Here is a 57,671-nt window from a genome sequence, read left to right on the forward strand (position 1 = left end):
CGCGACGGACTGGGAGTCGTACTTCCGGCTGGCGTGCGGGCGGGTGCGGCCGGCGGCGGTCGAGGACCGGCTGAAGGTGGACGGCGATCAGGAGCTGGCGGAGGCGATCCTGCGCAACTTCGCCGTCACCCCCTGACGGCTCGCGTCAGACAGGAACGTGCACGGCCTCCACCCGGCTCGCCACCAGCCGCTCGCGCTCGCGCCGCGCGCTGCGCGAGCGCAGCCGCAGGATCTGCGCGATCCCGATCGTCTGGAGGACGAAGACGGACGAGAACGCGATCCGGTAGTTGTCGTCGGTGGCGTCCAGCAGGACACCGACCGCGAAGAGCGTCGTCATCGAGGCCGTGAAACCACCCATGTTGACGATTCCGGAGGCCGTGCCCTGACGCTCGGGCGGGTTCGCGGGCCGGGCGAAGTCGAAGCCGATCATCGACGCGGGCCCGCAGGCGCCGAGGACCGCGCAGAGCGTGATCAGCAGCCACAGGGGGGCGCGCTCGCCGGGGTACGCGACGACCACCACCCACACCAGCGCGGTCGCCGCGACCGTGCCGAGGGCGAGCGGCAGCCTGGCCGCGTGGTGCCGGGCGATGACCTGCCCGTACACCAGCCCGACGACCATGTTGGAGAGCACGACCAGGGTGAGCAGCTCACCCGCGGAGGCGCGCGACATGCCCTGCGCCTCGACGAGGAACGGCATCCCCCAGAGCAGCAGGAAGAACATCGCGGGGAACTGGGTGGTGAAGTGCACCCACAGCCCCAGCCGGGTGCCGGGCTCGCGCCAGGCCGCGGCGATCTGCTTCCGTACGTACGTCGCGCCCGCGTGCTCGGCGGGCGGCGGCTCATGCCCCTCCGGGTGGTCCTTGAGGAAGAGCACCAGCAGGACGAAGACGGCCACCCCGGCCAGCGCGCTGCCGGCGAACGTCACGGTCCAGCCGAGGCCGCCCAGGGCGCGCGAGATGAAGATGGTGGAGACGAGGTTGCCCGCCATCCCGAACAACGCGGCCACCTGCGCGATCATCGGTACGCGGCGGGCCGGGAACCAGCGGGTGCCGAGCCGCAGCACGCTGATGAAGGTCATCGCGTCGCCGCAGCCGAGGAGGGCGCGGGCGGCGAGCGCCGTGCCGTACGAGGGGGAGAGCGCGAAGCCGATCTGCCCGGCGGTGAAGAGCACGACGCCGAGGGCGAGCACCTTCTTCGTGCCGAGCCGGTCGACCATCAGGCCGACCGGTATCTGCATGCCCGCGTACACGAGCACCTGGAGGATCGAGAAGGTCGACAGGGCCGAGGCGTTGATGTGGAAGCGCTCGACGGCGTCGAGACCGGCCACGCCCAGGCTCGTACGGAAGATGACGGCGACGAAGTAGACGGCGACGCCGATGCCCCACATCCAGGTGGCGCGCCGGCCGCCGGGCGGATCGCCCGGCAGGGTCACGGAGACGGCGCTCACCAGTCCTCACCCCGGACCAGCACCTTGACGCGGCTGACGTGGCGGCGCACACAGGCGGCGGCGACGTCGGCGTCGCCCGCCCGGATGGCTTCGAGCAGCTCGGCGTGCTCGGTGACGTTCTTGGCGATCCGGTCCGGATGCGCCTCCATCACGGCGACGCCCATCCGCAGCTGCCGGTCCCTGAGCTGGTCGTACAGCTTGGAGAGGATCTGGTTGCCCGCGTTGCGCACGATCTCGGCGTGGAAGCACCGGTCGGACACGGCGACGGCCCCGAGATCCCCCTCCTCGGCCCGCTGCCGCTGCTCGTCCAGCAGCTCCTCCAGCCGCGCCAGGAACACCGCGGACGCGGGCACGGCCTTCCGTACGGCGTGCTCCTCGACCAGCAGCCGGGTCTCGACGACATCCGCGATCTCCTGCGCGGAGACGGCGAGGACGAGCGCGCCCTTCTTCGGATAGAGCTTGATCAGCCCCTCGACCTCCAGCTTGAGCAGCGCCTCGCGCACGGGGGTACGGGACACCCCGACGGCCTCGGCCAGCTCCCCTTCGGTGAGCAGCGTCCCGCCCTCGTAGCGGCGGTCGAGCACGGCTTCCTTCACATGGCTGTAGACACGGTCGGCGGCAGGCGGTTGTTTCAGCGGGGCGGCGGGAGCGGGCGGCATGCGCACATCATAGATACAACAGAGGTGCAACAGAAAACCCATTCCGCCATACGGACGCACACCCCACCGCACACCCTCCACCGCACACCCCCACCGCGCCGCCGCACGCCGGAGGAGCCCCCGGCCCCCCAGAGCCGGACTTCCTCCTCATAGATTGACCCCATGGGCCTCTTCGACAAGCTGACCGGAACCAGGCGCCCCGCCACCGGTGTCCCCCCACGCTCCCCCGCCGAGCTCCACGCGGCACTGCTCGCCCTCAACCGCCCCGACGCCCCGTACGCCATCCGGGACGGCCGCGAGGAGGGCGCCGACCTGCTGGCCGAGTGGCGCATCCTGGACCCGGCATGGCAGAGCTTCTTCGTCCGCACCCAGGTGAGCCGCGTGTTCCAGGTCCGTATGCGCCTGGTCCCGGAGAAGAACGAAGTCCGCTCCCTCGACCAGCAGTACGAGATCACATGGGCCGGCGACACCCCCAGCCTGACGATCGCGGCCGAGGCCCAACGCGGCCAGATGCAGACGGTCTCGAAGCGCTGGACACTCGGCGGAAACGAAGCCGACGCCCCGGGAGCGACCGAAACGTTCACCTTCAACAGCGCCGACCTGAAGACCCCCGTACAGGACACCGTCCTGGGCGCGGGGTGGACCTGGCGCGGAGTCATCACCGGCAGGCTGTGAGGACACCATCCGGTTGAAGCAGGAAGGGGCGCCCCTCACCGAGGAGCGCCCCTTCTGACCAGCGACCGCGCCGGCCCGCTGCGGTGGGTGTGGGATTTGAACCCACGGTGACATCGCTGCCACGACGGTTTTCAAGACCGTTCCCTTAGGCCGCTCGGGCAACCCACCCATGCCCCGCCCACCAGCGGCAGAGCGGCTACAGCCTACCGGCTGCCCGGCTCGGACGCGTATGCCTGGCCGGAGGATGGCCACAGCCCTGTTTGTGCATGTCCCCACCCCACCAACACAGGACGCCCGGAACATCGGGGAGCGTACTCACCCTCTCCACGCTCAGGTATCTATACCTGCCTCATACCGGCAACCAGTGGGACGAAGATCCTGCGAGATACCCGCGAGGACAGCAACACGGTTCTCGTGGTCACCCCCGACCGTATGGCCCACCTCTGTGACTCCGCCGAGGAGCTGTTGACGACGATGCGCGAGCACGGCTTCAACGCCCCCGCGCACATCGCCGTGCGGCTCGGGATCGCCGAGGGGCCCTGCGTCCGCACCTCGTACGAGTTCCTGGCCGACGGCAAACCCGGGCAGATGTTCACCAGTTGGGAACCATACGAACTCACCGTCGGAACCCTGGTCGTACTACGAGGGCCGACCCCACGCAGGCGCCGGCGTCGTCGACCGCATGGCCGAGACCGGCATCACCGTCAGCCACATGGTGAAGCAACCGGAGCCCGGACACGCCGATGCCGAGGAGGCGACGCTCCTCGGCATCCAGCGCGGCGCGCTCGTCACCCGCATCCGGCGGACGTACTACAGCGACAGCTCACGGCCGGTGGAGATGGCGGGCATCGTCATCTCGGACCCGACCTGCGAGATCATTTACGAAGTGCCCGTTCGTGGCTGAACCGGCTCGTCGCAGCCCGTAAGTTCGGGGGTCGAGGCGTCCGGCTACGCACGTCTCATGGGTCGCCCACATTCGTTGTCCCTGGGGGGATATATCCATGCGCTCTGTTCGTCTGAGATCTCTGTGCGTCGCTGCGGCCTTACTGGCGCTTCTACCACTGTCCGCCGCCTGTTCCGTATCCGAGAGCACCGGCCCCGCATCAGCCGACAGCCCGAAGTCGACTACAGCACCCACCGAGGAACGTTCACTCACACCGGCGGAGTTGAAGGCCGCGCTACTGACGGAAGAAGAGGCAACGGGCTTCGACATCACGGGTGCCGATACGGTCGAAGGAGCCGGCGGCGAGTGGGAGGACCCCACTATGGTCAAGCCCGCGGCGTGCAAGGTCCTCTGGAACTCTGAAAATAAGGGATTCGGGGAGACTGCCGCCGCCAACTCGACCCTCTACCCTCATTCGAACTCCATCGACATGCGCGAGACGCTGATCGCAGCATTCCCCGCAGACGCGGCGCGGTCCCGGATGACGTCGCTCCGCAGCTCGCTCGCCGCCTGTGGAGATTTCGAGACCAAGAACCAGTACGGGCAGTCGTCTGAAAAAACTGTCGAGTTGGAGGCGCCAGAACTCGGCGACGAGGCAATTCGCTTCCGGACAACAGGGCTGGTGAAGACTGCAACGGTCAATAAGGGACAGAATCACCGTCTGACCACTGTGGTACGCACTGGAAACGTCGTGACAAGGTTCAAGAGCGTCGTGATGTTGGGCGAGTTCATCAAACCCGATCAAGTGGCCCGCTTCATCCCCAAGCCCGACGAGGATTTGATCGCCGCCCAGGTCGCAAAAGTGGAAGAGGCAATACGGTCACGCTCATGAGCCTTCGGCCGCGGCTCAGTCGGTGACCGGGTAGTTCCACCGTACGTACGAGAGCGCCCGGGCCCGCGCCTCCACCACCGCCATGCGTGCGGCGCGTTCCGCCGGGTCGGTGTGGGCCGCCTGGCCGGGCCACTTGCGGTACAGGAGTCCCACCTCGGACGAGAACCAGCCCCGGCTGACGGAGGCCAGCGCGAGCAGCAGCCCCGTGTCCTCGGAGGCCGGCAGGGCCATCCAGCCGCCGAGCGCGAGCACGAGGTGGCGGCGGGCGAAGAGCGTCGCCGGGTGGACCGGGGCGCGGTAGTCGTGCGTCGCCCAGTGGTCCAGTACGGTGCCGGGCTCCATCGGGCCCTCGTCCGGGTCGCCCGGGAAGCCGGCCGTCGAGCCGTCGGGCAGCAGATCCAGCACCCGCGACGTCGCCCAGCCGATGGTCGGGTCGCCTTCGAGCGCGGCCAGGTCACGGGCGAGCGCCCCCGCCGTCAACTGGCCTTCGGCGTCCAGGACCTTGACGTATTCGCCGTCCGCCACCGCGAGCGCGAGCGTACGGGCGGTGCCGGGGCCGCCGGGCCGGCCCTGGGTGAAGGTCACCCGCGGATCGTCGGGGACATACGGGGCGACCTCGTCGCTCCGGCCGTCCTCCTGGATCAACCAGTGCCACTCCCACCCCTCCGGCAACTCCTGTGCGCGGAGGGACTTGTACGCGTCCGGCAGGAAGTGCGCGGACGGGGCATGAACGGCGGTAATGACGATGATGCGCCGCCGCACGGCACTCACCACCTTTCCAGGGGAGTGGCGAACAGCACTTCCGTACGGTCACCGGCAAGCGTGACGTCGGACATCTCCACGACGCGGCCGTTGACGTCGTACGACCTCTTCCGGACCAGGAACACCGAGGTCCCGGGCGGCAGTTCGAGCTCCTCCGCCTCTTCCGGCGTCGGCGGCCGGGCGGTGACCCGCTCCTCGATGCGGTCCAGCTCGATCCCCACCGAGAGGAGCTGGTTCTGCGTGCCCCCCGGCCACGGCTCGTTGGCCGCGTCCAGGAGCTTCGGGTTCGACTCGACCAGCGCGCGGACGAGATACGAGGTGACCAGCGCGAACGGCGCCGTCTCGGCGGCGTGCCGGGTGCGGTACGTACGCTCCACGAGCGGGGTTCCCTCGGGGACTCCGAGCGCGTCGGCGATCCGCTGGTCCGCCGTGCTCTCCTGATAGGCCGAGTGAAAGACGAGATCGTTCACTGTGAGGCCGGTGTCGTGCTCGGTGGAGCCCGTCTGCAGTCGTGTCGCCTTCGGCTGCCGGGCCCGGTCCTTCTCCCACTGGTGACGTCGATTCGTGCGCAGCACCTTCGTACGGGCTGTACGGACGACGTCGCAGCGGTCGTGCTGCTTCTCGATCAGCCCCTCGTCCTGCTCGGCCACGGCTGCTCACCGTCCCTGTTGGGCGACAGCACCAGCGTACGGCTCATGAGGAAGTCCTGCCGAGTTCAGAGGGACAGAGGGACGGGCCGCGGGAGGCCCGGCTCCGGTCGGCCGTGCGAGGATGTCGGGCCGGTCGTCGGTCACGGCACCTCGGTTCGCGTGGGATTCATCGGATTCAGCGGAGAGGCATCAGGATGAGCAGCCCCGGCTCGGACGTTCTGGACACGCTCGGCCGTGGGTACGTGCGCGATGCTCCCGGCTCGTTCGGGAAAGGGTGGCTCGCCGCGCGATGGGTCAATCCCCGGTTGCGGGACCACCCACGACGGCGTGTCGTGCGGACCCGGTTCGATGCCCGGTTCGCCGTGGACACGCAGGACTTCATCCAGCGCTACCTGTACATCTTCGGGATCTGGGAGCCGCACATCACGCGGTGGCTGCAGAGCCGGCTGAAGCCGGGGGACGCGTTCGTCGATGTCGGCGCGAACATCGGGTACTACAGCGTTCTCGCGTCGGGCCTCGTCGGGAGCACGGGCCGGGTCGTGGCCATCGAGGCGTCGCCCACCTTCCACAAGCGGGTGGTGCGGCACGTACGGCTCAACGACTGCCGCAACGTACGGGCCGTCAACGCCGCCGTCTCCGACAGCCGGAGGGCGGTGACCTTCGTGCTGGCCAGCTCGGCGAACATGGGCGCGAACAGCATCGTCCCGTACGACGGACCGGCCGAATCGACCTTCGAGACCGAGGCCGTTCCGCTGACGGAACTGCTGGAGCCCGACGACATATCCCGCGCGCGGGTCATCAAGATCGACGTCGAGGGGGCCGAGGGGGCCGTCGTACGGGGCATGGTGCCGCTCCTCGACCGGCTACGGCCCGATGTGGAGATCGCGGTCGAGGTGGCCCCCGGGCGTATGGCCCAGCTCGGTGACTCCGCCGAGGAACTGCTGACGACGATGCGCGACCACGGCTTCAACACCTACCGCATCGACAACGACTACCTGCCCGACAGCTATCCCCTGGCGATCCGCAGCACGTCGGTCGTTCCCGAGCGGTGGCGTGGATCCGTCCTCGGGCAGCAGTGCGATCTGATCTTCTCCCGGGTCGACGCCGAGGCGCTGGGCTGACGCGCTGAGAGCCTGACGCCCGGCTGCTCGTCCAGCCGCTCGTCCGGCCGCGTGTCTCCGGTCACGTGTCTCCGGTCACGTGTCTCCGGTCACGTGTCTCCGGTCACGTACGGACAGCAGCACGGACGGTGCCCGCTGCTCGCGGGCACCGTCCGTGCTGCTGTCCGGGAGGAAAGAGCGGTCAGCTCTCGCCTTCTCGTTCGCCCAGGGTGACCTGGGCCGTTGACTCCTTGCCGTCGCGCTTGTAGGTGAGCGTGACCTTGTCGCCCGGCTTGTGGGCCCAGATCTGACCGATCAGGGTCGGGCCGCTGTCGACCGGGGTGTCGTTGAACTTCGTGATGACGTCACCCGCCTTCAGGCCCGCCTGTGCCGCCGGGCCGTCCGGGGAGACCGCGGGGGTGCCGCCCTCGCCGTTGGAGGCGATGGTGGCGCCCTCTCCCGTATCGGTCATCGTGACCGTCGCGCCGATCACCGGGTAGACCGGCTTGCCCGTCTTGATGAGCTGCTCCGCGACGTTCTTCGCCTGGTTGATCGGGATGGCGAAGCCGAGGCCGATCGAGCCCGCCTGGGACTGGCCCAGGCCGCCGCTGCCCGCCGACTGGATGGCGGAGTTGATGCCGATGACCGCGCCCCGCGCGTCCAGCAGGGGGCCGCCGGAGTTGCCGGGGTTGATCGACGCGTCGGTCTGGAGGGCGCTCATGTACGAGCTGCCCGAGCCGGATCCGGAGCTGTCGCCCGAACCGTCCCCGGAGGCGACCGGGCGGTTCTTGGCGCTGATGATGCCCGTCGTCACCGTGTTGGAGAGGCCGAACGGCGCGCCGATCGCGATCGTCGTGTCGCCGACCGCCACCTCCTCCGAGTTGGCGAGGGGGAGGGGGGTGAGACTGGAAGGAGCGTTCTTGAGCTTCACCACGGCGACGTCGTAGCCCTGGGCCCGGCCGACCACCTCGGCGTTGTACTTCTTGCCGTCGGAGAAGGTCGCGGTGAGGTCGCCGCCATTGGCCGCGGAGGCCACGACGTGGTTGTTGGTGAGGATGTGGCCCTGCTTGTCGTAGACGAAGCCGGTGCCCGTGCCCCCCTCGCCGTTGCCGCCCTTCGCCTCGATCGTGACGACGCTCGGCAGCGACTTGGCGGCCACCGAGGCGACGGTGCCCGCGTCGCGCTTGACTTCCTTCGGGGCGTCCGCCGCCGAGACGGTGGTCGAGCTCGCGGAGCCGTTGTCGTTGTTCTCCGCCGCCCAGTAGCCGATCCCGCCGCCGACGCCGCCCGCGACGAGCGCGGCCACGAGCACGGCGGCGATCAGCCCGCCCCCGCGTGCGCGCGGGGGCTTGGGCTCGTGGCCGGGCGCCGGCGCGCCCCAGACAGGGCCGTCACCGCCGCCTCCGTAGGCGGGGAGTGCGGGCGGGGGCGGCGGCCAGCCGGCGTCCGCGGGCTGCGCCGCGGTGGGCGGGCCCACCGACGCGCCGACCGGGACGGGGCCCGGGGGCGGCGCGGGGGCCCCGTACTCCGGCGGCGGGTAGGCCGCCGCGGCAGGGGCAGGGGCAGGGGCGGCGTAAGGGGGCTGGGGCGCGTGACCCGGCTGGGGCGCGTGGGCCGGCTGCTGCGGCGGTGCGCCCGCCGGCCGCTCCGGGTCGGCGCCCGCCGGCTGCCCGCCCATGGACGCCGGGGGTGACGCGGAGGGTGTAGGCGCCGGGCCCGGCCGCGGGTCCGTGGAACCGGACGCGGCCTCTCGCGGGGCGGACGCGGGTGTGCCCTCGGGAGCGGCATCCGGTACCGGAGGTACGGACGGGACGGAGGGGCCCGCGGTGCCCTCGTTCTCGGTGCTCACAGCTCTTTCTCCTCGGTTCCACTCGGTCTTCGGCAAGAGTCCGCTGTGCAAGTGTCTGCGGTCAGCTTTTCCCACAGCACGTCAGACCACTGTAAGCAGGACCTGTGCATCTGCCCGTCCATCTTTACTCCGGACATTACGGACGGATCCGGAGGGGCCCCGGGAAGGGCCCTGTGAAGGCCCCCCGGAAGGACCCTGGAAGGATCCCGGAAGGACCCCTTCGAACACCCGTCTACCCTGTCACGATGACACCATGACGCGGTGACTCAAGCACGACAGCACAGCATCCAGGTCGTCGCCCACCGCGGAGCCTCGGAGGACGCCCCCGAGCACACCCTGGCCGCGTACACGAAAGCCATCGAGGACGGCGCGGACGCCCTTGAGTGCGATGTACGCCTCACCGCCGACGGGCACCTCGTCTGCGTCCACGACCGGCGCGTCAACCGCACCTCCAACGGGCGCGGCGCGGTCTCCGCCCTGGAGCTGGCCGATCTCGCGACGCTCGACTTCGGCTCCTGGAAGGACAGCGAGGAGAGCCCGGACTGGCGGGACCCGGAGCTCACCTCCGTACTGACGCTGGAACGGCTCCTCGAACTCGTCGCGGACGCCGGCCGCCCCCTCCAGCTCGCCGTCGAGACCAAACATCCCACCCGCTGGGCCGGCCAGGTGGAGGACCGGCTGCTGCACCTGCTGCGCCGCTTCGGCCTGGACGCCCCCGGCGACGCGGAGTCCCGTGTACGGGTCATGAGTTTCTCGGCGCGTTCCCTGCACCGGATCGCGAACGCGGCGCCCCAGCTCCCGACCGTCTACCTCATGCAGTTCGTCTCGCCCCGGCTGCGCGACGGAAGGCTGCCCGCCGGCGCGCGGATCGCCGGGCCCGGGATGCGCATCGTCCGTAACCATCCCGGCTACATCACCCGGCTCCAGCAGGCGGGTCACCGCATCCATGTATGGACGGTGAACGAACCGGAGGACGTCGACCTCTGTGTACGTCTCGGTGTCGACGCGATCATCACCAACCGGCCCCGCCAGGTGCTCTCCCAACTCGGCCGAGCCGTCTGAACATCCCCTCTCCCGAACACCTCTCGCATACGGACGGTTACGGGGAGTGCACCGGCGCGTTCCTGGCTTGTTCGGTCGGTACGAGTGCGTCAAAGGCCCTTGCCGGGCCGGTTTCCCCGTCAGGCCCCCGGGGCATTCACACCGTGGCGTGGGGCAAAGGAGGTCTCGGGGGTGGCGTTTGTGGTGACACAGGAAGTACCCACGTCTTCTTGCATGGCCGTGCCCCACGGCCCTGCGGGCGTGGGGCAGGCACGGCACCGTATGCGGGAGCAGCTGAGCCGCAGCGGGGTGTCGGAGTCGGTCGTCGACGATGCCGTACTGATCCTTTCCGAACTCGTCAGCAACGCGTGCCGGCACGGCAGACCGCTGGGACGTCCGGAGACCGGCGACGGCGACATCCGCGCGGAGTGGCGCGTCGACAAGGCGGGGCGGCTGACGGTCGAGGTGACGGACGGTGGCGGACCGACCCGGCCGATTCCGGCCACACCCTCGGTCACGGCCCGCGGCGGCCGCGGACTGAACATCATCTCCTCGCTCGCGAAGGAGTGGGGCGTACGGGACAGCGCCACCGGTGAGGTCACGGTCTGGGTGATCGTCACCGAAGGGCACCGCCGCGAGGACTTCGCCACCCGCATCTCGGCCCCCGGTCTGACGGGGCTCGACGACCTTGGGGACCTCGACGGCCTTGAGGACCTTGAGGACCTCGATGATCTGGACGGCCTCGACGACGGGACAGCAGGCCGGCGGGCATGGACCGGCTGGCGGGCCTGAGCGGGCCGGACGGGTCGGGGAGCCCGGAAAGGCTCGACGGAACCCTGTAGCGCACGGAACCTCGACGGGACCCGTAAAGCGCACCCGAACAGAGATGCCGCTTCCGTACGCCCATACGGGTGCGACAGACGCGGTCGGCCGCCCCGCGCGCTCCCCGTGCGTTCCACCGGGGACCCGTGGCCACACCGGGCACCCGCGGCCCCACCGAGGACTCGTGGGGCCACACCGGGGACTCGTGGGCCCCGTACGGCCCGGCCCTGTCCGAGCGGGGCGCTAGGCTCGGCCGACACCGCATCGCCGTTCACGGGAGAAAGCCACCATGGCCAAGAAGCGCCCCCAGACGAAGGCCGCGAAGGCTCAGCTCAAGGACGGCCCCGTCCCGGTGGTGGGGGCCCGTGAACCCTGCCCGTGCGATTCGGGCCGCCGCTACAAGGCGTGTCACGGCCGCGCCGCCGCGCATGCCGTCACCGAGCTGGTCCAGCGGCCTTTCGAGGGCCTGGCCGGTGAGTGCGACTGGGTCGCGCTGCGCGAGCTGGTGCCGGCGGCCACCGCCGAACTGACGCTCAGGGACGGGCTGCCCGAGGGCGTGCCGTCCGTGACGCTCGCGACGGTCCTGCCGATGGCCTGGCCCGCGCTGCGCCGCGACGACGGCTCCGTGCTGCTCGCCCTCCAGAACGACACGTCGTCCGGCGATCTGAGCCGCGATCTCGCCGACACGCTGCGGCGCGCACTCGCCGCCGAGCCGGGCCGGCCGGTGGCCGCCCACCGGGTGCCCGCCGACGGTCCGCGCCTCCAGGACCTGCTGGACCCCGCGGCGCCGTTCGCGCCGGTCGTGCACTCCGGGTTCGAGTTCTGGGTGCCGGACGCGGAGAACAGCTCGGCGGAGGTGACCGCCTCCCTGGAGCGGGCCAACGCCGCCGCCATCCCGACCGCCCTGCTCTCCGGCACGGACGCCGCGTACTGGTGCGAGACGCCGGAGAAGAACCACCTCCGCTGGGTCATGCCGCACCCCGAGGAGAAGCTGCTGGACGCGCTGGCGCGGCTGCACGCGGCGGGCACGTCGAGCCTCGGCGAGGGGACCCGGCTGGTCGGTTCCTTCCGGGCGCACGGCCTCACCGTCCCGGTGTGGGACCTGCCGAGCGCGATGGGCGCGGAGGAGTGCGAGAAGCCCGCGGCGGAGTTCGCCGAACGGCTGGCGACGGCCCTCGCCGACGACGCGCCGCTCACGGGCGACGAGCGCCGGGCGCGCGGTGGGCTCACCAACCGACAGGTGACGCTGAGCTGAACAGGTGACACGGGGCTGAACAGGTGACGCTGGGCCGAGCCGGTGACGCTGAGCCGAGCCGGGCGACACCCCCTGAGGGGTTGCGATCCCAAAGGGTTCCACGGAAGTCCACAGAAGTTCACAAGAGTTCGGTGATACCAGTCACACCTCGCTCTACCGGCCAGTAATTCGTTGTCCGAATACGCCGGATCGAATTTGCTAACCGCCGATCTCTTGTTACCGTTCTAGAAGCCCGGTCGCTGGTGCATCCCCCGTCGCCAGCGACCGGGCGTCCGCGTTCCCGGTCCCGTCCAATCTGTCCGCCGTCGGGTCAACGGACGTCAGGACCCGGGGAGTTGCTTCCCGAGCGCAGCAGCAGGGGCCCGTCGTCCGCTCCGGTCCCGTCCTCCCCCGGCGCCGCGAACTCGGCCATCGCCAGATAGCCGGAGCGCTTTCCCCGGAACGGCTCACGCGATGTTTCACAGGTCGCCGGTTCGTCGTCCGCCGCGATCGCGCAATACGTCTGTACGGTGCGCCCGCGCGGGCCCATCAGGCTGAGTACGGCGAGCAGTTCACCGCCCGTCGCGTTGCGATAGTAAGCACGGGCCCAGATGCCCCCGCCCCCGGCGACCCCGCCGGAAGCGGCGTCGTCCACGGTGCCGGCGTCGGAGGCGACACCGTCGGACAGGACACACGTCTGCGCCTCGACGCCCGCGGGAGAGGCGACTTCAGGCCCGCATCGTTCGACGGTCCGCTCCGCCGGAGCCGCCGGAGCCGCGGGAGCCACGGAATCCGGCGGATCCGTACGCGCCCGCTCCGTACGCGCCCGCGCGTCCGTGGCGGGTGGCGCGGAGGCCCGTACGGGGGCGGTGGCGCCCTCGGGGGCAGTGGCGGGCCCCGAGCCGGGAGTGAGGCCGCCAGGGCCCGCGAGAGGGCCGGGGGAGCCCGCGGAGGCCACCAGGGGCAGCAGCGCCGCGCACACCACTGCGGCGGTGAGCCCGAAAATGCGGAGATTCATGGTGCGCCGAAGATAGCGGCGCGACGGGCCGCTCAGGTACGCCTCGCGGCCACTTCCCGGACAACTGGGCCCGGCTCACACCCGTACGAGTGATACGGCCGGCGCCCGTACGACGGGACAGCCCGGGTTCCCTTCCGGTCCGGGCCGTCCGGCCGAGGCTCCGGCGGGTTCAGTACGCGAGCCTGCTGCCGCCGTCGGGCGCGCCGGTGCTCGCCTCGACCAACGCGTCCACGACCGCCTCCACATCGGGCAGCCAGGGCGCCGCGGAACCGGCCAGGGGCTCCCGCTCCCAGCGGACCTGCCCGCCCGCGGCCTCGGACGGCGGCAGGACGAGGTAGCCGCCCTCCCCGTGGAACCGCAGCGAACTGGGCACCCAGTCCTTGGCGTAGAGCAGCTCACCGAGCTGTTCGAGGGTGTACGGGGCCACCAGCAGCGACCAGCGCGTGGGCGTCGCCACAACCGGGCCGAGCCGCATGCCCATCCGGTCGAGCTCCACCAGCGCCCGCGCGCCGGCGACGGCCGGCAGGCTCACCGCGCACGGCGCCGCGCCGCCGGTGGCCAGGACGATCGGGGCCGTGGGCCGGTTCTCCCACCACCAGCGCACCATGCGCGCGTCGGCGGTCGCCGCGAGCAGCCCTGGGTCGAAGGGGTGTGCGCCCGGTACGACGCATTCGGGGTCAGGGCAGGCGCAGCCCGGGCCGCGGGTCCCGCGTCCGCCGGCCGCCTTGAGTCCGACACCGGGGAGTACGGGCCAACCCCAGTCCGAGGCGCAGATGAGCGCCGCGTCGAGCTGGGCAGGACTCTTCTTGCTCCCCTTGCGCCGGAGCCGGAGCCTGCGTCGCCTTCCGAGGATCTCGCGCATGAGCGCTCGTTCCTTTCCGTTGAACGCCGAGGTCCACATGACACCGACACCCTGCACCCTGTGCTGTGCGCGTGTCCGTGCATGTGTGTGCATCACTTCACCGTGCGTACATCCAGCGCTCTGCCGCCCCCTGCCCGAGGCACGGACAGTCCTTCCTGGTCCGCGGTGCGGGGCACCGTACCTGGACCGATCACGGACGGTCGTCGTCACTTCTTCGGTTCGTCGCGTGGTTTGAACGGGGTGGAACGTGTGGCGAGGAGTGGCGTGCGCATGGCGCTTGCTGTTCCGCTGTCGCGTGTCGCGCGTGGTGTCGCGCTTGGTTTCCCGCTGTCCCGCTGTACTTTTCTCGCCACTCCGGGGGATGGGGCGTGGCCTACGGCGGTTAAGACGCCAAGGCCCGCCGCCAGGTTCCGGGGCGGTCCCAACTGCCCCTGTCCGTCACCGTTTACGTACCCAGCACGTTCGGAATGACGCTCACGTTCGGAATGACGCTCTAAGACGCTCTACCAGGGTTGTTGTGGAACTCGGCCCCGGCAGACCCCCTGTTGAACGTCATCAGTCGACCGCAAAACATGGTCAGGGGGGTCATTTTTCGGCCAAGTTCAGGATCCCACAGAAACCCACCGCTGCGCCAGGACAATGCTGGACATTGCATCTGCTGTGCGTGTACATGTGGATGCAATGCCAGCCGTGCAGAATGACATGGGGGTTTGCGATGCTATTGAGCGAAACGCACCCACCGGGAAGCGACCGCCATGAGCGCGCCTAACCTGCCGAAAGTGGCCGGAATCGATTCAGTAGTTGCCGCTCCCGCGCACACTGCCGCGCCGCGTGACGTCATCCCGGCTCCGCCGGGCGCGCTGATCCAGGACCGGCTGGCCGGCTGGGTCTCGGATCTGACCACCCTCCACGAGCTGGTGGAACGCCTGTCCAGGACCGGTTCACCGGACGCCGCCCTCGATGAACTGCTGCGCGCCGGAGCCGCCCTGGTCGGCGCCCGGCGCGGCCTGGTGGTGCTGGAACCGGCGGACGGGCTCGGCCCCGTCACCACCGTCGGCCTCGGCCTCTCACCGTCCGATCTCGGCCATCTGGAGACCGTGCCGCGTCACGCGAGCGCGTACGGCAGGCTGCTCCTTGACGGGGCCGGGTCGGACGGCGGCGTGGCCGAACCCGATCTGTTCGCGGATCCGGCCACGGACCCGCGCCGGCGCGAGGTCGCGGCCCGGCTCGGCTTCGGGGCGAGTTACGCCGTTCCCCTGCGCACCGATGCGGCGATGGACACGACCCCGCCGCGGTCGGGACAACTCGGCGTGGCGGTCTGGCTGTACGACGAGCCCGCCGAACCGGCGGCTCGCCGGCGCCATCTCGTCGGGCTCTACGCCCGCCACGCCGCCGCCCATCTCACCCGCCTGCTCGAACTCGACCGGGCCCGCGCCCGCGCCACCGCCCTCACCGACGAGCTACGGCCCGGCCCGCTGCCCCGGATCCCGGGTGTACGGCTCGCCGCGCGCCGCCTCACGGACCCGCACACCGGATCCGGCACCGCCCCCCGTACCGGCACCGATACGCACGGCCACCGGCGCGGGCGCGGATACGAGCACGGCGGCGACTGGTACGACGCGCTGCCGCTGCCCGAGGGCGCCCTGAGCCTGTCCGTGGGCTCGGTCAGCGGCTCGGGACCCGGCGCGCTCGCCGCCACGGCCCGGCTGCGCGCCGCGCTGCGGGCGTACGCCGTGATGGAGGGCGAGGACCCCGTCGCCGTCCTCTCCGACCTGGAACTGCTGCTCCGGCTGACGGAGCCCACCCGTACGGCCACCGCGCTCTTCGCGTACGCCGAGCCCGGCCCGCGCAAGATCGTGCTCGCCGGGGCGGGGCACGCGCCGCCGCTGCTCGTCGGGGACCGGCGCACCGAATACGTCGAGACGACCCTGTCCGCGCCGCTCGGGATGGTCTCCGGCTGGCAGGCACCGAGCGTGGAACTGTGGCCCGCGTCGGGCGAAACGTTGCTGCTTTACACAGATGGGCTGCTGCACCGTACCGGCGCTCCTATGGACCGCGCCTTCGCGCGGCTGCGTACCGCGGCGGCGAGCGTCCCCTCGTCCGCGCGCAGCGATCCAGGGGACGTCGCGGACCACGTCCTGCGGACGCTGTTCCCGGAAGGCCGACGGCAGGAAGAAGGCGGAGCAGAAAAGCAGCGAGAGCCGCGAGGGCCCGGAGCACCGGGAGCACCAGGAGCACCAGGAGCACCAGGGGAAGAGGACGGGGACATCGTGCTGCTCGCCGCCCGCTTCGACTGATTCCTCACAGAAATCCGGCCTCTCTTCCCGTCACACATACGATGGAAAAAATGGGCTTTCGTACGAGGAGAAGACGTGGCTGAAGAGCTCACCCCGGAGACACCGGAACCGGAAGCGGAGACCCCTGAGACAGCGGAAGAGCCGATCAAGCAGAGGAAGAACGGTCTGTACCCGGGCGTGTCCGACGAGCTCGCGGAGAACATGAAGTCCGGCTGGGCCGACACCGAGTTGCACGGCCTGCGCCCCATCCCGCAGGCGGCCGAGACCGCCGCCCGCCGCGCCGCGCTCTCCGCGCGCTTCCCGGGCGAGCGCCTGGTGATCCCCGCCGGGAACCTGAAGACGCGCTCCAACGACACCGAGTACGCGTTCCGCGCGTCGACGGAGTACGCGTACCTCACCGGCGACCAGACCCAGGACGGCGTGCTCGTCCTGGAGCCGAAGAGCGAGGGCCACCGGGCGACCGTCTACCTGCTGCCGCGCTCCGACCGGGAGAACGGCGAGTTCTGGCTCGACGGACAGGGCGAGCTGTGGGTCGGCCGCCGGCACTCCCTCGACGAGGCCGAGCAGCTCCTCGGCCTGCCCGCCAAGGACGTACGGGAACTGCCCGCCGCGCTCAAGGAGGCCACGGGCCCGGTCCGCAACGTCCGGGGACACGACGCCGGCATCGAGGCGGCGCTGGCCGACAAGGTCACCGCCGAGCGCGACGAGGAGCTGCGCGTCCACCTCTCCGAGGCGCGCGCCGTGAAGGACGCCTTCGAGATCGGTGAGCTGCAGAAGGCCGTCGACTCGACCGTACGGGGCTTCGAGGACGTCGTACGGATCCTCGACAAGGCCGAGGCGACCAGCGAGCGCTACATCGAGGGGACCTTCTTCCTGCGCGCCCGTGTCGAGGGCAACGACATCGGTTACGGCTCGATCTGCGCGGCGGGCCCGCACGCGACCACCCTGCACTGGGTGCGCAACGACGGTGACGTACGCTCCGGCGACCTGCTGCTGCTCGACGCCGGTGTGGAGACGCACACCCTCTACACCGCCGACGTCACGCGCACGCTGCCGATCAACGGCAGCTACAGCGAGATCCAGCGCAAGATCTACGACGCGGTCTACGAGTCCCAGGAGGCAGGTATCGCGGCGGTCAGGCCCGGCGCGAAGTACCGGGACTTCCATGACGCCTCACAGCGCGTCCTCGCCGAGAAGCTGGTCGAGTGGGGGCTGCTGGAGGGCCCGGTCGAGCGGGTCCTCGAACTGGGGCTCCAGCGCCGCTGGACCCTGCACGGCACCGGCCACATGCTCGGCCTCGACGTCCACGACTGCGCCGCCGCGCGACGGGAGGCGTACGTGGACGGGACGCTGGAGCCGGGGATGTGCCTGACCGTCGAGCCGGGTCTCTACTTCCAGGCCGATGATCTGACCGTGCCCGAGGAGTACCGGGGGATCGGCGTCCGGATCGAGGACGACATCCTCGTCACGGAGGACGGGAACAGGAACCTCTCCGCCGGGCTGCCGCGCCGGGCGGACGAGGTCGAGGCGTGGATGGCTGCCCTCAAGCAGTCCTGACAGCGCCGCTGTCTGTTCTGCGGACAGCGGTCCTGTCCGTATCTGCGGACAGCGGTCCTGTCTGTGTCTGCGGACAGCGGTCCTGACGAGGCCGGCCACTCTCCTGGTGGCCGGCCCGTCGGACCCTGCTCAGCAGGGCGTCCGCGCGCCGTTCAGGACCCTGTCGAAGCTGACGACGGCGCCGTGCCCCGGTCTGTTGCGGAAGTGCACGTGGTCGGCGAGCTGCTCGATCATGCGGAGCCCGCGTCCGCTCTCGGCGGTCGCGGGGGCGCGGCGCACCACCCGCCGGGCCGGGAAACCGGGCCCGGAATCCGCCACTTCGATACGGCAGCGCTCGCCGTCGAGATACGCGGTCACCCGGTACGCGCCGGGCGCCTCCCCGGCGGAACGTTCGTTCCCGCCGTGCTCGACGGCGTTCGCACACGCCTCGGTGAGAGCGACCGAGAGGTCGAAGGAGATGTCCGGGTCGACCCCCTCGGTCCGCATGGCGTCGAGCAGAAGGCGCCGGGCGAGCGGAACACTCGCGGCCTCGCGCCGCAAGTGGAGAGACCACCAGATGCTCATGCGTCAGCCTCCTGGCTGCGGCTGTTCAGGCTGCTGCGGCTCGACATACCGATACGTATTGCCCCAGCGACCGGCCTGTAAGCACACGTTTGACGTGATAGCGCTCATTCGGCGGATGCGAGGGCGACGTACGGCGTGTATAGGGCGAGACACTGACCTTCCGGACCTGCCCTACGGGCCCCGGTGCCGCAGTGCGATGATGACCCGGCCATGTCCAGTCCCGTCCGCCTCCGTCCCGATGCCGCGCCGCGGCTGCTGAGGGCCGCGGTGTTCACCGCGGTCTGTGTCGTGCTGTCGGCGACGGGACACGCCCTGGCGGCCTGTGCGTCCGTCCCCTGGTGGACGCTGCTCGTCGGTTTCCTGGGGGTCTTCGCGGTCATCGCTCCGCTGGCGGGCACCGCGCGTTCCACACCGTCCATCGTCGCCGCCCTCACGGGCGGCCAGCTCGGTCTGCACACCCTGTTCGGTGTCGGTCAGCACCGGCTCCAGGCCCCGGCCGACAGCAACGAGATCCTGATCCGGACGGCCGCGAGATTCATCTGCGGGCCCGGGGCGGGGCCGCTGAGCCCCGTCGACGCGCAGCGCATCCTCGCCGACGCGGGCGTCCCCGCACCGGTCCCCGCCCGCTCGCCGGGCTTGGCGGAATCACAGCTGGGCGCCGCTCATGAGCACCTGGCGACGGTCGGATCCGCGGCCACCGGCTCGCTCGGCGCCTCGGGCGGAGGGCTGCTGCCCTCCCTGCCGATGATGCTCGCGCATCTCCTGGCCGCCCTCGCGACCGGATGGCTGCTGCGCCGCGGCGACCTCGCGCTGCTCCGGCTCGGCAAGCTCTCGGCGGACGGCATCGGCGAAGTGGCGGACAGCGCCCCGCTCCGTGCCCTGCGCGCCGCTCTCGCGCTCGTACGGGCCCTGCGCGCCGGACTTCCCGGCGTGCCCGCGCCCGAGTCGCGCGCCCCGCACGCCGCCTCGTACGGTGCCCGTCCGGTACCGGCCGGGGAGACACTCCACCACACGGTGATCAGACGCGGCCCGCCGGCCGCGTTCGCTCTCGCGGCCTGACGCGACGTACCCCCGCCCTCCGCCACTCCACGCCCGGACGGCACGCGCTTCCGCGTGCCCCGCTGTTCCGTGCCGCGTGCTCCGTACGGACGGGTGAGGTGCCGCCGCGCCGCCGTGCTCGCGTACGCGCGGGTCCGGCCGGTCCTGGCCGGGTGAGCCGCCGGTACGCCCACCGACTGATCACCGCTTCCCTCATCCTGTGGAGTGTTCCGTGTTCCCAGCCTTCTCCTCCTCGCGGCCGTCCTCGTTCCCGTTCGGCTCCCCCGCCGTCGCCCGTCTCTCCGTCGTCGGCGGTGTCGCCGCCTCCGCGCTGTTCCTGCTGGCCGGGCCTGCCGCCGCGCACGTCGGCGTGGAGCCGCAGGGCGAGGCCGCCAAGGGCGGTTACGCCGTCATCAACTTCAAGGTGCCCAACGAGCGGGACGACGCCTCCACCACCAAGCTCGAAGTGAACCTCCCGGCCGACCACCCGCTGGCCTCCGTGATGCCGCAGCCCGTGCCCGGCTGGAAGGCCGTCGTCACCAAGGAGAAGCTCGCCAAGCCCCTGGAGATGCACGGCAACACCATCGCCGAGGCCGCCACCAAGGTCACCTGGACCTCGACGGGCGGCAAGATCGGCCCCGGTGAGTTCCAGCAGTTCCCCCTCTCCGTCGGGAAGCTCCCCGAGGACACCGACCAGCTGGTCTTCAAGGCCCTCCAGACGTACGACAACAAGGAAGTCGTCCGGTGGATCGAGGAGCCCAAGGAAGGCGCGGAGGAGCCCGAGAGCCCCGCGCCCGTGCTGAAGCTCGGCGCGGCCACCGGCGACGAGCACGGCGGCGCCGGCCACGACGCGAGTGCGGGCGCCGACGCCGAGGCCGAGAAGGCCACGGCCAAGACCGCCGCCCAGCAGAACGGCGCCACGGAGACGGCCTCCGCGGGCAGCGGCGGCGGCAGCGACACCACCGCCCGGGTCCTCGGCATCGCCGGCATCGTCGTCGGCGTCGCCGGCGTGGCCTTCGGCGTCCTGGCCGGCCGGCGCCGTACCACCACCTGACACCCGGTTTCCGGAGCCGGGTTCCTGACACCCGGTCCCTGACACCCGGTTCCTGACACACCGCACCCACCGCACCACGCACGACACGGCCGCGGCGGGCGAGGCCGGGAATCCCCCGGCCCCGCTCGTCCGGCCACCCCCCTCCCACCACCAGGAAACAGCCCTATGCGCAGCAAGAAGACCCTCACCACCGCGGCGGCCCTCGCGGCCGTCGCCGCACTCACCCTCAGCGCCTGCGGCAGCGGCGACGACTCCGCGAAGCCGGTCGCCGATGTCTCCACCCAGGCCAAGACGGAGGCCGCGACCGTACTCGACCAGCCCTTCAAGAAGCCGAACCTCGTCCTCAAGGACACCGACGGCAAGGACTACGACCTCCGTGAGGCGACCAAGGGCAGGCCGACGCTGATCTACTTCGGCTACACCAACTGCCCGGACGTCTGTCCGCTGACGATGAGCAACATCGCCATCGCCAGGAAGTCGCTCACCAAGGCCGAGCAGGACCAGCTCCAGGTCGTCTTCGTCACCACCGACCCGGAGCGGGACACCTCCGCCGAGCTCGCCAAGTGGCTGCCCAGCGCGGGCGACCCGTCGTTCGTCGGGCTGACCGGCGACTTCCCGACCATCCAGGCGGGCGCGCGCCAGCTCGGCATCGGCATCGACGCCCCCAAGAAGGAGAAGGACGGCACCACCGTCTCCATGCACGGCACCCAGGTCATCGCGTTCTCGCCGAAGACCGACGCGGGGTACGTGCTGTACGGCGAGGACGCCACCTCGGACGACTACGCCAAGGATCTCCCGAAGATCATCAAGGGCGAGAACCCGTGAACCGGCGCACCACCTCCCTCGTACTCACCGTCGGGCTCACCACCGCACTGACGCTGACCGGCTGCTCGTCCCCGGACACCCCCGAACTCACGGTCGGCGACGGCTACATGCCACGCCCCGTCGGCGACCTCGGCGCGGGCTTCCTCACCGTCACCAACAGCGGCGGCGCCGACGACAAGCTCACCGCCGTCACCAGCGACATCTCCGACGACGTCACCATCCACACGACCGAGGGCCAGAAGATGCGGCAGGTGAAGTCCTTCGACATCCCCGCCGGCGGCGAACTGGATCTCGAACGCGGCGGCAACCACCTCATGTTCATGAACCTCAAGTCCCGCCCCGAGCCCGGCCAGAAGATCGGCATCGAACTGCACTTCGAGAAGGCCGACCCCATCAAGACCGAGCTTCCCGTGAAGGAGGCCAACTACAACCCCGCCGCCCGCCGCTGAGGAAGAAGACCCCGCCCCAGATCGAGGGACTGAGAGACCTATGACAGCCACCGCCCCGCGCTTCGGAGCCGTATCCCTGGTGCGGCTGCTTCTCGTCACCACGGTGCTCCTCGGCACCGTCCTCACCGTGCTCTCCGGCACGGCATCGGCGCACGCAGCACTCACCGGGAGCAACCCCGAGGACGGGGCGGTGGTCGACACCGCTCCTCCGAACGTCACCCTCACCTTCTCCGAGCAGATGGGCATGGGCGCCGACTCGATCCGTGTGCTCGACCCGGACAACAAGCGCGTCGACACCGCGAAGATCAACAACCTGGGTACCGGCTCCACGGTCACATACGGCGTCGGCCTGAAGCCGGACCTCCCCGACGGCACGTACACCGTCGCCTGGCGGGCCGTCTCCGCCGACAGCCACCCCATCTCCGGTGCCTTCACCTTCTCCGTCGGAGCGCCCTCCGAGACCACCGCCACCGTGCCCGGCCGGCAGGCCGGCGGCGGGCTCGTGGGCGCCCTCTACGACATCACGCGCTACGTCTCGTACACCGGGTTCATCCTGCTCGTCGGCGGTACGGCCTTCATCCTGGCCTGCTGGCAGCGCGGCGCGTCCGTACGGCCCCTGCAACGGCTCATCGTCCACGGCTGGCTCGCCCTGACCGCCGCCACGCTCGTCCTGCTGCTCCTGCGCACCCCGTACACCGGCTCGGGCAGGCTGGCCGACGCCCTCGACCTCGGCGGGCTCCAGGACGTCCTGACCACGAAGACCGGCGCGGCGCTCATCTCGCGGCTGCTGCTGCTCGGGGCCGCCGCGCTGTTCATCGCGGTTCTCTTCGGTACGTACGCCAAGCGCTCCGGGGAGAAGGCCGAAGAAGAGGCCGAAGGGGAGGTCGGGGAGCCGGGGAAGAACGACCTCACCTTCGGGCTCGCGACGGGCGGCACCGTCGTCGCCGCCGGGATCGCCGCCACCTGGGCCCTCTCCGAACATGCCTCGACCGGGATCCAGCCCGGTATCGCCATGCCCGTGGACGTCCTGCACCTGCTGGCGGCGGCCGTCTGGCTCGGCGGGCTGACGGCGCTGCTCATCGCGCTCCACAAGGCGCCCTTCATCGAGCGTGCGGCGATCCAGCGCTTCTCCCGTACCGCCTTCGTCTGCGTCGTCGTCCTCGCCGTGACCGGGATCTACCAGTCCTGGCGGCAGGTCGGGTCGTGGTCGGCGCTCGGGGGAACGTCATACGGGCGGCTCCTTCTGGTGAAGGTCGGGCTGGTGGCCGTCCTGGTCTCGGCCGCCTGGTTCTCCCGGCGGTGGACGGGGCGGCTCGCGGAGCGGACGGCCTCGGACGTACAGGCGCAGGCGGAGGGAGCGAACGGGCCGGGGAACGGAACGGAGAACGGGATACGCGCGAAGGCCGAGGCCACGGCGGAACCGGGGACCGGGAGTGGACCCGAGACCGCCGCGGCGACAACCGTCGTCGACGACGCCGAGAGAGCTACCCAGCTCGACCGCCAGAAAGCCGCGATGGCGAGCGCACGCCAGAAGCGTCTGCGCGACGCCGACCCCGGGCGGACCGGACTGCGCCGCTCCGTTCTCGCCGAGGCCGGCGTGGCCGTCGTACTCCTCGCCGTCACCACCGTGCTGACCTCGACGGAGCCCGGCCGCACCGCCGAGCAGGAAGCCGGCCGGGCCGGCGCCGCGGCCGCCGCCGAGCCCGAGAAGAAGGGCCCCACCACCCTCGCCCTGCCCTTCGACACCGGTGGCAAGGACGGCCAGGGCACCGTCCGGCTCACCCTCGACCCCGCACGCTCCGGCGCCAACGTCATGAACATCTACCTCGACGACGCCGAAGGAAAGGTCATGGACGTGGACGAGGTGAAGATCGCCTTCACCCTCACGGCCGAGAAGATCGGCCCGCTGCCGATCGTGCCCGTACGGGCCGCGGCCGGAAAATGGGTCGCGGACCCCGTGCTGCTCCCCATGCCGGGCGACTGGAAGCTCCAGGTGACCGTGCGGACCTCGGACATCGATCAGACAACCGTCGACAAGAACGTGAAGATCGGCTGACTCACCGTGAGCGACACCCGACAGAACCCGACCACCCCGTCCGCCTCGAACGCCCCGTCCACCTCGAACGCCCTAGGGGACCCGACTACCTCGGGGGACCCGAACGCCCCTGACGCCCCGCACACCTCGGACGCGAGCGACGACAGGGGAGCCGCCCCCGCCCCCGTCGTCTCCAGACGCCGGCTGCTCGGCACCGCCGGCGCCGCCGGTGCCGCCGGACTGGCGCTCGGCGCCGCGGGCGGAGCCGCCGGCTACGCGACCGCCCGCCGCCCCGAACCGGTCACCGCGCTGACCACCGTCGGCACGGAAGCCGTCCCCTTCCACGGCGCGCACCAGTCCGGTATCACCACCCCGGCGCACGCCCGCGGCCATCTGATCGCCTTCGACCTCGTCCCCGGCTCCGGCCGGAAGGAGGCCGCCGCGCTGCTCCGCCGCTGGTCGGCCTCGGCCCGCGCCCTGATGGCCGGCGAACCCTCGGGCGGCCGGGGCGGCACCCCGGCGGGCGGCGGTCAGGACACCGGGATCGCCCTGGACGCCGGCCCGTCCTCACTCACCGTGACCTTCGGTTTCGGCCACAGTTTCTTCGGCCGTACGGGTCTCACCGGCCGCCGCCCCGCCGCCCTGGACCCGCTGCCCGCGTTCTCCTCCGACCAGCTCGACGCCGCGCGCAGCAACGGCGACCTGTGGGTCCAGATCGGTTCCGACGACGCGCTGGTCGCCTTTCACGCCCTGCGTGCGCTCCAGAAGGACGCCGGCTCTGCGGCCCGGGTCCGCTGGCAGATGAACGGGTTCAACCGCACCCCCGGCGCGACCGAGCAGCCCATGACCGCCCGCAATCTGATGGGCCAGGTCGACGGCACCCGTAACCCGAAGCCGTCCGATCCGGACTTCGATCAGCGGATCTTCGTACCGGAGAAGGTGCCGGCCGGCACCCCGGAGTGGATGGCGGGCGGCTCCTACGCCGTCGTACGCCGGATCCGCATGCTCCTCGACGACTGGGAAGAGCTGGCGGTCGCCGAGCAGGAGAAGGTCATCGGGCGCCGCAAGTCCGACGGAGCCCCGCTGACCGGCGGTACGGAGACCACCGAGCCGGATCTCGACAAGCGGGGCCCCGACGGCGATCTGATGATCCCCAGCAACGCGCACGCCCGGATCTCCCGGCCGGACGCGAACGGCGGGGCCGCCATGCTGCGCCGTCCCTTCTCCTTCCACGACGGCATCGGCGCCGACGGGACACTGGACGCCGGGCTGCTCTTCGTCTGCTGGCAGGCCGATCCGCTCAAGGGGTTCGTCCCCGTGCAGCGCAAGCTCGACCGCGGCGACGCGCTCTCGGCGTTCATCCGCCACGAGGCGAGCGGACTCTTCGCCGTGCCCGGGGGCGCGCGCCAGGGGGAGTACGTGGGCCAGCGGCTGCTGGAGTCCTGAGCCCGCCGGCCCCACGCCTCCGGAGACGGGAACCATCGGCGTGGCCGGGCCATTAGGGTGACCGTATGTCGGCCACGCGCTATACGTATCTCGGCCCCGAGGGCACCTTCACGGAAGCCGCCCTCCGTACCCTCCCCGAAGCCGCCACCCGGGAGCTGGTCCCGATGGTGTCGGTCCCGGCGGCCCTCGACGCCGTACGGAACGGGGAGGCCGCGGCGGCCCTCGTACCGATCGAGAACTCGGTGGAGGGCGGGGTCACCGCGACCCTCGACGAGCTGGCCGGCGGCGAGCCCCTGATGATCTACCGCGAGGTGCTGCTGCCGATCAGCTTCGCCCTGCTCGTACGGCCGGGGACGAAGCTCACCGACGTGAAGACGGTGACCGGGCACCCGGTGTCCCAGCCGCAGGTGCGCAACTGGCTGCGGGCCCAGCTCCCGCACGCGCTGTGGGAGTCGGCGGCGTCGAACGCGGACGGCGCGCGGCTGGTGCAGGAGGGGCGGTTCGACGCGGCCTTCGCGGGCGAGTTCGCGGCGGCGACGTACGGCCTGGAACCCCTGGTCCGCGAGATCCACGACGCGCAGAACGCGGAGACGCGCTTCGTCCTGGTGGGCCGGCCCGCGCGCCCGGCGGCGCCGACGGGCGCGGACAAGACCTCGGTGGTCATCTGGCTGGGCGAGGACCAGCCGGGCGCGCTGCTCGAACTCCTCCAGGAGTTCGCGGTGCGCGGCGTCAACCTGATGCTGATCCAGTCGCGGCCGACCGGCGCGGGGATCGGCAACTACTGCTTCGCGGTGGACGCCGAGGGCCACATCTCGGACCGCCGGGTGGGGGAGGCGCTGATGGGGCTGAAGCGGATCTGTCCCAAGGTGCGGTTTCTCGGTTCGTATCCGCGGGCCGGGGTGTCGGCGGCGGACGTGGGGACGCCGCGTCCCGGGACCTCGGACGCCGAGTTCATCGACGCGGCGGACTGGCTGGCCCGCAGCCAGGACGGCCGGGGCTGACACCGGCACACAGGGCGCACAGGGCCTGACGCGCCGACCGCGGGACCCTTGGGGGCCGAGCCGGCCGCGGGGCCTTTGGCCGGGCTGACCGCGAGGTTCCTGTGGGCTTCTGGTGGGGTTCTGGTGGGGTTCTGGTGGGCTGAGCTGACCGCGAGGCCGTCTGCGGGCCCGGCAGGGGCTGTGGACAAACACCCGAGTTATCCACAGGACCAGTTCTCGACCTGGGGACAAGTCGACAACCCGGTCCGGCGCAGTCGACAAATCTCCGCACTCGTCCCGTTTTCGTCCACAGGGCCGTCGACCGTCCGGCGTCACCCCCATTCCCGTGATCAACTCGTTAGAGCGAGCAATTCCCACCCGAATGAGTGTGTGAAGTGGGTTTGGGAGGCACTTTTCCCGCCCCCTGCCCAGCTTTCGGAGAGGGTCATTCCCGGATCCACAGATCTCCCGCACACCCTGTGGATAACTCTGGAGGGTGGCTGCATTTCTGTGGACAACAGGCGGCCCGGCACCGGCTGCCGCCCACCCCAAGTCCCGCGCCACACAAGGGAAACAGGTCAAGGCAACAACGACGGAATGCCTCGTTCCGGGGAATTCGATCCCCTTTATTGACGAACGACAGGCAACCGGTGAGGGATTTACCGACAGTTTTAGCAAATGCCGCAATTCGGGCGGCAAGAGTGCCTGCCGGCAAACGAGTGGGGTGTTGTCATCGGGCACCGGTAGCCTGGTGGGGTGATTGACCTTCGCCTGCTTCGTGAGGACCCCGACCGTGTGCGCGCGTCCCAGCGCGCCCGTGGAGAGGACGTCGCCCTTGTCGACGCCCTGCTCTCCGCCGACGAGCGGCGCAGGTCGTCCGGCGTGCGCTTCGACGAGCTGCGCTCCGAGCAGAAGTCGCTCGGCAAGCTGATCCCCAAGGCGTCCGCGGAGGAGCGTGCCGGCCTGCTGAAGAAGGCGGAGCAGCTCAAGGCCGACGTCAAGGCCGCCGACGCGGCGCAGCACGAGGCGGACGAGGAGGCCAGGCGGCTCCTCCTCCAGCTCGGCAATGTCGTCCACCCCGACGTCCCGGTGGGCGGCGAGGAGGACTTCGTCGTCCTGGAGACGCACGGGACGATCCGTGACTTCGGAGCGGAGGGCTTCGAGGCCAAGGACCACCTGGAGCTTGGCGAGGCGCTGGGCGCCATCGACGTCGAGCGCGGCGCCAAGGTGTCCGGATCGCGCTTCTACTACCTGACCGGGGTCGGCGCGCTGCTGGAGCTGGCGCTGGTCAACGCGGCGATCGCGCAGGCCACCGAGGCCGGCTTCATCCCGATGCTCACCCCGGCGCTGGTCCGCCCGCGCGCCATGGAGGGCACGGGCTTCCTCGGCCAGGCGTCGGAGAACGTGTACCACCTGGAGAAGGACGACTACTACCTCGTCGGTACGTCGGAGGTCCCCCTCGCCGCGTACCACATGGACGAGATCATCGACGCCGACAAGCTGCCCCTGCGGTACGCGGGCTTCTCGCCGTGCTTCCGCCGTGAGGCCGGCACGTACGGCAAGGACACCCGGGGCATCTTCCGGGTCCACCAGTTCGACAAGGTCGAGATGTTCTCGTACGTCGACCCGGCGGAGGCCCAGTCCGAGCACCAGCGGCTCCTGGAGTGGGAGAAGCAGTGGCTGACCGGCCTTGAGCTGCCCTTCCAGGTGATCGATGTGGCGACGGGCGACCTGGGCGCCTCGGCCTCGCGCAAGTTCGACTGCGAGGCGTGGATCCCGACCCAGGGCAAGTACCGCGAGCTGACCTCGGCCTCCAACTGTGACGGCTTCCAGGCCCGCAGGCTCTCGGTCCGGATGCGCGACGGCAAGCAGGTCAAGCCGCTCGCGACGCTGAACGGCACGCTGTGCGCCGTCCCGCGCACGATCGTGGCGATCCTGGAGAACCACCAGCAGGCCGACGGTTCGGTGCGGGTGCCCGAGGTGCTCAGGCCGTATCTGGGTGGCCGCGAGGTGCTGGAGCCGATCGCCAAGTGACCGCCGAGCCCGCTCCCGCCCCGTCCACATCCCCACTCCCGGCCTCGTCTCCGTCGGCCTCGTCGTCCTCAGCCGTCCCGTTCCCGTACACGCTGGTCGCGACCGATCTCGACGGCACGCTGCTGCGGGAGGACGGCACGGTCTCCGTCCGTACGCGTGAGGCGCTCGCCGCGGTCACCGCGGCGGGTGCGGCCCACATCGTCGTCACCGGACGGTCCGTGCCCTGGACGCGCCAGATCCTGGAGGATCTGGGGTACGAGGGCATCGCGGTGTGCGGACAGGGGGCACAGGTCTACCACGCGGGCGAGCACCGGCTGCTGACCTCGCTGACGCTGGACCGGCAGCTCGCCGGGCTGGCGCTCGCCAAGATCGAGGGCGAGGCCGGCCCGCTCGCGCTGGCCGCGAGCCGGGACGGGCTCGACGGCGAGGTGCTGGTCACCCCCGACTACCGGCTGCAGGAGGGCCCGCTGCGTGCGACGGTCGTCGAGGATCCGGCGGAGCTGTGGACGGCGCCGCTGAACAAGGTCTACATCCAGCATCCGGAGCTGGACGACGACGCGCTGACCCAGGTCGCGCGGGCGACGGTCGGCAGCCTGGTCGACGTGGTGATGGCGGGCGAGGGGATAGTGGAGATCCTCCCCCTGGGCCTGACCAAGGCCACCGGCCTCTCGCTGGCCGCGCGCCGGCTCGGTGTGAAGGCGGCGGACACGATCGCCTTCGGCGACATGCCCAACGACATCCCCATGTTCGCCTGGGCACGGCACGGCGTGGCCATGGCGAACGCGCACCCGGAGCTGAAGGCCGTGGCCGACGAGATCACGGAGTCCAACGGGGACGACGGCATCGCGGTCGTGCTGGAGAAGCTGCTGCTCGGCTGAGCCGTGCGGCGGGCTGACACACGGACGTACGGAGTACGGGAGGGGCGGCCCGCGCGGATGCGCGCTCGAAGCGGCCGCCCCCGGGCGGCACTCGCGCGGCTGCGCGGAGTGGTGATGGCTTCTCCGGTGCCTGCGCGTGTGCTGCCCTGTTCGGAACTCGACGGACCCGACGGACTCGTCAGCCGGTCATCGCCGTGCTCCGCTCCCGGTCTGTGGTGCGCCCCGGCGTATCCGCCGCCGTGACACCACCCACTGTCCCCCGGCGCACCGGGGCCCGCCACTGATTATCCGTACGGGCCCGCGCCCGCCCGCCGCGTATCGACGGGACGGACACAGGCCGACCGGCCCATCCGGCGGACCGGCCGGCCAGGAGCGGGTCAGTTGCGCCTGCGGCGGCGCCGCAACTCCCCCACCTGCTGGGCCTGGAACGCCTCTGTGGATGACTTCCGTCGCCCCTGGATGAGAGCGACATGTTGTCACTCTGATATTCACGCAGGTCAGAGCCGCGCAGCACATACAGGCCGTTCTCCGACAGCTCCGCACGATGCCGCGCGGTCAACTGCCTGATGACGTCTGTGGATACTTCGAAATAGCGGGCGACGCCCTCGGTCGTGACATGTACGCCGTCCGGCAGCAGCCGCAGAGCCTTGACCTTGTCGAGTGCCTCGACGCGCGCCATGACACTGTCACGCCCCGCGCCGGGGCCCCGTGCCCAGACCCACGCTCCCGTCCCTCATTCCTCGCCCGCGAGCGTCAGCGTCCGGAGCTTCTGGCCCGCGTACCAGGTCGCCGCCACCGAGACGCCCACCAGCAGGCTCACCGCCAGGGGCAGTCCGACGTCCGAGGTGATCGTGGAGCCCTCGCCGATCCGCTGGGCGAGCGCCAGCGCCCACTGTTGGACGCTGAGGGTCCGCGCGCCGGACACCAGGCTGCCGAAGAGGGCCTCCCAGACGAGCGCGTAGACCAGGCCGATGACCACCGCGTGCCGGCTGACCGTACCGAGCAGCAGGAAGAGCGCGCTGTACGCGATCGACGCGACGAGCGCCGCGACCGTGTAGGCGATCGCGATCTGCTGCCCGTTGCCGTTGAGGATCCATCCGGCGATGAAGGTGGGGATCGCGGAGAAGCCCATGGTGACGGCGATCGCCACGATCAGTTTGGTGAAGATGATCGCCGACCGCTTCACCGGCTTGGAGAGCAGATAGACGATCGAACCGTCGTCGATCTCGGGGCCGATCGCGCCCGTACCGGCGATCACACCGATCAGCGGGACCATCGTGGCGAGGGCGAAGCCGCCCAGCACCTCCGAGGCGACGTGGTCGTCGACGCCGTTGATCATCCGGACGGCGACGGCCATCAGGATCAGCAGCGCGGGCAGTACGAAGAGGATCGCGGCCCGGCGCCTGCCGAGCAGGGCCCGGTAGGTGAGCCGGGCGACTGTGGGGTTGTACATGACGTCACAGCTCCTTTCAGGCCGCTCAGGCCGCTACGAGGTAGGAGAAGACCGACTCAAGGGATTCGTCCGACGGGGAGACCGTGAGCAGCCGGATGGAGTGCTCACGGGCGACCTTCGGCAGCAGTTCGGTGAAGCGGCCGAAGTCGACGGCCTGGATACGCAGGGCACCCTCGGCGAGGTCGACCTCGATGCCGGCCGTCGACGGGTCGGCGATCAGCGCGGCGGCGAGCGCGCGGTCGTCGCTGGACCGTACGAGATAGCGGTGCGGCCGGTCGGTCATCAGCCTGCGGATCTTGCGGAAGTCACCGGAGGCGGCGTGCCGGCCCGCCACGATCACCTCGATGTGCGAGGCGAGCTGCTCGACCTCCTCCAGGATGTGCGAGGAGAACAGGACCGTACGGCCCGTGGCGCCCATGCGCCGCAGCAGTTCCATGAGCTGCATGCGCTGGCGCGGGTCCATGCCGTTGAACGGCTCGTCGAGCAGCAGCACCGACGGGTCGTGGACCAGCGCGGACGCCATCTTGACCCGCTGGCGCATGCCCTTGCTGTACGTCCCGATCTTACGGTCCTGCGCGTACTCCATCTCGACCGTGGCGAGGGCGGCGCGGGCCGCCTTGAGGCCCAGTCCGTGCAGTTCGGCGTTGGCGACGACGAATTCGAGGCCCGTGAGGAAGTCGTACATCCCCTCCCGCTCCGGCACGATGCCGATCTGCCGGTAGACGGACTCGTTGCGCCAGATCGGCGCTCCGTCGAGGGTGACGGCGCCCGTGGAAGGGGCGAGGAAGCCGGCCATCATGTTGATGAGGGTGGACTTGCCGGCGCCGTTGGGTCCGAGCAGACCGGTCACGCCGGGGCCGATCGTCATGGTCACGTCGTTGACGGCGACCACGTTCCCGAACCAGCGCGAGGTGTGCTCGATGTTGATGGTGGTCACAGCCCGACCTTCCGGTAACGGCTCATGAGGACGGCGTACGAGCCGGAGATGAGCGCGAGGACGACCAGCAGATAGAGCACGCCGACCCCGGCCGAGGGACCCGCGCCCCCGGGGAAGGACGACGAGGCGCCGAGGAACGCGGTCTGCAGGCCGTCGATCAGTGTGATGGGGGAGAAGAGGCCGATCCACTTGGTGGCGCCGGCCTGGTCCGTGGCCGTGGCGATCCCCTGGAGGACGGAGACGGCGCCGTAGGAGATGGTCAGTATCGCGATCACACCCGCGACCCCGAACCCGCGGCGCGGCGTGAGCGCGGCCATCACGAGGCCGAGCCCGCCGAAGAGGAGGGAGAGCACCGTCACCGACACCACTCCCTGTCCGAATCCCTTGGTCTGCTCGACGAAGTCCATGCCGGCCAGCAGAGAGCCGATGTAGAGGATGAGGAGCGGCACGCCGGTCAGTACGAGCAGGGCGGAGGCCATCGCCCCGAACTTCGCGAGGACGTAGTCGCCGCGCTCGATGGGGCGCGAGAAGTAGAGCGGGATGGACTTGAAGCGCAGATCACGGGAGACGGACTGGGGCGCCTGCGCCGCGAGGTAGAGGCCGATGACCGCCTGGGTGAAGATCGCGTAGCGCGTGTAGTCCATGGGCAGGCTCTTGAGGTCCGTGGCGACGGCGACCGCCACGATGATCGCCGCGGGCAGGCACATCACCGCGAAGAGGATCATCGGCAGGACCTTGGACTTGGCCGAGCGGCCGAGTCCGTACGCGCCGCGCAGGGACTGCCAGTAGAGGGAGCGGCGGGCGTAGGCACGGCCGAGCCGGGCTCCTTCGTACGAGCGGTATCCGATGTTGTGGATCCGGCTGGCCCCGGTGTCGACGGCGCCGTGGGTACCGGAACGGGCGTCGGTCTCAGCGCTCATCGCGGGCACCTCCCTTCTGCTGCACTGCGTACGCCGCCTGGCCGGCGCCCTGGTTCTGGTCCGCCTGGTCCGCCGGGCCCGCCTCGGCGGCCGGCCGCGGCCGGAAGACCTCGGCGATGTGGTGGCGGCGCTGTTCCATCCGTACGAGCCCGAGGCCGAGCCCGGCGACCGTGTCGCGGACGATGTCGTACGTCTCCTCGCCCGTGGCCTCGATCAGCAGGATGTGGCCCGCGCCCGGCAACCCGTCCTCCGTGCCCGCCTGGAGCGTGACCCCGGCGGCGGCGAGGGAGTCGCGCAGCGCCCGCGTTCCGTCGGGGTGCGTGTCCGTATCGGTGACCTCGACCGCGAGGGTCGTGGTGATCTGGGTGAAGTCGCTGGTCGAGCTGGAGCGCAGCAGCCGCCCGCCGTCGATGACGACGACATGGTCACAGGTGCGTTCGAGTTCGCCCAGGAGGTGCGAGGTGACCAGCACGGAGATGCCGAAGTCGGTGTGGACACGGCGGATCAGGCCCAGCATCTCGTCGCGGCCGACCGGGTCGAGACCGTTGGTCGGCTCGTCGAGGAGTACCAGCTGCGGGTCGTGGACCAGCGCCTGGGCCAGCTTGACGCGCTGCTTCATGCCGGTGGAGTAGCCGCCGATGGGGCGGTAGCGCTCTTCGTAGAGGCCGACGTGGCGCAGGGTGTCGGCGGTCCGCTCGCGGGCCGCGGTCGGCGGCAGCCCGGACATGCGCGCCATGTGGACGACGAACTCGGTGGCCGAGACGTCCGGCGGCAGGCAGTCGTGCTCGGGCATGTATCCGACCCGCTCGCGGATGGCGCTGCCGCTGGTGGCGACGTCGAGCCCGAGCACGGCGGCCCGGCCCTCCGTCGCACGGGACAGGCCGAGCAAGATCTTGATCATGGTGGATTTGCCGGCTCCGTTGGCACCCACCAGGCCGGTCACACCGGGCCCGATGTCCAGGGACAGCCGGTCGAGTGCGGTCACCCGGGGGTACCGCATGCTCAGGCTTTCGGTCGCGATCACAGTCGTCACATTCCGAAGGTAGTGGCGCGGGCCACAGCGAGCGTCAGACCTGGCGCCTGTATCCGTGTCCGCCTCCAGTCGTACGGACCCGTAGGGGGGCATACCCCTAGGAGGAGGGACAGGAGGCGAGGGGCGGGAGAGGGCCTGGTTGTCCACAGGGGCGACGGGTCACTTGACGCGGCCGTCGGCCATTGCGACATTCGTCGGTGTCACGTTACGAACACGGGATGAACGCGGAGCGTGACGGGCGGCGTGGTGCCGATCCGCGGACGGACCGCCGGGTCGCCGGGGGTTCGGGGAGTCCGGCGCCTGGGGTACGCGGGCACGAAGGAGGCCGTATGAAGGACGAGGACCGTGCGGGTGACGAGGGCCGCGCAGGTGACGGGTACCGCGCAGGTGACGAGGACCGCGCAGGTGATGACGAGTACCGCGAGCGCCGGGTGCGGTCCGGCGGGGTCGAGCTGTGCGTCGCCGAACGGGGCGATCCGGCGCGCCCCGCGGTGGTGCTCGTGCACGGCTACCCGGACACCAAGGAGGTCTGGTCGGAGGTGGCCGAGCGCCTCGCCGAGCGGTTCCACGTGGTGGTGTACGACGTACGGGGGCACGGCCGGTCGACGGCGCCGGTCCCGCTGCGCGGGGGCTTCACCCTGGAGAAGCTGACGGACGACTTCCTGGCGGTCGCCGACGCGGTGAGCCCGGACCGGCCGGTCCATCTCGTGGGCCACGACTGGGGTTCCGTACAGTCCTGGGAGTTCGTCACCGTGGCCAGGACCGCGGGCCGTATCGCCTCGTTCACCTCCATGTCGGGCCCGTCCCTGGATCACCTCGGGCACTGGATCAGGGAGCGGGCCGGGCACCCCTCCCCCCGCCGGGTCGGTGAGCTCCTCGGCCAGAGCGCCAGGTCCTGGTACATCTACGCGCTGCACACCCCTGTCCTGCCGGAGCTGGCCTGGCGCGGGCCGCTCGGCAGACGGTGGCCCGGGGCGGTGCGGCGGATCGAGAAGCTGTCCGGCGAGGGCTATCCGGCCCCCTCGCTGCCGCGGGACGCGGCACACGGGGTCTGGCTCTACCGGGACAACATCCGCCCCCGGCTGCGCCGGCCGCGTACGGACGCCTACGCGGCTGTGCCGGTGCAGCTCATCACACCGGCCGACGACGTCTTCCTGTCCGAACGGCTCTACGACGATCTGGAACGGTGGGCTCCCCGGCTCGTGCGGCGCACGCTGCCCGCCAAACACTGGGTGCCCCGCACCCGCCCCGACCAACTCGCCTCCTGGATCACCGACTTCGTGCTCGCGCAGGAGGAGGGCGAGCCCCGCTCCGCGGCCGGCGCGCCGAGCGGCCCGTACGCGGAGCGCTTCGGCGGACAGCTCGTCCTGGTCACGGGCGCGGCCGGCGGGATCGGCCGGGCGGTGGCCTTCGCGTTCGCCGAGGCGGGCGCCCGGGTCGTGGCGGTCGACCGGGACGGCGACGGCGCGGCCAGAACCGCCGAGCTGGCCGGGCTGATCGGCGCCCCGGACGCCTGGAGCGAGTGCGTCGATGTCGGCGACGGTCCTGCCATGGAGCGGCTCGCGGAGAAGGTCGCGGCGGAGTACGGCACGGTCGACGTCCTGGTGAACAACGCGGGCATCGGGCTGTCGGGCGCCTTCCTCGACACCACCGCCGAGGAGTGGAAGGGGGTCCTGGACACCAATCTGTGGGGCGTCATCCACGGTTGCCGGCTGTTCGGCGGGCAGATGGCGGCGCGCGGGCAGGGCGGTCACATCGTCAACACCGCTTCCGCGGCCGCCTATCAGCCCTCCCGGGTACTGAGCGCGTACGCCACATCCAAGGCAGCGGTGCTCATGCTCAGCGAGTGTCTGCGCGCCGAACTCGCCGCGAAATCCATCGGGGTGACCGCGGTCTGCCCCGGCTTCGTCGACACCGGCATCACCTCCACCGCGCACTTCACCGGTGTCTCCGCCGGGGAGGAGGACCGGCTCAGGAAGAAGACCGCCCGGCTGTACGGGATGCGTGGCTACCCGCCCGAGAAGGTCGCCGACGCCGTACTGCGCGCCGTGGTCCGCAACCAGGCCGTCGTGCCCGTCACTCCGGAGGCTCGCGGCGCGCGGATCCTGGGGCGGATCGCGCCGCGGGCCCGGCGCGCCGTCGCCCGGGTCGAGCCGCGGCTGTGAGCACCGCGGGGCGGTAACGAGGGCGCCGGGCAGGGGCTTTGGACAACCTCCGCGCCATCAACGGACAGAGCGGCGTTCTTGTTCTTATTGCTCTTTCTCGCCCAAGCAGGATGAAAAGACTCGCCTGTTGTCCACAGGATCGCCAAATAACCTGTGGATAAGTCAAGTTGACTGTGGATCAAACCTGTGAACCATGACGAGTTGATAATCCTGTGGCGGCGCCTCGGCGCGGACGGGCACGCTGGCCGGATGCACAACGAACCCGAGAGGGCGGACCGCACGTACCCGACGCACCGCCCGGAGCCGCCCCGCGTACCCGACGAACGACGCACCGTGAAGGTGTCGAAGTACCTCTCCAGACACCTGCGCCACCAGCCGGAACAGATCGGGCTCACCCTCGACCCGAACGGCTGGGTGGCGGTCGACGAACTGATCCGCGCGGCCGGCGCCCACGGCTTCCGGATCAGCCGTGCCGAACTCGACCACGTGGTCGCCGTCAACGACAAACGCCGTTTCACCATCGAGAGCGCGGGCGAGGGAGGACCGGGCGACCGGATTCGCGCCAACCAGGGGCACACCGTCACCGTCGACCTGGAGCTGGCACCGGCGGAGCCGCCCGCGTATCTCTACCACGGCACCGTCCCGCGCGCCCTGGACGCGATCCGGGCGGAGGGCCTGCGCCCCATGGCCCGGCACCATGTCCATCTCTCGCCGGACCGCGCGACCGCGACCCGTGTCGGGGCCCGTCGGGGCCGGCCCGTCGTGCTGGCGGTGGACGCGGGGGCGATGCACCGCGCAGGGCTGATCTTCCACGTCAGCGCGAACGGCGTCTGGCTCACCGACTCCGTACCCCCGCGCTACCTGCGCTTCCCCGGCTGACACGGCTGGACTCGTGTTCAGGGACGGAGCTGAGCCAGTGCCTCCGTACCGATCCGCTCGAACACTCGCTGGTCGGCGGCGAAGTCCGAATCCGGGATGGGCGCGTGCACCGCGATCTCCGTGATCCCCAGCTCGAAGTGGCGTCCCGCGAAGTCCACGAACGCGTCCAGCGACTCCATCGGCCCGTTCCGGTCCGGCGTGAAGCCGGTCAGCAGGATCTTCTCCACCTCCGACACCTTCCGTCCGATCTCCGCGCAGGCCGCGCCGAGCCGCTCGATCTGCCCGCCGATGGCCGCCCGCGACTCCTCGGGCGTGCCCGTCTCGAACAGCTTCGGATCGCCCGTCGTCACCCACGCCTGACCGTGCCGGGCGGCGAGCCGCAGCCCGCGCGGCCCGGTCGCCGCCACCGCGAACGGCAGCCGGGGCCGCTGCACACACCCCGGGATGCCCCGGGCCTCGACCGCCGAGTAGAACGTCCCCTCGTACGTCACGGAGTCCTCGGCCAGCAGCCGGTCGAGCAGCGGTACGAACTCGGCGAACCGGTCGGCACGCTCACGCGGCGACCACGGCTCCTGGCCGAGCGCGGTGGCGTCGAACCCTGTGCCGCCCGCGCCGATCCCCAGCGTGATCCGGCCGTTCGACACGTCGTCGAGCGTGAGCAGGTCCTTGGCGAGCGTCACCGGATGCCGGAAGTTCGGCGAGGTCACGAGCGTGCCGAGGCGGATCCGCTCCGTCGCGGCGGCAGCGGCCGTGAGGGTGGGAACCGCCCCGAACCACGGGCCGTCGCGGAAGGTCCGCCAGGACAGATGGTCGTAGGTGTAGGCGGTGTGGAAGCCCAGCCGCTCGGCGCGCAGCCACTCGTCGCGGCCACCGTCGTGCCAGCGACGGACGGGAAGAATCACGGTACTCAAACGCATGACGGCGACGATACGGGTCGGTCCGGGTCCCGGTCGGCCCGGGCGCCACCGGCACAGGTCCAGGTCGCCCCGGGCGCCACCGCCACGGGTCCAGATCACCCCGGGCGACACCGGCCGAGACGCGAACCGCCGTCCGTGGTCGGCTCAAACGTGCGCCCCTCCGCCCGCCCGTGCGCGGCCGTACGCGAGAATGGCCCCGTGACCTCGCCCCGTGGATCCGCTCCCGCACCCGACGCCTCCCCGCTTCCCGCCCGGCCCCGGCTCATCGCCACGGATCTGGACGGAACGTTGCTGCACAGCGACAAGACCGTCTCGGACCGTACGATCGCCGCGCTCGAAGCCGCCGAGGAAGCCGGTATCGAGGTCTTCTTCGTCACCGGCCGGCCGGCCCGCTGGATGGATGTCGTCAGCGCCCATGTGCACGGCCACGGCATGGCGATCTGCGCCAACGGCGCCGCGGTCGTCGACCTGCACTCAGGCGGCAAGCTGCTCATGGCCCGCCCGCTGGACCGGGCCACCGCCCTGGACGTCGTCGGGGCGCTGCGCGACGCCGCCCCCGGGACGACCTTCGCGGTCGAGCAGACCACCGGGATCAACTACGAGCCGGCCTACCCGACCTTCTCCCAGGACCCGGGCGCCACCATCGCCACCGCGGAGAAACTCCTGCGGGCCGAGGAGACCGACGACGGCTCCGCCCCCGTCCTGAAGCTGCTCGCCCACCACCCCGAGCTGACCCCGGACGGCTTCCTCGCCCTGGCCCGTACGGTGGCGGGGGACCGCGCCACCCTCACCCGCTCCAGCCCGACCGCGCTCCTGGAGATCAGCGGCCTGGGCGTGAGCAAGGCGAGCACGCTCGCCCTCTGCTGCGCCGAGCGCTCCATCTCCTCCGACGAGGTCGTCGCCTTCGGGGACATGCCCAACGACCTGGAGATGCTGACCTGGGCGGGCACGTCGTACGCGATGGGCAACGCCCACCCGGACGTGCTCGCCGCCGCGTCCGGCCGTACGGTCACCAACGACGAGGACGGTGTCGCGGTCGTCATCGAGCAGATCCTGGCGCGCCTCTGAGGCCGACGGACGGCCATCCTTCGCACCAGGCCCTCCGCCACCGGTACCGCTCCACTGCGGGCGGCTCACAACGGCACCTCCCAGATCACCGTGGCGCCTACCGCACCTCCTGCCCCTTCCGCCCCTTCCACTTCCCCCCTTTCACTCGCGTCACGGCCGAGCCCCGGCTCGGACCAGCTCGCCCCGCCCAGTGACTCGGCCCGCCGCCGGAGGTTGCGCAGGCCGCTGCGCCGTCCTCCGACCGGGATGCCCACGCCGTCGTCCGCGACCGTCAGCCGTACCGCCCTCCGCCCGTCGGCGAGCTGTGCCGTCGCGTCCACGACCACCTCGATACGGGACGCGCGCGCGTGCCGGAAGGCGTTGGAAAGGGCCTCCCGGAGCGCGGCGATCAGGTTCTTCCCGTACGGCTCGCCCACAGCCGCGTCGATCGGGCCGACGAAGCGGTACGTGGGGGTGAAGCCGAGCGGCACCGCTGCCATGTTGATCTCCCGCAGAACCCGCGTCCGTACCCCCGACGGTGCCTCCGCGGGGCCCTGCTGGAGGGCGAAGATGGCCGCGCGGATCTCCTGGATCGTCACGTCCAGCGCCTCGACGGCCTGGTCGATGCCCTGATGGACCTCCGGCGCCACCGTGCCGCGCTGGGCGCTCTCCAGCATCATCCCGGTGGCGTGCAGCCGCTGGATCACCAGGTCGTGGAGGTCACGGGCGATCCGGTCACGGTCCTGCAGAACCGCCAGCCGCTCCCGGTCGTGCTGCGCCCCGGCCATCATCAGCGCCAGCGCCGCCTGCGAGGCGAACTGGCCCGCCAGGGTGCGCTCCCGCTCGCCGAAGGGGAGCGCACCCCGTTCCCGCGGCATGACCAGCGCGCCGAGCACCCTGCCGTCGGTGCGCAGCGGCAGGAGCATGATCGGGCCGTACAGCGAGGCCATCTCGGTGATCACGCGCGGATCGCTGCGGGCGTCCTCGACGATGACGGCCTCGCCCGCCAGCAGAGCCGCGGCGGCGGGGCTCTCGGCCGGGATGAGGTAGCCGGGCCTGACGCGGGGGCGTTCGGCGGAGACGGCGACGACCTCCAGTTCGCCGTTGGGTGTACGGAGCATCACCGAGGCCATCGCCGCGTCCGAGAGGCGGCGGGCCTGTTCCGCGACGATGTTGAGCGCGTCCTCGGTGGAGCCGCCGGAGAGGAGTGCGGTGGTGACGGCGACCGAGCCGTCGATCCACCGTTCGCGCTGCCGGGCCGCCTCGTACAGCCGGGCGTTGCCGATGGCGATGCCCGCCTCGGTGGCCAGGACGCGCACCATGTGGAGGTCGTGGTCGGTGAACTCCGCAGGCCGCCGCTCCTCGGGCTCCGTCCCGTCGGCCTCGGTTCCGCCGGACTTCCCGGCGCCGGAATTCCCGGCGCGTGACTTCCCAGCACCGGTCTTCCCGGCACCGGTCTTCTCCGCGAGATAGAAGTTCCCGTAGACCTCACCCTGGCCCCGGACCGGGACCCCGAGGAACGTACGCATCGGGGGGTGTCCCGGCGGGAATCCGGCCGCGCGCGGGTCCTTCGTCAGATCGGCGAGCCGGATCGCCTCAGGATGGCTGATCAGCGCACCGAGGAGTCCGGTGTGTCCGTCGGGACGGTGACCGATGCGCCGGGCCGTGTCCGCGTCGACCCCGTACGTGACGAAGTCCGAGAGCCCGTCGCCCAGTTCGTCGACGACACCGATCGCGGCGTACCGGGCGCCGACGAGTTCGGCGGCGGTCGCGCAGATCCGGTCGAGCGTGGCGTGCAGGCCGCGCCCCGCGCCGACGGAGCACATCGCCTCCAGAAGCTGGGGGACCCGCGCGGTGGTCTCGGCGGAGAGCCCTTCCAGACTGGCGGCCGCGCGGGTGGCCGCTTCCAGGGGGTCGAGCGGATCCGGCGGGTCCAGGCGTTCGGGCTCTTCCATGGACCCGAGAGTAATAAGGGCTATTTCACACCGAAAGTCGGATTTCCCGCTCCGTGGTGCCACCGGCGAGCGCCGCAGCGGTCGCGCCGAGCAGATCGCCGGCCCGCTCCCGCTCCAGCATCCGCCGCAGCGGCCCCTCGACGGCGGCGAGTTCACCGTACGGACCACGCTGTACGGTGCGGCCCTCGTCGAGCACGATCACTTCGTCAACCGATTCGAGTCCCCGCAGCCGGTGGGTGATGAGCAGCGTCGTCCGCCCCTCGGTCGCCGCCAGCAGATCGGCGGTCAGCGCGTCGGCCGTCGCCAGGTCGAGATGTTCGGCGGGCTCGTCGAGGAGCAGTACGGGGAAGTCCGCGAGGAGCGCGCGGGCCAGCGCGAGGCGCTGGCGCTGGCCGCCGGAGAGCCGGGCGCCGTGCTCGCCGACGAGGGTGTCGAGCCCGGCGGGCAGCGCGTCGACCCAGTCGAGCAGCCGCGCGCGGCGCAGCGCGTCCCGCAGGTCGTCCTCGTCCGCGTCCGTCCGGGCGAGCCGGAGGTTCTCCCGGACGGAGCTGTCGAAGAGGTGGGCGTCCTGGGCGCAGAGCCCGACAAGGCGCCGTACGGTGTCCCCGTCGAGCGCGGCCAGATCCGTTCCGCCGTCCGTGCCGCCGAGGCGGCAGGTGCCCTCGCGGGCGTCGAGGAAGCGCAGCAGCACCTGGGCGAGCGTGGTCTTGCCCGAGCCCGAGAGACCGACGACGGCGACGCGCTTCCCGGCGGTCAGCGTCAGGTCGAAGCCCGCGAGCGCGTCCCGCCGCTGCCCCGGGTACCGCGCCGACAGTCCGCGCACCTCCAGCGGGAAGGGCGATCCGGGCGCGGGCGCGGGCCGTTCCGGCTCCTGTACGGGGACGGGCGCGTCCAGCACTTCGCACACCCGCTCGGCGCTACGACGGGCCCGCTGCCGGTGGAGCACGGCGAGCGGCAGCCCGGTGACGGCCTCGAACGCGGCGAGCGGGGTCAGCACGATCACGGCCAGCTCGATGCCCGCGAGCCGCCCCGCGTGCACGGCCTGGACGCCCAGGAACGCGGCGGCGGCCACGGTCACGCCGCAGATCAGCGCCGTGAGTCCGGCGCCGAGCGCCTGGGCGCCCGCGCTGCGCGAGGCGATCGACGTCAGCGTCGCGTCGGCCGCGCGCACCCGGCGCAGCCGGCCGCGCAGCGCGCCCGCGACGGTCAGCTCGGCGGTGCCCCGGAGCAGATCGACGGCCTGGGTGGCCAGCAGCCCGCGCGCCGGGGACAGTTGCCGCTCGGTGCGGCGGGCGCAGACGCCGCTCAGCAGCGGTACGCCGACTCCGGCGGCGAGCAGCCCGACCGCCAGGGCGGCGCCCGCCTCGGGCAGCAGCCAGGCGGTGAAGCCGACGGCGCCCAGGAAGACGAGCAGGGCGGTACCGGCCGGGAGCAGCCAGCGGAGCCAGTAGTCCTGGAGTTCGTCCACGTCCGCGACGAGCCGGGACAGCAGATCACCACGCCGCGTGGCGCGCAGCCCGGCGGGCGCGATGCGTTCCAGCCGCCGGTACACGGAGACCCGGAGGTCCGCGAGCATCCTGAGCACCGCGTCGTGCGAGACGAGACGCTCGGCGTAGCGGAACACGGCCCGGCCGATGCCGAAGGCACGCGTCGCGGTGACCGCGATCATGAGATAGAGCACCGGGGGCTGCTCGGAGGCGCGGGAGATCAGCCAGCCGGAGACGGCCATGAGGCCGACGGCCGAACCGAGTGCGCAGCTGCCGAGGACCAGGGCCAGCACGAAGCGGCCGCGCAGTGCCCCGGCGGCGTCCCGCATCCGGGCGAGCGGGCTCCGGCCCCCCAGGGCCGCGCCGCCGGCTGGCGTCTTCTCCGCCTCCGCCCTCTCCTCCGCCTGCTCACTTCCCGAGACGAGGCCGGCCGCACGCACCGACTCCCCGGCCGCGCGGACCGACTCCCCGGCCGGACCGGCCGGCTCTCCCGCCGTACCGACCGGCTGCTGCTCCCCCGCCGACGGGTCCAGCAGCGCCGCGCGTTCACGCAGCTCCACCGCGGAGACGCCGTCCGAGGACACCGCCGTCTCCGTACGCCCCGCCGGACGCATCGGCTGCGCGGCGCCTTCCGGCGGCGCGGACCCCTCCGACGGTGCGGACCCCTCCGGCAGCTCCGGCTTCTCCGGCAGCTCCGGGAGGGCGATCACCCGGTCCGCCACCGCGAGCAGCGCCGGCCGGTGGACGACCAGGAGGACCGTGCGGCCCGCCGCCAGCCGCCGTACCGCCTCGACGATGCCCGCCTCCGTCTCGCCGTCGAGCGCCGCGGTGGGCTCGTCCAGGAGCAGCAGCGGCCGGTCGGCGAGAAAGGCGCGGGCCAGCGCGAGCCGCTGGCGCTGGCCGGCCGAGAGACCGGCACCGTCCTCGCCGAGCACGGTGTCCGCGCCGTCGGGGAGCGCCGACACGAAGTCGTACGCGCCCGCGTCCCGCAGCGCGGTGACCAGCGCCGTGTCGTCCGCATCGGGACGGGCCAGCCGTATGTTCTCGGCGATCGTCCCGGCGAAGAGGTACGGCTGCTGGGGGACCCAGGCGATGGTCTCGTGCCAGCGCTCCGGGTCGAGGGAGGCGAGATCCCGGCCGTTCACCCGTATCCGGCCCTCGTCCGGTACGGCGAAGCCGAGCACCGTGTGGAGCAGCGTGGTCTTCCCGACGCCGCTCGGGCCGACCAGGGCGACGGTCTCCCCCGGCTCGACCGTCAGGGTGACCGCGTCCAGCGAGGGTCCCGTACGACCCTGGTGGCGGACGGTCACCCCCTCCAGCTCCAGCAGCGGCGTGCCCGGTGTCCCCGCGGTACGCGGCACCGCTTCCGTACCGCGCGCGACGGGCTCCGTCTCCAGGACCGCGAAGATCTCCTCGGCGGCGGAGAGTCCCTCGGCCGCCGCGTGGTACTGCGCCCCGACCTGCCGGATCGGCAGATACGCCTCGGGCGCGAGCACGAGCACCACCAGCCCGGTGTACAGATCGAGGTCGCCGTGGACGAGCCGCATCCCGATGCCGACGGCGACCAGCGCCACCGAGAGCGTCGAGAGCAGTTCCAGCGCGAACGACGACAGGAAGGCGATCCGCAGGGTGCGCAGGGTGGCCCGGCGGTACTCGGAGGTGATCGTACGGATCGACTCGGCCTGGGCCTTGGCACGGCCGAAGACCTTGAGGGTCGGCAGCCCGGCGACCACGTCCAGGAAGTGACCGGACAGCCGGGACAGCAGCCGCCACTGCCGGTCCATCCGGGACTGCGTGGCCCAGCCGATGAGGATCATGAACATCGGGATGAGCGGCAGCGTCACGACGATCACCGCGGCCGAGACCCAGTCCTCGGTGACGATACGCGCGAGCACTGCCACGGGGACGACCACCGCGAGCCCGAGCTGGGGCAGATAGCGCGCGAAGTAGTCGTCCAGCGCGTCGATCCCCCGGGTGGCCAGCGCGACCAGCGAACCGATGCGCCGGCCGCCCAACCGGGTGGGCCCGAGCGCGGCCGCCCGCTCCAGCAGCCGGCCGCGCAGCTCGGACTTGACCGCCGCGCTCGCCCGGTGGGCCGCCAGCTCCGTCAGCCAGGAGACCAGGGCGCGACCGACGGCCACCGCCGCGAGCAGCAGCAGGGGAGTGCGCAGGTCGGAGGCGTCGTACCCGCGCTCGAACGCGCCGACCACCACCTCGGCGATCAGCATCGCCTGGGCGATCACCAGCGCCGCCCCCGCCACCCCGAGCGCTACCACGGCCACCAGGAAGATTCGGGTGGCGCGGGCGTACCGGAGCAGACGCGGATCGATTGGTTTCACGTGAAACACCCACTTCCGCCGCTACGACCGCGGCCGCTACGACTACTCCTGCGACGCCTGCTGCCACCCACTGCCGAACCCCCGTTACGCGTCGGCGACGGGGCGCGTATCGGCGACATGCTGCGCGTCCGCGATGTGCTGCGTCCCGATCCGCTTGCGGAACACCCAGTAGGTCCAGCCCTGGTAGAGCAGCACGACGGGTGTCGCGATCCCCGCGCACCAGGTCATGATCGTCAAGGTGTACGGGGTGGAGGCGGCGTTCGTCACCGTCAGATTCCACGCCTCGTTCAGCGAGGACGGCATGACGTTCGGGAACAGCGTCAGGAAGAGCATCGCGACCACCGCGACGACGGTCACCCCGGAGAACGTGAAGGACCAGCCCTCACGCCCCGCCGCGACGGCCCCGACCGCGGTCACCAGCGCGGCCACGGCGACGACCGCCGCGACCAGGCTCGCCCCGTCACCGTTGTCCGCCTGCGTCCACGCCAGGAAGCCGAGCGCCAGCACGGCGGTGACGGCACCCAGGCTGAGCGCCAGCCTCCTGGCCCTGACCCGGATGTCCCCCACCGTTTTGAGCGCGGCGAACACCGTGCCGTGGAAGGTGAAGAGGGCGAGCGTCACCAGCGCGCCGAGCAGCGCGTACGGGTTCAGTAGATCCGCGAGGTTGCCCGCGTACTCCATGTCCGCGTCGATCTTCACGCCCTGCACGACGTTGGCGAAGACGAAGCCCCACATGAGGGAGGGGATCAGGGAGGTCCAGAAGATGGTGTGCTCCCAGTTGCGCTGCCACCTCTCCTCGGGCCGCTTGGACCGGTACTCGAAGGCGACCCCGCGCAGGATCAGGCAGACCAGGATGAGCAGGAACGGCAGGTAGAAGCCGGAGAAGAGGGTGGCGTACCAGTCGGGGAAGGCCGCGAAGGTGGCTCCGGCGGCGCTCAGCAGCCAGACCTCGTTGCCGTCCCAGACGGGCCCGATGGTGTTGATGAGGACCCGGCGCTCCTTGCGGTCGCGGGCCAGCAGCTTGGTCAGGACCCCGATGCCGAAGTCGAACCCTTCGAGGAAGAAGTAGCCGGTCCAGAGGACGGCGATCAGCACGAACCAGACGTCGTGAAGGTGCATAGCTCCTCAACTCCTCAGTACGAGAAGGCCATCGGCCGGTCGGCGTCCGCGTGGTCGCCGCCGATCTTGGTGGGCGGATTGAGGTCGTCCTCCGTGAGCTCCGGCGGTCCGGCCTTCACGTACTTCACGAGCAGCTTGACCTCGACGACCGCGAGGACCGCGTACAGCAGGGTGAAGACGATCATCGAGGTGATCACCTCGCCCTGGGAGACGCCGGGGGAGACGGCGTCCGCGGTGCGCAGGACTCCGTACACCACCCAGGGCTGCCGGCCCGTCTCGGTGAAGATCCAGCCCCAGGAGTTGGCGATCAACGGGAAGAGCAGCGTCCAGAGCGCGGTGATCCAGTACCACTTGGCGAACCTGGGACTGAGCGCCTTGTTGCGGAAGAGGACGAGGTGCGGGACTTCGTCCTCGCCGGTCCGCAGGGCGGGCGGCAGCAGGAACTTCCTGCGGGTGAGCCAGAGTCCGAGCAGGCCGAGGCCGAAGGACGCCATGCCGAAGCCGATCATCCAGCGGAAGGACCAGTAGGCGACGGGGATGTTGGGCCGGTAGTCGCCGGGGCCGTACTTCTCCTGTTCGGCCTTGTTGATGTCGTTGATACCGGGGACGTGCGAGGTGAAGTCGCTGTTGGCGAGGAAGGAGAGCAGTCCGGGGATCTCGATGGCGACCTTGTTGTGGCCCTTGTCGACGTCTCCGTAGGCGAACACGGAGAACGGTGCGGGTCCCTCGCCGTCCCACAGCGCCTCGGCGGCGGCCATCTTCATCGGCTGCTGCTTGTACATGACCTTGCCGAGGGTGTCGCCGCTGACGGCGGTGAGCATGCCCGCGACGACGACGGTGATCAGGCCGAGGCGCAGCGAGGTGCGCATCACGGGGATGTGCTTCTTGCGCAGGAGGTGGAAGGACGCGATGCCGACCATGAAGGCGCCGCCGACGAGGAAGGCGGCGGTCATGGTGTGGAAGAACTGGGTGAGCGCCGTGTCCTGGGTGAGAACCCGCCAGAAGTCGGTGAGCTCGGCCCGTCCCGCTTCCTTGTTGATCCGGTAGCCGACCGGGTGCTGCATCCAGGAGTTGGCCGCCAGGATGAAGTACGCGGAGAGAACCGTGCCGATCGAGACCATCCACATGCAGGCCAGGTGGATCTTCTTCGGCAGCTTGTCCCAGCCGAAGATCCACAGTCCGATGAAGGTGGACTCGAAGAAGAAGGCGATCAGCGCCTCGAAGGCGAGCGGGGCGCCGAAGACATCACCGACGAAGCGCGAGTAGTCGGACCAGTTCATGCCGAACTGGAACTCCTGCACGATGCCGGTGACCACACCCATCGCGATGTTGATCAGGAACAGCTTGCCCCAGAACTTGGTGGCTCTGAGGTACTTCGGGTTCTCCGTGCGGACCCACGCGGTCTGCAACCCGGCGGTGAGCGCGGCGAGCGAGATCGTCAGGGGGACGAAGAGGAAGTGGTAGACGGTCGTGATGCCGAACTGCCAGCGCGCCAGGGTCTCCGGCGCCAGAGCGAGATCCACGTCTTCTCTCCTTACGTCAAGCCTGTCCGTCCCTTTTGACCGGGGCGTAACGCCTGGAACCGGACGAGCTTGTGAACGCGTTCACATTCACAAGCATTATGTCGCACAAGTCTTCCGGATCTTCGCGGGGGGTCCCTCAAGGTTCGCGGGGGGCCCTCAAGGAGAGAGTGCCGCCGCCCTCAGGGAGCGAGCGCCGCCGCATCCCCGCCGGGAGCGCCGGCTCCCGGAAACGTTCCTCCCCCGGCTTCGACACACGTCAGGGGCGACCTCACAGAGATCACCCCCGAAATGCACGTTCGAATGAAAAGTGTGTTCGAATCGACAGTGGAGCCGGGCTAGAGCTCCTTGCGGAACGCCCCCGCCGTCCGGAGGAAGAGGTCGTTGGCCTCGTGCTCGCCGATCGTGATCCGTACGCCCTCGCCCGCGAAGGGCCGTACGACCACACCCGCCGCCTCGCACGCCGCCGCGAAGGCCGACGTCCGCTCGCCGAGCCGCAGCCAGACGAAGTTGGCCTGTGTCACGGGCACCGTCCACCCCTGGCCGGCCAGGCCCTCGTACACCCGCTCGCGCTCCGCGACCAGCGATCCGACCCGCCCCAGCAGCTCATCCTCGGCGCGCAGCGAGGCGACCGCCGCCTCCTGTGCGATCTGGCTCACACCGAAGGGGACCGCCGTCTTCCGCAGCGCGGTGGCGACCGGCTCGTGCGCGATCGCGAATCCGACCCGCAGCCCGGCCAGCCCGTACGCCTTGGAGAAGGTGCGCAGCACCGCCACGTTCGGGCGGTCGCGGTAGATCTCGACGCCGTCCGGCACCGCCGTATCCCTGTTGAACTCGCGATACGCCTCGTCCAGCACCACCAGCACATCGCCGGGCACCCGGTCGAGGAATCGTTCCAGCTCGGCCCGGCGCACCACCGTGCCGGTCGGGTTGTTGGGGTTGCAGACGAGAATCAGTCGGGTCCGGTCGGTGATCGCCTCTGCCATCGCGTCCAGGTCGTGCACATCGCCCGGCGTCAGCGGCACCTGGACGGAGGTCGCCCCCGAGATCTGTGTGATGATCGGGTACGCCTCGAAGGAGCGCCAGGCGTAGACGACCTCGTCGCCGGGCCCCGCCGTGGCCTGGAGAAGCTGCTGTGCGACGCCCACGGAACCGGTGCCGGTCGCGAGGTGCGAGACGGGCACCCCGAACCGGTCGGCCAGCTCGTTCATCAGCCCGGTACAGGCCATGTCGGGATAGCGGTTGAAGGCCCCGGCGGCCGAGACCGCCTGCTCCATCACCCCGGGCAGCGGGGGGTAAGGGTTCTCGTTGGAGGACAGCTTGTACGCGACGGGCCCGCCCGACGCGGCCGGCCTGCCCGGCTTGTACGTCGGAATGCCGTCCAGCTCGGCGCGCAGCTTGGGGCTCGTCTCGCTCACCGCGGGTCCTCCTCGGCCGTTCATCCGGTGGGCGCCCGGCCCTACACCGTCCGGGCGCCTTCAATGCTGCTCACCTTATGAGGATTGCCGGCCGCCGCGGACGCCGGGCGCCCGGAATCAGGACGCAGGCTCCGGAAAACCGGGGGGAGCACTTCCGTCCCTCCCGAGCGCCGGTGGCTCACGCCGTGGCGCGCATCCCTCGTAGAGGTGAGTTGAGACCTCTTCGAAACATGGGCCTCTCAACAGGTCCAGACCGCTCCCTGCATAGGAGACCATGGCAGTAACGATTAACTCCCTTGCGTTCCAAGGAGGTTGGCCTTGGTCTGTCTTGCAGAAACGTGCCTGCTGCCGGGTGCATATGCGACCGGCCCCACCGCCCGATCGAGCCCTACTATCGGCTCGCCATGACAGCAGCAGGGAAACACCAGGTGAGCCGGACGGACACAACCCGCCGGGGAAGCCGGCAGAGTCGGGCGGGCATCCGGGACGTCGCCGCCGCAGCCGGTGTCTCCATCACGACTGTCTCGGACGCGCTCAACGGCAAGGGACGGTTACCCGACGCCACCCGGAGACATGTCCGAGAAGTAGCGGAGCGCCTCGGCTACCGCCCGTCCGCCGCCGCCCGAACCCTCCGTACCGGCAAGTCGGGGCTCATCGGCCTGACCGTGACCACGTACGGGGATGAACCTTTCACCTTCACCGAGTTCGCCTACTTCGCCGAGATGGCGAGGGCCGCGACCTCCGCCGCCCTCGCCCGCGGCTACGCCCTCGTCATCCTCCCCGCCACCTCCCGCCACGACGTCTGGGCGAACGTCGCCCTCGACGGCACCGTGGTCATCGACCCCTCCGACCACGATCCCGTCGTCGCCGAACTCGTCCGCCAGGGCCTTCCCGTCGTCTCCGACGGCCGGCCCGCGGGCACCCTTCCCGTCACCGCCTGGGTCGACAACGACCACGAGGCGGCCGTCCTCGACCTGCTCGACCATCTCGCCGACGCCGGAGCCCGCCGTATCGGGCTGCTCACCGGCACCACCACGGACACCTACACCCGGCTCTCCACCACGGCGTACCTGCACTGGTGCGAGCGCGTCGGCCAGGATCCGGTCTACGAGTCCTACCCCGCCCACGACCCGTGCGCCGGGGCCGTCGCCGCCGACCGGCTGCTGGCCCGCCCGGACCGCCCGGACGCCGTCTACGGCCTCTTCGACCCCAATGGCACCGATCTGCTCGCCGCCGCCCGGCGGTACGGGCTGCGGGTACCGGAGGACCTGCTGATCGTCTGCTGCAGCGAGTCCACGGTGTACGCCTCCACCGAACCGCCCGTCACCACGCTCTCGCTGAAGCCGCGCCGGATCGGCACCGCCGTCATCCAGCTCCTCATCGACGCCATCGAGGGGATCGAGGCCGACCGGCCGGTCGAGCAGGTGATACCGACCGAACTGATCATCAGAACCTCCTCGCAGCGGCGCCCGCCGCGCACCACCGTCAGCGCTCCCCGCTCCCCGGCGGGCGACTGACCGCCGCCGTAGGCGACGCGTGCGCCACGGCCGTGCCGGTACGGGGCCGGCCCCGCCGGTTCCGTACCCGCCTCCGTACCGGCGCCGTACGGAACCGGTACGGAGGCGGTACGAAAGCGGGACGCTATCGCCCGGGGCCCGGCAATTCCGGGCCGTACGACGCCTCTCGGCGCCCCGCGGCGGCGTGCGGCCCGCGGATCCCGGCGTCCGGCCGAACGGTCGGACCTTCCGCATTTCGGGCGATCAGCGAGAAAACAGCCGCCGAACCGGCGGTACGATTCGATTCACCACCCCTGGTGCGTCACAGAGGCCCGAGGTCATTCCTATGATGGGCGCACGACACCACGGACCTTCCCTTTTCCGCCGACGGGCTCACTCCGTCCGGCAGGGCGGCGGGGCCGAGAGGTGTATTGCGGCACGACGGTGGTGGAGGGGTCGATGACACAGGGGGCCGGTCAGGGACCCGCGGTGCGGACGGCGACGTTGCGCGACTTCCGGGTGCCGCCGTACGCGCAGGTTCCCGTGCAGTCCGCACAGCCGGGTCAAGCCGGGCAGCCGGTCCGGCCCGGGCAGCAGGCGCCGGCCGGCGCCGCGTCCGGCGGGCCCTCGGGGTCCCCTGTCGGCGCGCCGGAGCAGCCGGTCGCCGTACCGGACCCGTCAGCCGCCCCGCAGGACCAACAGGGCGCTGTACAGGACGAGCTGAGCGCCGCACAGGAGCAGTCCGGCGCGCCGCAGGAGCAGCTCGGCACCGTTCCCGAGCAGCCGGCCGCCGGCCAGGACATGCCCGCCGCCACCGCGCCACACCCGGCCGCCGCCCCCGGGACCGAGAGCCCCGAGCGCCCGGCGGCCGACGTGTCGGGCCACCCCGGCGACGCGTTCCCCGCCGACGGAATGCCGGAGGGGTACACCCCCACCGAACGCGACCTCCCGGTGATCACGAGGGTCAACCGGGGCGACACCGTGCAGGTCAACGTCGACCCCGCAGAGGCCGCCGACTCCGACGGACCGGGACCGCTCTACGTCGTCGGTGACGTGCACGGCTATCTCGACGAACTCGTCGCCGCCCTCGGCGAACAGGGCCTGATCGACGCCGAGGGCCAGTGGGCGGCCGGCAACGCACGCCTGTGGTTCCTCGGCGACTTCACCGACCGCGGCCCCGACGGCATCGGGGTCATCGACCTCGTCATGCGGCTCTCCGCGGAGGCCGCGGCGGCCGGCGGTTACTGCAAGGCCCTGATGGGTAATCACGAACTGCTCCTCATCGGCGCCAAGCGGTTCGGTGACACCCCGGTCAACTCCGGTGCGGGCACCGCCACTTTCCAGGCCGCGTGGATCCTCAACGGCGGCCAGCGCACGGACATGGAGCGCCTCCAGGATGTCCATCTCCAGTGGATGTCCCATCTCGACGCGGTGGTCGAGGAGGACGGGCATCTGCTGATGCACTCCGACACCACGGCCTATCTCGACTACGGTTCGTCCATCGACGAGGTCAACGACACCATCTACCAGATCCTGACGCGCAATGACGCCGACGAATGCTGGGACCTGTTCCGCAAACTCACCAAACGCTTCGCGTTCCGTGACGAAGGCGGCCCGGAGGCCGTACGGGAACTCCTCTCCCAGTACGGCGGAGGACGGGTCGTCCACGGCCACAGCCCGATTCCGTATCTGCTCGGCGAAGTCGGCACAGAAGACGCGTCGGACGACGAAGGCGACACCGGACCGGTCGTGGAAGGGCCACACGTATATGCCGACGGACTGGCGATCGCCATGGACGGCGGTGTGACGATGGCAGGAAAACTGCTGGTCGTACAGCTTCCGTTGGCCAACTGAATCAATGTAGGACAGGTGTTTTCCGGAAACCCCCTGTTACGGCACGCCAAAACCGCTCTACCATCGGCCTATCCGTAGCAGGCTCTCCTCCGTTTCCGCCGACTGCGGCTCGTTCCACACGGGCTCAACGGCCCTACGGAGTATCGGGGGATGCACATGAATAGCGCTCCGCACCTGCTGAGCGAGGATCGCGCGGATTTCGAGCGCATCCTCAGTGATGTGCTGCGCAATGCACACGACCGTCCGGACCTCGCCGCCGTCGGGGAGCGGCTCAACGCGGAACAGTTGCGCACGATGGCGCTGAACGCGACGGGCCGGATCGCCTCCTCCGCGACGGCGGAGTACGAGCACTACGCCAAGATCCGCGAGGAGTCCCGCTCACCGGGCACCACCACGTCCATCCGCGACTCGGTGCTGGCCCCCGCGGAGGACGCCACGACGGACTCCGGCGCCGGGCTCACGGCCGTCATCACGGTCCTGGTCCCGATCCTCGGCGGCACCGCGGCGGCGATCTTCCTGCTCGTCGGCTATCTCCTGAAGGCCCTCGACCCGGCGCCCGCGTTCGCGGACAGCATGCTCGCCGTGGGCTGGTTCTTCGCGGCCGTCACCGTGCTCGGCATCCTGGCCGCCGCGATAGGGCTGCTGGTCACCGCGTTGCGCAACAGCTCGACCCAGCTTCCCGCCGACGAGACGGCCGGCGGAGAGCTGCCCGACGAGGTCGCCCGCGCGCGCGAGGCGTGGCGCCATGCCCTGCTGGAGCGCGGCATCCTGCCCTTCCTGCGGGCCGCCCTGGACGACCCGAGCGCGGACCCGGCGGCGCCGGCCCCGCCTCGTCCGTCCGGTCAGCTCCCCAAGATCGGCTACAGCAGGCCGGACTTCAGCAGCCCCGACGAGGGCTCCTCCGCCGGACGGCGGCCGAATTTCAGCAGCCCGGACTTCAGTGGTCCGGACTTCACCAGCCCCGACTTCGGCGGCCCGGAACACCGGCCGGAATGACCCCGGCAGGTGGTCCGGGCCGCTCGGTCACGTCATGACCGACGCCGGGCCCGGGGCGGGAACCCGGGGCCGGGCCCTCCGAGTGGCCCGGCGCAGGAGCGGTCAGTCGACCAGCGGCAGATAGACCCGGTTGCCGGCCGCGGCGAACTCCTTGGACTTCTCCGCCATGCCCGCCTCGATCTCGTCGGCCGACGGACCGTCCGCACGGTCCCCGTCCGCACGGTCCGTTACGCCCGCACGGCCCGTGCCGCCCGTTCCCTCCCTGCCGGGCACGCCGCTCGCCAGCTCGCCGCCGTGCTTGCGCCGGATGTCCTGCGAGATCTTCATCGAGCAGAACTTGGGTCCGCACATCGAGCAGAAATGAGCCGTCTTCGCCGGCTCGGCCGGCAGCGTCTCGTCATGGAACTCCCGTGCCGTGTCCGGATCGAGCGCCAGGTTGAACTGGTCCTCCCAGCGGAACTCGAACCGGGCGTCCGACAGCGCGTCGTCCCACTCCTGCGCCCCCGGGTGGCCCTTCGCGAGATCCGCCGCATGCGCCGCGATCTTGTACGTGATGACGCCCGTCTTCACGTCGTCGCGGTCCGGCAGACCGAGGTGTTCCTTGGGGGTGACGTAGCAGAGCATCGCCGTCCCCCACCACGCGATCATCGCCGCGCCGATCCCGGAGGTGATGTGGTCGTACGCCGGAGCCACATCGGTGGTCAGCGGGCCGAGCGTGTAGAACGGCGCCTCCTCGCAGATCTCCTGCTGGAGGTCGATGTTCTCCTTGATCTTGTGCATCGGGACATGGCCCGGACCCTCGATCATCGTCTGTACGTGGTGGCTCTTGGCGATCGAGTTCAGCTCGCCCAGCGTGCGCAACTCCGCGAACTGCGCCTCGTCGTTGGCGTCCGCGATGGAGCCCGGCCGCAGCCCGTCGCCGAGGGAGTACGTCACGTCGTACGCGGCGAGGATCTGGCACAGCTCGTCGAAGTTCTCGTACAGGAACGACTCCTTATGGTGCGCGAGACACCAGGCGGCCATGATGGAGCCGCCGCGCGAGACGATGCCGGTCTTGCGGCGGGCCGTGAGCGGCACGTACCGCAGCAGGACACCGGCGTGGACCGTCATGTAGTCGACGCCCTGCTCGGCCTGTTCGATCACGGTGTCCTTGTAGATCTCCCAGGTCAGCTCCTCGGCCTTGCCGTCGACCTTTTCGAGCGCCTGGTAGAGCGGCACGGTGCCGATGGGCACGGGGGAGTTGCGCAGCACCCACTCGCGGGTGGTGTGGATGTTGCGCCCGGTGGAGAGGTCCATGACTGTGTCGGCACCCCAGCGGGTCGCCCACGTCATCTTCTCCACCTCCTCCTCGATGGAGGAGGTGACCGCGGAGTTGCCGATGTTGGCGTTGACCTTCACCAGGAACCGCTTGCCGATGATCATCGGCTCGATCTCCGGGTGGTTGACGTTGGCCGGCAGTACGGCGCGGCCCGCGGCGATCTCCTCGCGGACGGTCTCCGGGGAGACGTTCTCGCGGATCGCGACATACTCCATCTCCGGCGTGATCTCCCCGCGGCGGGCGTACGCGAGCTGGGTGACGGCCCGGCCCTCGCGGCCCCGGCGGGGCTGGCGCGGCCGACCGGGGAAGACCGCGTCGAGGCCCCGCAGATCGGCCGCTCCGCTCCGTAGCAGCCCCCCGCGCGGGGAAGTGTGCTTGAGCCCGTCGTCCTCGGGTCGCGGTGGCCGGCCCGCGTACTCCTCGGTGTCGCCGCGGCCGATGATCCAGTTCTCCCGCAGTGGCGCGAGTCCGCGGCGCACGTCGGTGTCGACGGCGGGGTCGGTGTACGGCCCCGAGGTGTCGTACAGCGTGACGTCCTCGCCGTTGGTGAGGTGGACCTGGCGGACCGGCACCCGGAGATCGGGGCGGGAGCCCTCGATATATCCCTTGTGCCAGCCGATGGGCCGTCCGCCCGCGGTCCCGCCCCGGAGGCCCGGGTCCGCGCTGGTGTCCGTGCTGGTGTCCGCGCTCGTGTCCTCCGAGCCGGAGGCAGGCGTGTGTGCGTCCTGAACGGTCATGAGACCTACTCCCTACGCCGGCATTACCCGGTAACAGGTTCAGCGGTCGGCGCAGCGCAGGTGTCCGGGGACCCGTCCCCGGGACTACACGTCAGCGCCCTCTCAGCCCGGTGCTCCGAGCTCCCGCGTGTGCAAAGGTGCCCCCACGCTAGCGTCAGATCGGGCGCGCTGAACAGAGGGCCCCGCGCTTTCTCCGCCTTCTTGCGATGATCGGTCGGTGACACCACCCATGCAGACCCACGAATCGGACGGCCACGCACACGGCCACTCGCACAGCCATGGCCCCGCCGCGCCGGTCTCGCGGCACCTCCGCAAGGTGATCGCGGCGGTGCTGATTCCGTTCGCGGCCGCCGTGGTGGTCGGGCTCGCCGTGCTCTGGCCGGGCGGCGCGCCCGCGCACGAGCGGACCGGTGTGGGCTTCGACCGGCAGACCTTCGAGGGCCAGGTGGTCCAGGTCGAGCGGGTCGCCTGCAAGGACGTGAACGCCTCCCAGGTCCCGTCGACCGGTGACACCTCCACGCCCCAGGGCCGCGAGGCGGTGCAGGAGGAGACCGGCGAGTGCAAGAAGGCGACGGTCGAGCTGAAGAGCGGCAAGGAGAAGGGCCACACCTTCATCGAGATCGTCCAGCCGGACGCGCCACGGCAGTTTCACGTGAAACAGGGCGTTGTGGTCGCCTACGCACCGGACGCGCCCCGTGATCTCCAGTACTCGGTGTCCGATGTGGACCGCCAGTTCCCGTTGACGCTGCTGGCGGGGATCTTCGCAATCGCGGTGATCGCGGTGGGGCGGATGCGGGGGGTCATGGCGCTGGTGGCGCTCGTGGTCTCGTTCGCGATCCTGACCCTGTTCATCCTGCCGGCGATCCTCCAGGGATCGAATCCGCTGGTGGTGGCGGTGGTGGGGGCGAGCGCGATCATGCTGGTCGCGCTGTATCTGTGTCACGGGCTGACGGCCCGCACCTCGGTGGCGGTGCTCGGCACCCTGATCTCGCTGCTGCTGATCGGGCTGCTGGGGTCGCTCTTCATCGGCTGGGCGAGCCTGACCGGTAACACCGACGACAGCACGGGACTGATCCACGGCCTCTACCCCGAGATCGACATGAGCGGCCTCCTGCTCGCCGGTGTGATCATCGGTTCGCTCGGTGTGCTGGACGATGTGACGGTGACCCAGACCTCGGCGGTGTGGGAGCTGCGCCAGGCGGATCCGACGATGGGTCCCCGGGCGCTCTACCGGGCGGGCATCCGGATCGGCCGGGACCACATCGCGTCCGTGGTCAACACACTGGTGCTGGCCTACGCGGGCGCCGCACTGCCGCTCCTGCTGCTCTTCTCCATCGCGCAGTCGAGCGTGGGGACGGTCGCCAACAGTGAGCTGGTGGCGGAGGAGATCGTACGGACGCTGGTGGGGTCGATCGGTCTGGTCGCCTCGGTGCCGGTGACCACGGCGCTGGCGGCGCTGGTGGTCTCCGCCGACCGGTCCGTCCCGGAGAACCCCCCGGCTCCGTCCGCGCCGCCCGCCCTGCCGGGACCGGGGGCGGGGCCCGGTCCCGGACCTCTGGAGCCGGGGATGCTGGTGCCGGCCCCGCCCGTACGCGCCCCGGGCAGCAGGGGCCGCCGCCGCAAGAAGTAGCGCGGGAGAGCCTCTCCGGAGCGGCCCCGGAGCGGCTCTGAGCGGTCCGCGGGGCCGTCCGTACCCTTCCGGGGCCCCGTGGACACCCCGGACACCGGAATCACCCGGACGGCCCCCTCAACGAGCCGTCAGCCGGCGTTCTCCTCGGCGAGGATGCGGCCCAGCTCCTCCTCAAGACTGTCCTCGAAGTCGCTGAGCGTGCGCTCCTGGCCGAGCGGAACCAACCGGTCCGTACGGTCCAGGAAGGCCACCAGCGGCGCGGCACTGACCCGGAAGAGCGCGTGGTCGTCGCCGACCTGGAGCCGCATATGGACGTCGGACAGGTCCTCGGGCGTCGTCGGCGAGATGTGCACATCCCCGTCCCCGCTGGGCGTGTTGATGCCGTCGAGCAGCAGCTCGCGGCCGAAAGTCCAGGTCACAGGCGCGTCGCCGGGCAGATGGAACGTCATGCGCACCGCGTACGGATCAGCCACCTTGTAGTGGAGTTCCACCGGGATACGGAACGACAGCTCCTCGGAGACGAGGAAGCTCATCAGGACCTCGGCCTGGACCGACTCGCGCATCGTTGTACTCCGGAGTAGATGGAACAGTGGCTGGGAATGATCCCCGTTGACCCTCTTGACGCCATAGTCCTGTAAGCGCTAGCAGATCACAAGGAGTAATTTTTCAGATACTGATAGAGAGGATTTGCGAGGTCAGCAGGGATCCGATCTCTCTGCGTAACCGCTCGGCCGCCGGAAGCAGTCGTTCCTGTTGACGGAGCGGTATAGAAATGGCCAGCGCGGCCGCAGCGGATCCGACGGTGATCGGCACGGCGGCGCAGACCGTCCCGAGCCGGTACTCCTGGCGGGCCACGACCGGTTCCATCCGCCCCAGCGAGTCGAGACGCTCCAGCAGGGTGCTCCGGTCCCGTACCGAGTACGGGGTGAGCGGGCGAACGGGATAGCGGTCCAGATGGTCCCGGCGGGACGCCTCGTCGAGCTGGCTCAGCAGACACTGGCCGATCGCGTGGGCATGGGCGGTCGCGCGGAAGTCGGCGTGGGCGTCGACCGCGGGGCACGCGGGACTGTCCGCCACGCAGAGGAGGTCCATCTCGCCCTCGTGGTAGACCGCGAAGTACACGGGGACGCCGAGCGCGTCGCGCAGTCGGCCGAGGACCTCGGCGAGGGTGGCGCGGCGGCTCCGGGCGGCTCCGGCGCACACCAGCCGCTGGGCGGCGTCCCCGAGAACGAAGACGCCCCTCTCGCGGTGGAGATAGCCCTCGTAGGTGAGGGTGCGCAGCAGGTGATAGGCGGTGGGGAGGGCGAGCCCCGCCTCGCGCGCGAGCTGTTTCGCGGTGGCTCCGTGGGGATGGGCTCCCACCAACTCCAGCAGTCGCATCGCCCGCCGCACCGATCCGA

46 protein-coding genes, 1 tRNA gene, 1 pseudogene and 1 riboswitch (2 of these 49 running past the window's edge) are annotated in these 57,671 nt (G+C 70.9%); of the genes and pseudogenes, 26 read left to right on the plus strand and 22 right to left on the minus strand.

Features of this window, described 5'->3' with window-relative positions; genetic code table 11:
• A protein-coding gene (locus ACFXKG_RS16090; RefSeq protein WP_384838300.1) for a maleylpyruvate isomerase family mycothiol-dependent enzyme crosses the window boundary here: on the plus strand, nucleotides 1–136 show its 3' portion. 689 nt of this gene lie to the left of the window's left edge; only the last 136 of its 825 coding nucleotides appear in the window; the start codon falls outside the window, past its left edge; it ends in the stop codon at nucleotides 134–136.
• Between the two features lie 9 nt (nucleotides 137–145).
• On the opposite strand, the gene ACFXKG_RS16095 is transcribed toward ACFXKG_RS16090, so the two are convergent.
• Both ACFXKG_RS16095 and ACFXKG_RS16100 read right to left on the minus strand, forming a co-directional pair.
• Nucleotides 146–1,387: a nitrate/nitrite transporter gene (locus tag ACFXKG_RS16095; protein WP_384838478.1), complete on the minus strand. Its 1,242-nt coding sequence runs from the start codon at nucleotides 1,385–1,387 to the stop codon at nucleotides 146–148.
• A gap of 56 nt (nucleotides 1,388–1,443) precedes the next feature.
• A complete protein-coding gene (locus ACFXKG_RS16100; protein WP_384838303.1) occupies nucleotides 1,444–2,106 on the minus strand; it encodes a GntR family transcriptional regulator in 663 nt (220 codons plus the stop codon).
• 162 nt (nucleotides 2,107–2,268) lie between these two features.
• Here ACFXKG_RS16100 and ACFXKG_RS16105 point away from each other — a divergent pair, with 162 nt between their 5' ends.
• Nucleotides 2,269–2,781 (plus strand): hypothetical protein, encoded by a 513-nt coding sequence (locus ACFXKG_RS16105; RefSeq protein WP_384838306.1) that lies wholly within the window; start codon nucleotides 2,269–2,271, stop codon nucleotides 2,779–2,781.
• Between the two features lie 81 nt (nucleotides 2,782–2,862).
• Here the strand turns inward: ACFXKG_RS16105 and ACFXKG_RS16110 are convergent.
• A tRNA-Ser gene (locus tag ACFXKG_RS16110) sits at nucleotides 2,863–2,949 on the minus strand.
• 327 nt (nucleotides 2,950–3,276) lie between these two features.
• Here ACFXKG_RS16110 and ACFXKG_RS16115 point away from each other — a divergent pair.
• Together ACFXKG_RS16115 and ACFXKG_RS16120 are read left to right on the plus strand one after the other, a co-directional pair.
• Nucleotides 3,277–3,685 (plus strand): annotated as a pseudogene (locus ACFXKG_RS16115) (UTRA domain-containing protein); the annotation flags it as partial.
• Nucleotides 3,686–3,782: 97 nt separating this feature from the next.
• Entirely contained in the window at nucleotides 3,783–4,556 is a 774-nt protein-coding gene (locus ACFXKG_RS16120; protein WP_384838309.1) for a hypothetical protein, read from the plus strand.
• 15 nt (nucleotides 4,557–4,571) lie between these two features.
• Here the strand turns inward: ACFXKG_RS16120 and ACFXKG_RS16125 are convergent, their stop codons facing one another.
• Nucleotides 4,572–5,318: a glycosyltransferase family 2 protein gene (locus tag ACFXKG_RS16125; protein ID WP_384838311.1), complete on the minus strand. Its 747-nt coding sequence runs from the start codon at nucleotides 5,316–5,318 to the stop codon at nucleotides 4,572–4,574.
• 5 nt (nucleotides 5,319–5,323) lie between these two features.
• A complete protein-coding gene (locus ACFXKG_RS16130) occupies nucleotides 5,324–5,968 on the minus strand; it encodes a UTRA domain-containing protein (protein WP_384838313.1) in 645 nt (214 codons plus the stop codon).
• Between the two features lie 194 nt (nucleotides 5,969–6,162).
• Here ACFXKG_RS16130 and ACFXKG_RS16135 point away from each other — a divergent pair, with 194 nt between their 5' ends.
• Nucleotides 6,163–7,089, plus strand: a complete 927-nt coding sequence (locus tag ACFXKG_RS16135; RefSeq protein WP_384838316.1) for an FkbM family methyltransferase — start codon at nucleotides 6,163–6,165, stop codon at nucleotides 7,087–7,089.
• 181 nt (nucleotides 7,090–7,270) lie between these two features.
• Here ACFXKG_RS16135 and ACFXKG_RS16140 read toward each other — a convergent pair whose 3' ends face one another.
• Nucleotides 7,271–8,917, minus strand: a complete 1,647-nt coding sequence (locus ACFXKG_RS16140) for a S1C family serine protease (protein ID WP_384838319.1) — start codon at nucleotides 8,915–8,917, stop codon at nucleotides 7,271–7,273.
• A gap of 261 nt (nucleotides 8,918–9,178) precedes the next feature.
• On the opposite strand from ACFXKG_RS16140, the gene ACFXKG_RS16145 reads away from it, so the two are divergent.
• From ACFXKG_RS16145 to ACFXKG_RS16155, 3 genes are all read left to right on the plus strand, one after another.
• A complete protein-coding gene (locus tag ACFXKG_RS16145) occupies nucleotides 9,179–9,979 on the plus strand; it encodes a glycerophosphodiester phosphodiesterase (protein ID WP_384838322.1) in 801 nt (266 codons plus the stop codon).
• An 84-nt stretch (nucleotides 9,980–10,063) separates the two neighbouring features.
• Nucleotides 10,064–10,750, plus strand: coding sequence for an ATP-binding protein (locus tag ACFXKG_RS16150; RefSeq protein WP_384838325.1), 687 nt, complete (start codon nucleotides 10,064–10,066; stop codon nucleotides 10,748–10,750).
• A gap of 319 nt (nucleotides 10,751–11,069) precedes the next feature.
• A complete protein-coding gene (locus ACFXKG_RS16155) occupies nucleotides 11,070–12,035 on the plus strand; it encodes a DUF5926 family protein (RefSeq protein ID WP_384838328.1) in 966 nt (321 codons plus the stop codon).
• A 310-nt stretch (nucleotides 12,036–12,345) separates the two neighbouring features.
• On the opposite strand, the gene ACFXKG_RS16160 is transcribed toward ACFXKG_RS16155, so the two are convergent.
• Nucleotides 12,346–13,032, minus strand: coding sequence for a hypothetical protein (locus ACFXKG_RS16160; protein ID WP_384838333.1), 687 nt, complete (start codon nucleotides 13,030–13,032; stop codon nucleotides 12,346–12,348).
• 169 nt (nucleotides 13,033–13,201) lie between these two features.
• Nucleotides 13,202–13,894 (minus strand): bifunctional DNA primase/polymerase, encoded by a 693-nt coding sequence (locus ACFXKG_RS16165; RefSeq protein WP_384838336.1) that lies wholly within the window; start codon nucleotides 13,892–13,894, stop codon nucleotides 13,202–13,204.
• Between the two features lie 755 nt (nucleotides 13,895–14,649).
• On the opposite strand from ACFXKG_RS16165, the gene ACFXKG_RS16170 reads away from it, so the two are divergent.
• Together ACFXKG_RS16170 and ACFXKG_RS16175 are read left to right on the plus strand one after the other, a co-directional pair.
• Nucleotides 14,650–16,191: a PP2C family protein-serine/threonine phosphatase gene (locus tag ACFXKG_RS16170; protein ID WP_384838338.1), complete on the plus strand. Its 1,542-nt coding sequence runs from the start codon at nucleotides 14,650–14,652 to the stop codon at nucleotides 16,189–16,191.
• A 75-nt stretch (nucleotides 16,192–16,266) separates the two neighbouring features.
• Nucleotides 16,267–17,748 (plus strand): aminopeptidase P family protein, encoded by a 1,482-nt coding sequence (locus ACFXKG_RS16175; RefSeq protein ID WP_384838341.1) that lies wholly within the window; start codon nucleotides 16,267–16,269, stop codon nucleotides 17,746–17,748.
• A 129-nt stretch (nucleotides 17,749–17,877) separates the two neighbouring features.
• Here the strand turns inward: ACFXKG_RS16175 and ACFXKG_RS16180 are convergent, their stop codons facing one another.
• Nucleotides 17,878–18,312 carry an ATP-binding protein gene (locus ACFXKG_RS16180; RefSeq protein WP_384838345.1) on the minus strand — a complete coding sequence of 145 codons (435 nt, stop codon included), beginning with the start codon at nucleotides 18,310–18,312 and terminating at the stop codon, nucleotides 17,878–17,880.
• A gap of 210 nt (nucleotides 18,313–18,522) precedes the next feature.
• Between ACFXKG_RS16180 and ACFXKG_RS16185 the strand changes: the two genes are divergently transcribed.
• From ACFXKG_RS16185 to ACFXKG_RS16225, 9 genes are all read left to right on the plus strand, one after another.
• A complete protein-coding gene (locus ACFXKG_RS16185) occupies nucleotides 18,523–19,371 on the plus strand; it encodes a hypothetical protein (protein WP_384838348.1) in 849 nt (282 codons plus the stop codon).
• 310 nt (nucleotides 19,372–19,681) lie between these two features.
• A complete protein-coding gene (locus ACFXKG_RS16190; RefSeq protein ID WP_384838482.1) occupies nucleotides 19,682–20,404 on the plus strand; it encodes a YcnI family protein in 723 nt (240 codons plus the stop codon).
• A 165-nt stretch (nucleotides 20,405–20,569) separates the two neighbouring features.
• The gene (locus ACFXKG_RS16195; protein WP_384838351.1) at nucleotides 20,570–21,229 is read left to right on the plus strand and encodes an SCO family protein; all 660 of its coding nucleotides are present in this window, start codon (nucleotides 20,570–20,572) and stop codon (nucleotides 21,227–21,229) included.
• Nucleotides 21,226–21,678 carry a copper chaperone PCu(A)C gene (locus ACFXKG_RS16200; protein WP_384838354.1) on the plus strand — a complete coding sequence of 151 codons (453 nt, stop codon included), beginning with the start codon at nucleotides 21,226–21,228 and terminating at the stop codon, nucleotides 21,676–21,678. The genes ACFXKG_RS16195 and ACFXKG_RS16200 overlap by 4 nt, the downstream gene beginning before the upstream one ends.
• Before the next feature lie 40 nt (nucleotides 21,679–21,718).
• Entirely contained in the window at nucleotides 21,719–23,734 is a 2,016-nt protein-coding gene (locus tag ACFXKG_RS16205; protein ID WP_384838357.1) for a copper resistance CopC/CopD family protein, read from the plus strand.
• Nucleotides 23,735–23,917: 183 nt separating this feature from the next.
• On the plus strand, nucleotides 23,918–25,159 hold the full coding sequence (efeB, locus tag ACFXKG_RS16210) for an iron uptake transporter deferrochelatase/peroxidase subunit (RefSeq protein ID WP_384838485.1): 1,242 nt from the start codon (nucleotides 23,918–23,920) through the stop codon (nucleotides 25,157–25,159).
• Between the two features lie 65 nt (nucleotides 25,160–25,224).
• Entirely contained in the window at nucleotides 25,225–26,160 is a 936-nt protein-coding gene (gene pheA, locus ACFXKG_RS16215; RefSeq protein ID WP_384838360.1) for a prephenate dehydratase, read from the plus strand.
• 735 nt (nucleotides 26,161–26,895) lie between these two features.
• Nucleotides 26,896–28,173: a serine--tRNA ligase gene (gene serS / locus ACFXKG_RS16220; RefSeq protein WP_384838363.1), complete on the plus strand. Its 1,278-nt coding sequence runs from the start codon at nucleotides 26,896–26,898 to the stop codon at nucleotides 28,171–28,173.
• 92 nt (nucleotides 28,174–28,265) lie between these two features.
• Nucleotides 28,266–29,051 (plus strand): HAD family hydrolase, encoded by a 786-nt coding sequence (locus ACFXKG_RS16225; protein WP_384838488.1) that lies wholly within the window; start codon nucleotides 28,266–28,268, stop codon nucleotides 29,049–29,051.
• Nucleotides 29,052–29,784: 733 nt separating this feature from the next.
• Here ACFXKG_RS16225 and ACFXKG_RS16230 read toward each other — a convergent pair.
• From ACFXKG_RS16230 to ACFXKG_RS16245, 4 genes are read right to left on the minus strand one after another with little or no spacing between them, the layout of a single operon-like run.
• A complete protein-coding gene (locus ACFXKG_RS16230; RefSeq protein ID WP_384838365.1) occupies nucleotides 29,785–30,504 on the minus strand; it encodes an ABC transporter permease in 720 nt (239 codons plus the stop codon).
• A gap of 25 nt (nucleotides 30,505–30,529) precedes the next feature.
• Nucleotides 30,530–31,441, minus strand: a complete 912-nt coding sequence (locus ACFXKG_RS16235; protein ID WP_384838368.1) for an ABC transporter ATP-binding protein — start codon at nucleotides 31,439–31,441, stop codon at nucleotides 30,530–30,532.
• Entirely contained in the window at nucleotides 31,438–32,361 is a 924-nt protein-coding gene (locus ACFXKG_RS16240) for an ABC transporter permease subunit (protein WP_384838372.1), read from the minus strand. Before ACFXKG_RS16240 ends, ACFXKG_RS16235 begins: the two co-directional genes overlap by 4 nt.
• Nucleotides 32,351–33,361 carry an ABC transporter ATP-binding protein gene (locus ACFXKG_RS16245; RefSeq protein ID WP_384838491.1) on the minus strand — a complete coding sequence of 337 codons (1,011 nt, stop codon included), beginning with the start codon at nucleotides 33,359–33,361 and terminating at the stop codon, nucleotides 32,351–32,353. Before ACFXKG_RS16245 ends, ACFXKG_RS16240 begins: the two co-directional genes overlap by 11 nt.
• Nucleotides 33,362–33,723: 362 nt before the next feature.
• On the opposite strand from ACFXKG_RS16245, the gene ACFXKG_RS16250 reads away from it, so the two are divergent.
• Both ACFXKG_RS16250 and ACFXKG_RS16255 read left to right on the plus strand, forming a co-directional pair.
• Nucleotides 33,724–35,559: an SDR family oxidoreductase gene (locus ACFXKG_RS16250; protein WP_384838375.1), complete on the plus strand. Its 1,836-nt coding sequence runs from the start codon at nucleotides 33,724–33,726 to the stop codon at nucleotides 35,557–35,559.
• A gap of 249 nt (nucleotides 35,560–35,808) precedes the next feature.
• A complete protein-coding gene (locus ACFXKG_RS16255) occupies nucleotides 35,809–36,438 on the plus strand; it encodes an RNA 2'-phosphotransferase (RefSeq protein ID WP_384838378.1) in 630 nt (209 codons plus the stop codon).
• Nucleotides 36,439–36,455: 17 nt separating this feature from the next.
• Here the strand turns inward: ACFXKG_RS16255 and ACFXKG_RS16260 are convergent, their stop codons facing one another.
• Nucleotides 36,456–37,355 carry an LLM class flavin-dependent oxidoreductase gene (locus tag ACFXKG_RS16260; RefSeq protein ID WP_384838381.1) on the minus strand — a complete coding sequence of 300 codons (900 nt, stop codon included), beginning with the start codon at nucleotides 37,353–37,355 and terminating at the stop codon, nucleotides 36,456–36,458.
• A gap of 198 nt (nucleotides 37,356–37,553) precedes the next feature.
• On the opposite strand from ACFXKG_RS16260, the gene ACFXKG_RS16265 reads away from it, so the two are divergent.
• Entirely contained in the window at nucleotides 37,554–38,423 is an 870-nt protein-coding gene (locus ACFXKG_RS16265) for a Cof-type HAD-IIB family hydrolase (protein WP_384838384.1), read from the plus strand.
• A gap of 65 nt (nucleotides 38,424–38,488) precedes the next feature.
• On the opposite strand, the gene ACFXKG_RS16270 is transcribed toward ACFXKG_RS16265, so the two are convergent.
• The 5 genes from ACFXKG_RS16270 to hisC form a co-directional block, all read right to left on the minus strand.
• Nucleotides 38,489–40,357 carry a GAF domain-containing protein gene (locus ACFXKG_RS16270; protein ID WP_384838387.1) on the minus strand — a complete coding sequence of 623 codons (1,869 nt, stop codon included), beginning with the start codon at nucleotides 40,355–40,357 and terminating at the stop codon, nucleotides 38,489–38,491.
• 25 nt (nucleotides 40,358–40,382) lie between these two features.
• Nucleotides 40,383–44,183 carry a thiol reductant ABC exporter subunit CydD gene (cydD, locus tag ACFXKG_RS16275; RefSeq protein WP_384838391.1) on the minus strand — a complete coding sequence of 1,267 codons (3,801 nt, stop codon included), beginning with the start codon at nucleotides 44,181–44,183 and terminating at the stop codon, nucleotides 40,383–40,385.
• 84 nt (nucleotides 44,184–44,267) lie between these two features.
• Complete coding sequence (gene cydB / locus ACFXKG_RS16280) at nucleotides 44,268–45,302, minus strand: cytochrome d ubiquinol oxidase subunit II (protein WP_384838394.1); 1,035 nt, start codon at nucleotides 45,300–45,302, stop codon at nucleotides 44,268–44,270.
• Between the two features lie 14 nt (nucleotides 45,303–45,316).
• Nucleotides 45,317–46,825, minus strand: coding sequence for a cytochrome ubiquinol oxidase subunit I (locus ACFXKG_RS16285; RefSeq protein ID WP_384838397.1), 1,509 nt, complete (start codon nucleotides 46,823–46,825; stop codon nucleotides 45,317–45,319).
• 335 nt (nucleotides 46,826–47,160) lie between these two features.
• Complete coding sequence (gene hisC, locus ACFXKG_RS16290; protein ID WP_384838400.1) at nucleotides 47,161–48,240, minus strand: histidinol-phosphate transaminase; 1,080 nt, start codon at nucleotides 48,238–48,240, stop codon at nucleotides 47,161–47,163.
• 404 nt (nucleotides 48,241–48,644) lie between these two features.
• Here hisC and ACFXKG_RS16295 point away from each other — a divergent pair, with 404 nt between their 5' ends.
• The 3 genes from ACFXKG_RS16295 (at nucleotide 48,645) to ACFXKG_RS16305 (ending at nucleotide 52,586) form a co-directional block, all read left to right on the plus strand.
• Entirely contained in the window at nucleotides 48,645–49,757 is a 1,113-nt protein-coding gene (locus ACFXKG_RS16295) for a LacI family DNA-binding transcriptional regulator (RefSeq protein WP_384838403.1), read from the plus strand.
• A 438-nt stretch (nucleotides 49,758–50,195) separates the two neighbouring features.
• Entirely contained in the window at nucleotides 50,196–51,590 is a 1,395-nt protein-coding gene (locus ACFXKG_RS16300) for a metallophosphoesterase (RefSeq protein ID WP_384838406.1), read from the plus strand.
• Nucleotides 51,591–51,740: 150 nt separating this feature from the next.
• Nucleotides 51,741–52,586, plus strand: coding sequence for a hypothetical protein (locus ACFXKG_RS16305; RefSeq protein ID WP_384838409.1), 846 nt, complete (start codon nucleotides 51,741–51,743; stop codon nucleotides 52,584–52,586).
• Nucleotides 52,587–52,688: 102 nt separating this feature from the next.
• Here the strand turns inward: ACFXKG_RS16305 and thiC are convergent, their stop codons facing one another.
• Nucleotides 52,689–54,641: a phosphomethylpyrimidine synthase ThiC gene (gene thiC, locus ACFXKG_RS16310; protein WP_384838411.1), complete on the minus strand. Its 1,953-nt coding sequence runs from the start codon at nucleotides 54,639–54,641 to the stop codon at nucleotides 52,689–52,691.
• Nucleotides 54,634–54,778: riboswitch (TPP riboswitch) on the minus strand. Its footprint overlaps the gene before it by 8 nt.
• 92 nt (nucleotides 54,779–54,870) lie before the next feature.
• On the opposite strand from thiC, the gene ACFXKG_RS16315 reads away from it, so the two are divergent.
• The gene (locus ACFXKG_RS16315; protein WP_384838494.1) at nucleotides 54,871–56,271 is read left to right on the plus strand and encodes a YibE/F family protein; all 1,401 of its coding nucleotides are present in this window, start codon (nucleotides 54,871–54,873) and stop codon (nucleotides 56,269–56,271) included.
• A gap of 128 nt (nucleotides 56,272–56,399) precedes the next feature.
• Here the strand turns inward: ACFXKG_RS16315 and ACFXKG_RS16320 are convergent, their stop codons facing one another.
• Together ACFXKG_RS16320 and ACFXKG_RS16325 are read right to left on the minus strand one after the other, a co-directional pair.
• A complete protein-coding gene (locus ACFXKG_RS16320) occupies nucleotides 56,400–56,834 on the minus strand; it encodes an SsgA family sporulation/cell division regulator (protein WP_365807465.1) in 435 nt (144 codons plus the stop codon).
• A gap of 103 nt (nucleotides 56,835–56,937) precedes the next feature.
• Nucleotides 56,938–57,671 carry the 3' portion of an IclR family transcriptional regulator gene (locus tag ACFXKG_RS16325; protein ID WP_384838413.1) on the minus strand. It continues 37 nt past the right edge of the window, so only the last 734 of its 771 coding nucleotides appear in the window; the start codon falls outside the window, past its right edge — the gene reads right to left on this strand; the stop codon is at nucleotides 56,938–56,940.

The organism is Streptomyces sp. NPDC059255 (genome assembly GCF_042752355.1).
Lineage (GTDB): Bacteria > Actinomycetota > Actinomycetes > Streptomycetales > Streptomycetaceae > Streptomyces.

Bases quoted from the DNA above. Each gene is read 5' to 3' on its own strand.
- ACFXKG_RS16185 (WP_384838348.1), top strand. From the start codon at position 18,523: ATGTCCAGTCCCGTCCGCCTCCGTCCCGATGCCGCGCCGCGGCTGCTG.
- ACFXKG_RS16170 (WP_384838338.1), top strand. From the start codon at position 14,650: ATGAGCGCGCCTAACCTGCCGAAAGTGGCCGGAATCGATTCAGTAGTT.
- ACFXKG_RS16250 (WP_384838375.1), top strand. From the start codon at position 33,724: ATGAAGGACGAGGACCGTGCGGGTGACGAGGGCCGCGCAGGTGACGGG.
- thiC (WP_384838411.1), bottom strand. From the start codon at position 54,641: ATGACCGTTCAGGACGCACACACGCCTGCCTCCGGCTCGGAGGACACG.
- ACFXKG_RS16165 (WP_384838336.1), bottom strand. From the start codon at position 13,894: ATGCGCGAGATCCTCGGAAGGCGACGCAGGCTCCGGCTCCGGCGCAAG.
- ACFXKG_RS16205 (WP_384838357.1), top strand. From the start codon at position 21,719: ATGACAGCCACCGCCCCGCGCTTCGGAGCCGTATCCCTGGTGCGGCTG.
- ACFXKG_RS16155 (WP_384838328.1), top strand. From the start codon at position 11,070: ATGGCCAAGAAGCGCCCCCAGACGAAGGCCGCGAAGGCTCAGCTCAAG.
- ACFXKG_RS16195 (WP_384838351.1), top strand. From the start codon at position 20,570: ATGCGCAGCAAGAAGACCCTCACCACCGCGGCGGCCCTCGCGGCCGTC.
- ACFXKG_RS16315 (WP_384838494.1), top strand. From the start codon at position 54,871: ATGCAGACCCACGAATCGGACGGCCACGCACACGGCCACTCGCACAGC.
- ACFXKG_RS16295 (WP_384838403.1), top strand. From the start codon at position 48,645: ATGACAGCAGCAGGGAAACACCAGGTGAGCCGGACGGACACAACCCGC.
- ACFXKG_RS16160 (WP_384838333.1), bottom strand. From the start codon at position 13,032: ATGAATCTCCGCATTTTCGGGCTCACCGCCGCAGTGGTGTGCGCGGCG.
- ACFXKG_RS16245 (WP_384838491.1), bottom strand. From the start codon at position 33,361: ATGCGGTACCCCCGGGTGACCGCACTCGACCGGCTGTCCCTGGACATC.
- ACFXKG_RS16260 (WP_384838381.1), bottom strand. From the start codon at position 37,355: ATGCGTTTGAGTACCGTGATTCTTCCCGTCCGTCGCTGGCACGACGGT.
- ACFXKG_RS16100 (WP_384838303.1), bottom strand. From the start codon at position 2,106: ATGCCGCCCGCTCCCGCCGCCCCGCTGAAACAACCGCCTGCCGCCGAC.
- ACFXKG_RS16120 (WP_384838309.1), top strand. From the start codon at position 3,783: ATGCGCTCTGTTCGTCTGAGATCTCTGTGCGTCGCTGCGGCCTTACTG.
- ACFXKG_RS16240 (WP_384838372.1), bottom strand. From the start codon at position 32,361: ATGAGCGCTGAGACCGACGCCCGTTCCGGTACCCACGGCGCCGTCGAC.
- ACFXKG_RS16095 (WP_384838478.1), bottom strand. From the start codon at position 1,387: ATGTGGGGCATCGGCGTCGCCGTCTACTTCGTCGCCGTCATCTTCCGT.
- ACFXKG_RS16300 (WP_384838406.1), top strand. From the start codon at position 50,196: ATGACACAGGGGGCCGGTCAGGGACCCGCGGTGCGGACGGCGACGTTG.
- ACFXKG_RS16135 (WP_384838316.1), top strand. From the start codon at position 6,163: ATGAGCAGCCCCGGCTCGGACGTTCTGGACACGCTCGGCCGTGGGTAC.
- ACFXKG_RS16255 (WP_384838378.1), top strand. From the start codon at position 35,809: ATGCACAACGAACCCGAGAGGGCGGACCGCACGTACCCGACGCACCGC.
- ACFXKG_RS16270 (WP_384838387.1), bottom strand. From the start codon at position 40,357: ATGGAAGAGCCCGAACGCCTGGACCCGCCGGATCCGCTCGACCCCCTG.
- ACFXKG_RS16320 (WP_365807465.1), bottom strand. From the start codon at position 56,834: ATGCGCGAGTCGGTCCAGGCCGAGGTCCTGATGAGCTTCCTCGTCTCC.
- ACFXKG_RS16230 (WP_384838365.1), bottom strand. From the start codon at position 30,504: ATGTACAACCCCACAGTCGCCCGGCTCACCTACCGGGCCCTGCTCGGC.
- ACFXKG_RS16180 (WP_384838345.1), bottom strand. From the start codon at position 18,312: ATGAGCATCTGGTGGTCTCTCCACTTGCGGCGCGAGGCCGCGAGTGTT.
- cydB (WP_384838394.1), bottom strand. From the start codon at position 45,302: ATGCACCTTCACGACGTCTGGTTCGTGCTGATCGCCGTCCTCTGGACC.
- pheA (WP_384838360.1), top strand. From the start codon at position 25,225: ATGTCGGCCACGCGCTATACGTATCTCGGCCCCGAGGGCACCTTCACG.
- ACFXKG_RS16305 (WP_384838409.1), top strand. From the start codon at position 51,741: ATGCACATGAATAGCGCTCCGCACCTGCTGAGCGAGGATCGCGCGGAT.
- ACFXKG_RS16105 (WP_384838306.1), top strand. From the start codon at position 2,269: ATGGGCCTCTTCGACAAGCTGACCGGAACCAGGCGCCCCGCCACCGGT.